This is a genomic window from Streptomyces sp. NPDC001135 (genome assembly GCF_053598395.1).
The window spans coordinates 1-44,850 of the sequence record NZ_JBSFKD010000054.1; the positions used below are offsets into that span (position 1 = coordinate 1).

The following is a 44,850-nucleotide window of genomic DNA, read 5'->3' on the forward strand; positions in this document are numbered from 1 at the left end:
CGAGCAGGACGGCCAGGACGAGCGCCAGCAGGCCCGCGAGCGCACCGGCCAGTGTCGGGGGGCGTTCGGCCTCCCCCTCCCCCTCCTGCTCCCGCTCCCGCTCCCGCTCCCGGGACACCATCCCCCCGCACCCGCGGCACCGTACTCCCCGGCTCCACCGGCACCGTGCCCCATCCCGCGTCGCCCCGCCCCGCGTCCGGGACGACGGCACCGTCCTCTCGGGGTCCCGGTACCCCGCCCTCCCGCGCGCGGAGCGCCCCGCCCCCTCGCGCGCCCCGGGCCCCGCACCCCGCCGCGGTTCCCCGCTGCCCCGCCCCGCCGACACCGTTCTCCCGCGCCCCCGGGGCCGATGTCTTCGACGCACTGCGGGAGGCCCCGGCCGTCGTCGACTTCACCCCCGGGCGGCCGGACCTCGCCACCTTCCCGCGTACCGCCTGGCTGCGGGCCGAGCGCGCCGTCCTGGCGGACCTGTCCGCCGGGCACCTCGGCTACGGCGACCCCCGGGGCGCCCCCGCGCTGCGGCGGTCCGTCGCCGACTGGCTCGCGAGGATGCGGGGCGTGCGGGTGGAGCCGGACGAGGTGCTGATCGTCGCGGGCACCGCCCAGGCGCTCACGCTGTTGCACCAGGTGCTGCGGGCGGACGGCATCGACACCGTCGCCGTCGAGGACCCCGGCTCGCTCGGGGCCCGTCAGCATCTGCGCAACGGGGGCCTCGGCACCCCGCCGGTGCCGGTGGACGAGAACGGGGTCCGGGTGGACGCGTTGCGCGCGAGCGGCGCCCCGGCGGTGCTGCTCACGCCGGCCCACCAGTTCCCGACGGGGGTGGTGACCAGCGGCGAGCGCCGGCGTGAGCTGCTGGGCTGGGCACGGGACGGCGGGCTGATCCTGGAGGACGACTACGACGCGGAGCACCGCTACGACCGCCCGCCGGTCCCCGCACTGCGGGCGCTGCTGGCCGACCGGGTGTGCTACATGGGCAGCGTGTCCAAGCTGCTCGCCCCGGCGCTGCGCATCGGCTGGCTGGTGGCCCCGCCCCGCCATCGCGCCGGCCTGGTCGAGGCCAAGCGGTTCAACGACCTGGGCAACCCGGTGCTGCCGCAACTGGTGCTGGCCCGGCTGATGGACTCCGGTGAACTGGAGCGGCGGCTACGGCTGGCGCGGCGCCGGCACCGCGAGCGCCGCGACGCGATGATCACCGCCCTCGCCGAGCATCTGCCCGGCGGGACCGTGCACGGCGCCGCGGCCGGCCTGCACCTGACGGTCACGTACCCGGCGGACGTTCCCGACACCGAGGTGGCCGCAGCCGCGCTGGCCCGGGGCGTGAAGTGCCAGCCGCTGTCCTGGCACCGGCAGTCGCCCGGTCCGCCCGGACTCGTCCTCGGCTACGCGGCCACCGTGCCGGGAGCCATCGCCGACGGCGTGGCCCTGCTCGGCACGGTCCTGCGCGAGCTGTCCTGACACCGAGCGCGGCGACGCGAAAGAGGCGGGGGTCGTCCGCACAGCCGAGCGGCGAGCCCCTGGGAGGCGCCGGGGCGAGGGGGATCAAAGCGGTCGGCCTCCGCCTTCACCTCGCGCGCGTAGTGGCCGTACGCCTCGTCGCGGACGTGGTGTGGAGGGGACCGTCGAGGGCCTGGCCGGTCATCGGCGCGGCGAGGAGGGGGAGGGCCTCCTGCCCGTCCCCGGCCGCTGACGACGTACCGCGCCGGCACGCGTCCCGGGCTCGCGGCGAGGCGCGGCGTGTCATGGGCGACGAGAGGGGCCGTGCGGTCCGCCGGGGCGATGCCCCCGTCAGCGAACCCGCGCGGCGAACGCCTCGTACGCCCGGTCGTCGAAGAGGACGAACCGGGCCTCCTCGACCGCGGTGTCCGCGGCCCGCACCGTCTCCACGGCGATCCGTGCCGCGTCCTCCATCGGCCACCGGTACACGCCGGTGGAGACGGCCGGGAACGCGACCGTACGGGCACCGAGTTCGTCGGCGACCTTCAGGGACTCGCGGTAGCAGGAGGCCAGCAGCTCCGAGCGGTCCTCGCTCCGGCTGTACACCGGGCCCACCGTGTGGATGACCCAGCGGGCGTCCAGTGCGCCCGCGGTCGTGGCGACGGCCTGGCCGGTGGGCAGGCCCCTGCCGTACCGGGAGGCGCGCAGGGCGCGGCACTCCTCCAGGATGGCGGGGCCGCCGCGCCGGTGGATCGCGCCGTCGACCCCTCCGCCGCCGAGGAGGGAGGAGTTGGCCGCGTTGACGATCGCGTCGGCGCTCTGGCGGGTGATGTCTCCCTGGACGAGGGTGATGGTGGTCATGTCTGCCTCAGCCTTCGCCAGACGGCCTTGGCCGCGTTGTGCCCCGACATGCCGTGCACGCCCGGTCCCGGCGGGGTGGCCGCGGAGCAGATGAAGACGGCCGGATGCGGCGTGTGGTACGGGAACAGGGACGGTCTCGGGCGCAGCAGCAGCTGGAGTCCGGACGCCGCGCCGCAGGCGATGTCGCCGCCGACGTAGTTGGCGTTGTGGGCGGCCAGCTCGGCGGGGCCGGAGACGGCGCGGGCGAGCACGCGGTCGCGGAAACCGGGGGCGAAGCGCTCCAGTTGGCGTTCCATGGCGTCGGTGAGGTCGCCGGACCAGCCGTTCGGGACGTGGCCGTACGCCCAGAAGACCTGCTTGCCCTCGGGGGCGCGGGTCGGGTCGACGACACTGGGCTGCACGGTGATCATGAACGGCCGGTCGGGGGCGCGGCCCTCGCGGGAGGCGGCGCGCAGGGCGGTGGAGATCTCGGCCTGGTCCGCGCCGATCTGGACGGTCGTGGCGGCGCGGGCCTCGGGCGCGGTCCAGGGCACGGGGCCGTCCAGCGCGTAGTCGATCTTGAAGACGCTCGGGCCGTAGCGGTAGGTGCGGTAGTGGTCGCCGAAACCGGCGATGCGGGCGAGTGCGGTGGGTGAGGTGTCGAAGACGTACGCCCGCGCGGGCGGCAGGTCGTCCAGCCGCTTGACCTCGTAGTCGGTGTGGACGGCACCGCCCAGGTCCTTCAGGTACCCGGCGAGGGCGTCGGAGATCGCCTGGGAGCCGCCGCGGGGCACCGGCCAGCCACGGGCGTGCGCGGACAGCGCGAAGACCAGTCCGATGGCGCCGGTGGCCAGGCCGTCCAGCGGTGCGATCACATGCGCGACCAGACCGGCGAACAGGGCCTTGGCCCGCTCGTCCTTGAAGCGGCGCAGCAGCCAGGTGGCCGGCGGCAGCCCGGCCAGACCGAAGCGGGCCAGGGTGACGGGGTCGCGCGGGAGCGCGCTGAGCGGCAGGGACATGAAGTCCCGTACGAGCGTGTCCCAGTGGCGCAGGAACGGCTCGACCAGTCTGCGGTACGCGCCCGCGTCGCGCGGGCCGAAGGAGGCGGCCGTCTCGGCGACCGAGCGGGAGAGCACGGCCGCGGTGCCGTCGAGGAAGGGGTGCGCCATCGGCAGCTCGGAGTGAAGCCACTGAAGGCCGTAGCGGTCCAGGGGCAGGGCGCGGAACGCCGGGGAGTTGATGCCGAGGGGGTGGGCGGCCGAGCACGGGTCGTGCCGGAAGCCGGGCAGCGTCAGTTCCTCGGTGCGGGCGCCGCCGCCCACGGTGGAATTCGCCTCGAACAGCGCGACGGAGAAGCCGCGGCGGGCCAGCTCCACGGCAGCGGTCAGTCCGTTCGGTCCCGCACCCACCACGACCGCATCGAGCATCGACGGCACCTTCGGACCCCTTCGTCAGCCGATGGCCACTCGGGGCCAGGATATGCCGGAGAACTGACACTCCCCCGGCCGGGTCGACCCGCACGACCGGTTCCGGCCCACGGGCGGGGGCGGAAACGACCGTGACGGCCGGGGTCAAAGGGTCCCGTGGCGGGCCGGGGGGCGGAAGGGACCGCGGCGGGTGGGAGGCCAATGGGACCGTGTCGGACGGGGACCGGCGACCCGGCAAGCACCGCCCGGGCCACCAGGCGGGGTGCGGAAGCGACCGTGGCAGGCCGGGGGCCAAAGCGACCGTGACGGCGGGGACCGGCGACCCGGCAAGCACCGCCCCGCCACCGGGCGGGGGCGGGGGCGGAAGGGGCCGTTGGCGGGCGGGGCCGGGGGTACGGCGAGCGCCGCGGTCGGCCAGTGGTGACGGGGACGGAGTGGCTGGCACGGCCCCACCGTCCGCCGGGGACGGCGCACCGCGACCAGCGGGGCGGCCGGCACGCCACGGCCTCGCCGTCCACCGCGTACCGCACACCGTGAGGACCTCCCGGCCTCCGGTGACCGGGGCGGGCGGGCGTGGGCCCGGCCGACCCGGCAAGCACCGCCCGGCCACCGGGCGGGGGCGAGGGGCGGAAGGGGCCGTTGGCGGGGCTCAGGCGGGTGTGCGCAGCAGGCCGGTCAGCCGGCGGGCGGTCGCGGTGTCCCGGGCCGCCGTGAACGGCAGTGTGTTGCCGCCGGTCACACGGAACGGCTCGCCTGCGCGGGTGAGGTGCGTGCCGCCCGCCTCCTCGACGAGGAGCAGGCCGGCCGCGTGGTCCCAGGCCGCCTCCCAGGAGAACGCGACGGCGTCCAACTCGCCCCGGGCGACGGCGAGGTACTCCAGGCCTGCCGAGCCGCAGGGGCGGGGGGCGAGGCCGTCGGTCCACAGGGCGCGCAGGGCGCGCTTCTGCTCGTCGGTGGTGTAGTCCGGGTGGGACGTGGCGACGACGAGGTCGCGGCCCGGCTCGGGCGGGCCCGCGACCAGCCGCTCGCCGTCGAGGAAGGCACCCCGGCCGCGGACCGCGGTGGCGAGCTGGTCGCGCGCCGCGGCGTAGGTCCAGGAGGCGCGCACGACACCCCGGTGGGCGAGCGCGACCAGGGTGCAGAACCCGTCGTCGCCGTGCACGAACTGGCGGGTGCCGTCGACCGGGTCGACGATCCACACCGGTGCGTCGCCCTGCAGCGCGGCGTACGTCGCCGGGTCGGCGTGCACCGCCTCCTCGCCGACCACGACCGACCCGGGCAACAGGGCCCCGAGGTCCTCGGTGAGCCGCTGCTCGGCGAGCCGGTCGGCGTCCGTCACCAGGTCGTGGGGGCCGCTCTTCTGGTCCACCTCGTGCTCGGCGAGGCGGCGGAAGCGGGGCAGGATCTCGGCTGCGGCCGCCTTGCGGAGGGCCTCTTCCACGTCGGCCGAGCACCGGTCGAGAAACTCGTCGATGGTTTCCGTCTCTTCGATCATGCCTCCATGAGAGCACGCCCCACTGACAATCCCCGCCCGCCCGGTGCACACCCGGTGGAATCGGGATGAAGAAGGGGTGCCGGTCGGCCGGTCAGCGGCCGACGGCGTACCCCTGCATCCCGCGCGGGTTCGCCGCCGCCGACAGCACACCGGTCCGCGGGTCCCGGGCCACCGCGCACAGGCGTCCCTCGGACCAGGCGGGGCCGACGGTGACGTCGTGGCCGCGCCGCCGCAGTTCCTCGACGACGTCCGCGTCCATGCGGGACTCCACGGTGACGCTGCCGGGGCGGCGGCCGCGCGGGTGGAAGGAGCTGGGGAAGCTGTCGTTGTGCCAGTTCGGGGCGTCGATGGCGCCCTGCAGGTCGAGGGTGCCGCGGACCGGGGCGCGCAGGGCGGCGGCGAGGAAGAAGTGCAGCTGCCACTGGTCCTGCTGGTCGCCGCCGGGCGTGCCGAACGCCAGGACCGGCACCCCGTCGCGCAGCGCGAGGGACGGCGTGAGGGTGGTGCGCGGGCGGCGGCCCGGGGTGAGGGAGTTCGGCAGTCCCTCCTCCAGCCAGGTCATCTGCAGCCGGGTGCCGAGCGGGAAGCCCAGCTCGGGCACGACCGGGTTGGACTGCAGCCAGCCGCCGCTGGGCGTGGCCGCGATCATGTTGCCCCAGCGGTCGACGACGTCCAGGTGGCAGGTGTCGCCGCGGGTCGTGCCGTCGACGGCCACGTGCGGTTCGCCGGGGATCTCCGCGACCGTCGGCTCGCCCGCGCCCATCGGGTCGAAGCCGAGGTCGCCGCCGTCCACGCGCGCGTACGCCTGCGCCGGCAGCCGCGGGGCACGTCCGCCGGGGCTGCCCGGCCGCAGCTCCCAGGAGGCCCTGGCGCCGACCAGGGCCCGCCGGCCGGCGTTGTAGTCGTCCGAGAGCAGCTCGGCGAGCGGCACCTCGGCGGCGTCCCCGTACCAGGCCTCCCGGTCGGCCATGGCGAGCTTGCAGCCCTCGATCAGCAGGTGGACGTACTCGGCGCGGCCGTGGGCGGGCAGCTCCGGCGGGAGCAGGGCGAGCTGCTGCAGGAGCGCGGGGCCCTGGCTCCAGGGGCCCGCCTTGCACACGGTCCAGCCGTCCCGGTCGTACGTCACCGGGGTCTCGTAGGCCGCCGACCAGCCGGCGAGGTCGGCCTCGGTGAGCGTGCCGGTGTGCCGCGTCCCGCTGGTGTCCAGCGTGGCCCGCCGGGACTGCCGTACCAGGGCCTCCCCGATGAATCCGCGGCGCCACACCTCGCGTGCGGCGTCGATCCGGGCCTCCCGGTCGCCGCTGCCCGCGGTCTCGGCCAGCAGCCGCTTCCAGGTGCCGGCGAGGGCGGGGTTGCTGAAGAGCGCACCGGGCCGGGGCGCCCGGCCGCCGGGCAGGTACACCTCCGCCGACGAGGTCCACTCCGTCTCGAACAGCTCCCGTACGCTCTCCACGGTCGCGCCGACCTTCTCCACGGGCGCGTGCCCGTGCTCGGCGTATCCGATGGCGTATGTGAGGACGTCGTCCAGGGACTTCGTGCCGTGGTCGCGCAGGAGCAGCAGCCAGGCGTCGAAGGCGCCGGGCACGGCTGCCGCGAGCGGACCGGTGCCGGGTACGAGGTCCAGCCCGAGCCCCCGGTAGTGGGCGGCGGTGGCACCGGCCGGGGCGACACCCTGCCCGCACAGCACCCTCACCGCACCGCCCGCCGGGGCGAGCAGAATCGGTACCTCGCCGGCGGGCCCGTTCAGGTGCGGCTCCACCACGTGCAGCACGAACGCCCCGGCCACGGCGGCGTCGAAGGCGTTCCCGCCGCTCTCCAGGACGGCCATCGCCGACTGGGAGGCCAGCCAGTGGGTGGAGGACACCATGCCGAAGGTGCCCTGCAGGGTGGGCCGGGTGGTGAACTGCATCTCTCACCTCGCTGTCGACGGGCCCCGCCCTCGGCGCGTGGTCCGCATCCGCTCCGCCCACTGGATGCCCGCCGCCCCGGCGGGGCCGTTCGGTTCGTCCGGTCGGCGAGCAGGCTATCGAGCACCTGCGGAGGTGATCGGGCTCGTACGGTCGCGCACCGCCGCCGAGAGCTGTTGTTCGAGCGCAAGCGGGCCTCATCCGGCAGGAGAGGAAAAGCCGGGAATCAGAAATGATCATTTGACCCCGAGGGGTCCATCCGTCCTCTACTTTTCATCGCATGAGCGAACAGAGCCCTCTCTTGCCGCCCACGACCCTGCGTGATCTGGCCCCCGTCGAGGCATGGCGGACACTGACGGACTTCCCCGGCCGCACGCATGCGGCCGGGCAGACCCTGCTCCGTCAGGGAGAAGCCGGAACGCACGTACTGGCGCTGACTCAGGGCATGGTGAAGGTGGTCCGCAGGAGCATGGACGGCCGGGACAGGCTGTTGTCCTTCCGTGGACCGGGAGAGGTACTGGGCGAGATGGCCGTACAGGACGGCGACACCCGGCTCGCCGACGTCCAGACCATTACAGAATGCAAAGTCACTTGCGTGCCGGCGGCTGCGTTCCGGGCCCTCGTGAAGGACCACGACCTCACGGAGAAGCTGAACCGGATCGCACTGAGCCGCCTGCGGGAGCAGACCCAGGCGAGCGAGGGAGACCTCGACCAGCGGCTCACGGCGACGCTGCTGCGGCTCATGACCCTCTCCGGCGCACGCTCCTTCCGCCTCACCCGGCTGGAACTCGCCCAGCACCTCGACGTGGGGCGCGGATCGGTCAGCGAGGCGTTGCGGCGTCTCGGCCCGGGCTGCGTGCGGGTCGGCAGGACCTCCCTCACGATCGTCGACGAGGGGGGACTGCACCGTGCGCTGCGACAGCGGACCGCCGCGTGAACCGAGGCCCCCGGAACCGGCGCCGCAGCCGGGGGTGACGCCCGTCACGCTCCATCGGTTCTGAGGGAGCGGAACCCTCCCCGTTCCTCCGCGAGGCTCGTGGGGCCGGCCACCGGCACCCCATCGTCCGCCGCGAGCACGTCCGCCTCCTGTGCCCGCGGCGGGCCTTCGCGGAGGAGACACCATGCACGACAACGGCTCCCGACTGCCCCCGACCACCGCGGTCCCCTACTCCCGCAGCCGTCCGCTCCCCCCTTACCGCGGCATCCTGGCCGTGGACATGAAGGGCTTCACCGAACGCCCGGCCATCGAGCACGAGGTGATCGGCCGGGCGGTGCCCGAACTGATCCGGACCTCACTGGAGCGTGCCGGGCTGGCGGACGTGTGGAACGGCCGGCTGTTCCCCGCCACCACCGGTGACGGCTACGTCCTGGGCTTCGACCCCGCGCTGATGCCCCTGGTGATCCACCCCTGGCTCGACACGCTCCAGGACGTCGTCGCGGAACTGAACGTCCACGCCCTCGGCACGGCCCGGATCAGGCTGCGGGTCAGCCTGCACATCGGTCCGCTGCCCGACACCGAAGACGCGTTCGGCGGCAACGGAACGGCACGCACCGACACCCACCGCCTCCTCGACTCCCGCCCCGTCAGAGCCGCACTCGCGCAGTCCAGCGAGAACGTCACCCATGTGGCGGCCATCCTGTCGGACCGCTGCTACCAGGACGCGGTCATGAGCGGCTACACCGGGCGGCACCCCGACCACTTCACCGAGGTCCCGGCGACCGTCGACGGCAAGGTGTTCACCCAACGGGCCTGGCTCTACGGGCCGTTGCCCGCCGCCCCGCGGCCGGACCCGGGTGCCCCGGCGGCGCCGGAGGAGGGCCCCGGCCGCACGGCCGGCCGCTACGGGGCGGCCCGGATCCGGATCGTCGCGTCCGCCCCGCACGGAAACGTCAACACCGGCACGGCGCTCGGCGGCCAGAGCGTCAGCAACCACCACCACTGAGTCCCACCCTCCTCTCAGCAAAGGACACAGCCATGCGCGACCACGCACACGCGGCCGAGCCGGAGGGGGGCGTCCGCCATGGGACGCCCCCCTCCCCCACACCGCAACGGCGGCTGCCGCACCCCTGGCCGAACCCGGCCGACGGACACCGGCACGACGAGGGCGGCGGCGAGACCCCGGCCCCGGAACAGCGCACGGAACCGGAGGCCGGCACCACCGCCGGGCCGGCAGCCACGGCGGCACACGTCACCGTGCTCACGGCCGAGCGCGGCATCATCAACACCGGTACCGTGCACGGCGGGCAGTACCTCACCAACGTCGACGTGTCCGGCCGTCCGGTCCGGGAGGCCGACCGTGGGGCCTGAGACGGGTACGGACGACAGCCTCGGCGGCCTGCTGCCGGAACTCGCCCGCGGCAGGGGGACGCTGATCGTCGCCACGCACGGAACCGTCAACACCGGTGTGGTGCAGGGCGATCAGCGGCATGTGCTGACCGGGGCGGCCGCGGAGGACGGCCGGGACGTGGCACTGGTACGCCAGGGGCCGGTGCGGGCGAAGGACCTCCAGGCGGCCCGGCAGCGCTTCGCGCGGCCCGCCGGCTACACCTCGGGCCTCGACGCGCTCGACTCCGGCGTCCTGTTCGTCGTCGGGGCGCCCGGCACCGGCCGGCAGACACTCGCGCTCAATCTCCTGGCGCACGGCTGCGCCGACCCGGCACTGGTCCAGGTCGACGGTGCCGTGGACCTGGCCCGCTGGCGGCCTCGTACGCGCGGTGTGGACGGCTATCTGGTCATGGACCTGAGCGACCCGCTCTCCCTGCGGCCGTGGGACGTGTCGGACCTCGAGGCGCACCTGGCGAAGGCCGGCGCACGGCTGGTCGTGGTCCTCGAGGAGGCGCCGGGCCTGGCACGCGCCCTGGAGGACCGCGTCGACGTGCGGGTGCTGCACCACCGGCCGCCGGATCCGCAGGAGGTCTTCTCGGTGCACTTCGCGGGCCTGTGCCCGGACTCCCGGGACCGGGCCCGCCGACGGAGGCTGCTCGGGCCGGACGCCCTCGCCGCTCTCCTGCCGCCCGGCCTCCCGCCGGGCCGGGCGGTCCGCGTGGCCGACGCCCTGGCCCGCCCCGGCCCCGACGGCCGGGTGCGCCCCGCGGAGCTGACGGCCCGGCTCGCCAGGGCCGAGGCCACACGGCTGCTGGCCCGCGCCGAGGGGAATCCCGCCCTCGCGGCCCATCTGTTCGCGCTCTGCGTCCACGAGGGCCTGGACCGGGACACGGTCCTCGCCCGGGCGGCCGAACTGCTCGGTATGATCCGCGCCCACCACGGCCCCGGGTCCCCGGCGCCGCCGTCGCCGCACGAGGGCGCCGCGAGCCGGCCGGGGCTCGCCCCGCCACGGTCCGCCGGCGCCTGGGCACCGGACGGCGGACCGGCTCTGCGCACGGCCGCCGCACCGGATCTCCTGACGGACATCGGGGGGCGGTGCGCCGTCCCCGAGGACGGCGACGGGAACGGGACCGTCACCTTCCTGTGGCCCGTGGTGAGCGAAGCCGTCTGGGACGAGGTGTGCCAGGAGCGGGCCGAGTGGCTGCCCCTGCTGCACACCTGGCTCGCGACGGCCGGGGACGAGGAGCAGGCGGAGCGCGGCGGGCGTGCGATGGCCGCTCTGGCCGTCCGCACGGGCGGGCGCAGTCTCGAACTCCTCGGGGCCCTGGTCCGCACCGGGCCGCAGACGGCCGTCGAGGTGGCGGGCCGCGCCCTCGCCGCGGCCGCGGGCCTCGCCCCGGCCGCCGCCAAGGCGCAGGCGCTGCTGGACGAGTGGAGCGGCGCGCCCGAACCCGCGGTGCGCTCCGTGGTCGTGGCCGCGTCCCGGCCGGCTGCGGGCGGGCTGCCGGCCGAGGCCGCCCTGCGGCTGCTGCGCCGGGTGGTGGACGCCCTCGGCGACGACGAGGACGCCGCGGCGACGGCCCTTCGCGTGTCGGGGACGCTGGTGCTGCGGTTCGCCGGGGCGCGGGGGGCGAGGGAGGCGATCGTGCGGGAGCTGGCCGCCTGGGCGCACACCGAGGACCTGGCCGGGCTGCTGGCCACCCTCGTGTTTCCCGCCCTCGTCGCCGAGGACTGGGGCTGGTTCGGTGACCGGCTCCTGGCCGGCCGGGACGCCGCGGACCCCGTCGGCGCCCTTGTCTGCGCCGCCCTGGACGAGGCCGCGGCCTATCCGGCCATGCGGGACGCGCTGCTGATGTGGTGCGCCGGAGCGGCCGGCACCCCGCAACGCGAGCGACAGCTGGACGCGTTGTTCGCACGGCTCGTCGCCGGCCGCCGGCCCGGCTGTCTGCGGCTGCTGATGTCGATCGAGCGGGCCGCAGGGGCCACTCCCGGCAAGGCGATCGCCGAGCGGTCCCTCGCCGAGTGGCGCGGCGGAACCGGTCCGGCCACGGCCGGCCGGCCCGCGTGAGCCGCCCCCGCGGCACAGGACACCCACGCCCCACGACAAGGAGACCGACGATGACATCGTCCCCGTACTCCACTCTCTTCGCCCGCGTGGAGCGGGACTTGGGCGGCCGGGAGCCGCTGACCGGGCTCCGGCTGGACGACGGATCCGGTGCCCCGGGCACGGCCCTGACCCCCGCCGAGGCACGCGTGTGGCTCTACGACCGCTCGGCGCCGGCCGCCGTACGGACCGCGCTGTGGCATCAGATCGCCGCGCTGTCCCACCAGGACACGGGCGGGAACGGCTGGCGACTGGGCGCGGTGTGGCTCGCGCTGCCCGGTCTGCGCCGCCACGCCTCCACCATCGTCCACCGCTTCGGCACCGACCGGGACGACGTCGAGGCGGAGATGCTCACCGCCTGTCTCGAAACCCTGCGGACGATCGGGCCGCACACCCCCGACCCCGGATCCGTGCTGCTGCGCGCCGCTTGCACCCGCGCCTGGAACGCCGCCCGGGCGGCCCGGCCCGAGCGGCCGGTGGAGGACATCCAGTGCACGGCGGATTCCCTTCCCGGCCGGGGAGCCCTGTGGCAGGCGGAGTTCGACGGCCGCGACCGGCCGGACGGACTCGCCGCGACCCTGCGGTTCACCGTTCCGGCCGACCGGGCGGAGGGCGTGCGCATCGGCGCCCTGGCCGGGGAATGGGGCCTGACCGAACGGGTCGCCACGGCCCGCCGGTTCCAGCGGGGCCGCCGGGTCGGCACGCTGTCCCTGCGCCCCGGGAGCCGCGGATGACCGAACACGTCCAGACCCCCCTGACCTTCCGGGAGGTCCTCGACCTGCCGGTCAGCGTCGACCTGAGGACGGCGGCCAGAGCGTACGGCATGTGCATGGCCACGGCCTACCGGCTGATCGCCCTCGGCACCTTCCCCTGCGAGACGGTCCGCGTCGGCCGCCGTCATCGCGTCCTCACCGCCCACCTGCTGTCCGCACTGGGCATCGAGGAGCGGCCCGTCTACGCCGACGACCTCGGCGACGGCGTGGCGCTGACCCTCTTCGACTGAGCGGCCCGGGCGGGCTCCGCCCGGACCGCACACCCACCCCTTCTTCCTCTTCTTCCTCGACCGTTCCGTCCACGGAGGTACTTCGTCATGCCCACATGTCTCGCCCTCGGTCCCGCGGCGCTCTTCCACGAGGAGGTCGTCCGGCCCGTGTGCGAAGAACTGGAGCTGTCCCTGATCCGGGCCGACCAGCTCGCCGACCCCAGCCCGCTCGGCGAACGTCTCGTCCGGCACCTCGTCGAGGAGGACGTGGTCGTCGCCGATCTCAGCGGCGGCCACCCCTCGGTGGTCCTCGGGCTCGGTGTCCGGCATGCCGCCGGCCGGCGCACGGTGCGTCTGGGGCAGGCCGGGACAGTACCGGCGGGCCTCGGCGCGCTCCCGGCCATCGAGTTCCCGCCCCTGCCCCTCGGCCGGGCCGAGGCGCGCGCACTGCTGCGGGCCGCCCTCGCCGAGGAACTGGACCTGCCCGCCGCGCCGGCGGACGGCGGCGCGGCCGCGCCCGACGCGGACGGGGCTCCGGCAGTGCCGGAGGAGAGCGGTCCCGGAGTGCTGGAGCTGGCGGTCGCGGCCGAGACCGAGATGGAGGCCATGGCGGAGGACATGGCGATGGTGGAGGCGGCCTTCCAGGACCTCGCCGCGATGGGGGAGCTGTCCGCCGAGGACATGATGCGGGCCACGATGCCGGGAGCCCCGATGAGCGCCCAGCTGGCGGCCGTCAACCGGTTCGCCAAGTCCATCGAGGGCCCCTCCGACGAACTGGAGGCGGCGGCCTGGCGGCTCGCCGCGCGGATGGAGCTGGCGCTCGGCGCGCTGCGCGCGTTCCTGGAATGGGCCCGGGACACCCCGCGCGCCGAGTGGCCGGACACCGTCGACCCCCTGCTCGACCAGGTGATCGAGCAGACGCGGGAGATGCGCGAGGCGGCAACCGCCGTGGAGGAGTTCGGGCCCATGATCCTGTGGATCGGCAGGACCAGCAGCCGGCTGCGCAGGCCGAGCCGGAAGATCGCCGCCTCCCTGCGGACACTCCTCGGGATCCTGTCGCCGTTCGAGGAGTGCGAGCGCATGGCATACACACTCAAGGAGTCCTGACCCCGGTACCCCCGGCCGGCCCGGCCACTCCCGGGCCGGCCGGGCGACACCGCTACGTGCCCGCACCCTGGACGGAAGACACGGCGCGGCATTCGCCCGGGTCAGGGTTCCCCAGTCACCGCCGTCCAGCGCGCCCGTCTCGAGCGCGCCGCGGCCGGGACCCGCGCCCGCAGGCCCGGGAAACCGCCCAGCAGGCCCAACCGGCCCCTCTCGCAGCCCGGCAGGCCGGCCGGGAAACGTACCTCGGCCCACCGGGGCGGTCTGCGCCCGGCCGCACCGCTGGTGTCTCGGTGACCTTCGGTGTCCTCTCTCGGTGCCCGGCGGCGGCGTCTCACGGTCGGTGCCGTGATGCTCCAGAACCACGCCGTCCACACCATATGAGGCGGGAGGTACGACATGACATTTCGCATCAGCAAGCAATTCCGCTTCTCGGCCAGCCACCGGCTGGAGGGGCTTCCCGCGGAGCACCCGTGCGGGCGGTTGCACGGCCACAACTACGTGGTGGAGCTGGAGTTGTCCGCCGCCGGTGACGCCTTGGACCCGACCGGATTCGTCAGGGACTACGGGGACCTCGCCGAGTTCAGCAAGTGGCTGGACAAGGCCTTCGACCACCGGCACCTCAACGACGTGCTGGAGGGCGCCAACCCGACCGCGGAGCACCTTTCGCGGTGGCTGTACGAACGGTGGGTGCCCCGGTACCCCGAGCTGAGCTGCGTGCGGATCAGTGAGACGGACAAGACGTGGGCGGAGTACCGGCCGTGACCGGCCCGCGCGGGGCCGCGGACCGCCGGACGGAGGGAGGTGGTGCCGAGGCGGAGCCGAAGCTCGTGGTCAACGAGATCTTCGGCCCCACCTGAGACCGTGCAGGGAGAGGGTCCTTCCGCTGGTCAGCGCTGCGCATTCGTACGGCTGGGGGGCTGCAACCTGGCATGCCGCTGGTGCGACACCCCCTACACCTGGGACTGGACCGGAAGCAGCGACGCCGGGCGGGCGTACAAGCCCAGCGAGGAACTGCATCCCATGCCCTGGCAGGAGGTGTTCGACCGGCTGAGCGCCTACCGGGTGCCGCTGATCGTCGTCTCCGGCGGGGAGCCGCTGAGCCAGCAGACGAGGCTGCTGCCGCTGCTGCGCGCGCTGACCGACAGCGGCCACCGTATCGAGATCGAGAGCAACGGAACGGTGGTGCCCCGGCCCGAACTGATCGCCACCGGTGTGCGGTTCAACATCTCGCCCAAGCTGGCCCATTCCGGCGATCCGGAGGAACGCCGGCTCGTGCCCGAGGCGCTGGCAGCGCTGGCGGCGGTGCCCGGTACCGCTTTCAAGTTCGTGTGCCGGACCACCCAGGACCTCGACGAGGTGGCCGACGTCGTGGCGCGCCACGGCACCACTCCGGTCTGGATCATGCCCGAGGGACAGCGACCCGACGACCTGAACCGCCACCTGGCGGCGCTCACCGACGAGGTCATGGCCCGTGGCTGGAACTTGACGACCCGAATGCATGTCGCGCTGTGGGGCGACAGGAGAGGCGTGTGACGTGAAGCAGATTGCCGACGGAGACATCGAGGAAGCCGAAGGACTCGAGGACAAGGCCGGGCAGGGCACCGATCCGTTGGAGGAGGTGGCCCGTCGGCTGCTGGTCGAGATCGGCGAGGATCCCGACCGGGACGGCCTGAAGGACACCCCGGCCCGTTTCGCCCGCTGGTGGCGTGAGTTCACGCGCTACGACCCGGGGAAGATCGGCTCGCTGTTCCCGCTGGAGTGCGCCGGAGAGGCCGTGGTGGTCTCCGGCATCCAGGTGTGGTCGCTGTGCGAACACCACCTCCTGCCGTTCTCCTGCACGGTCACCATCGCCTACCTGCCGCAGAGCAAGATCCTGGGCCTGTCGAAGTTCGCCCGGATCGCGCACCGGCACGCCCACCGGCTCCAGGTGCAGGAGCGTCTCGTGCGCGAGATAGCCGATGAGATCACCGAGGTGACCGGGTCGGACGACGTGGCCGTGCTGGCTCGGGGCGAGCACCTGTGCATGAGCATGCGGGGGATCCGCACACCGGCGCTCATGACGTCCACGGCCTTCCACGGCATCTTCAAGGAGTACGGCCCCGCCCGCAGCGAAGTGATGGCCGCTGCCTTCCCCAGCGGCCGGTGAGCCGGCGCGTGCCGTCCACCGCCACCCGGCCGCATCCCACCCCACCCCCTTCCCGCGACACAGGAGTACTTCCGTATGCCCAAACGTGAGATCCGCACAGGGCTCAGCCTGGACGACGTCCTACTGGTGCCGCAGCGCACCTCGGTGGCCAGCCGCTCGATGACCCGGCTGGACACCAAGCTGTGCGAGGGCATCGAGCTGGGCATACCGGTGCTGTCCGCCAACACCCCGTGGTGCACGGGTGCGCGGATGGCCGAGGCGATGGCCCGCCAGGGCGGTCTCGGGATCGTGCACCGCATGCAGACGGCCGAGGACCAGGCCGCCGAGGTCGCCGCGGTGAAGGCCGCGCCGGTGAGCCGGGCCGGCGAGGCACCCGCGGACACAGGCCCGCGACCGGCCCTCGACGCGCAGGGACGGCTCCTGGCGGGCGCCGCGGTCGGCGTGATCGACGACTACCTCGAGCGCGCCGAACGGCTCGTCGCGGCCGGTGCCGATGTCCTGGTCACCGACGTGGCACACGGCCACGCCGACTACGTGATCAAGGCCGTGGCGGAACTGCGCGCCCGTTTCCCCCGTACGTCCCTGATCGCGGGCAACGTGGCGACCGCCGCCGCCACCCGGGACCTGATCGACGCCGGCGCGAACGCGGTGAAGGTCGGCATAGGCCCCGGTGGCATCTGTACCACACGCCTGGTCGCGGGCAGCGGGGTGCCGCAGCTCAGCGCGGTCCTCGACTGCGCCGAGGAGGCCGCCCGCAGCGGAGTCCCGGTGATCGCCGACGGTGGCATCAAGACGCCCGGCGACCTGGTCAAGGCGCTCGCCGCCGGCGCCCACACGGCGATGCTGGGCAGTGCCCTGGCCGGTGCCGACGAGAGCGCGGCCCGCCTGGTCGAGCACGACGGGCGCAAGAGCAAGGTCAGCACGGGCTTCGTCACCTTCGGGATGCGCCTGACGCTCAAGCGGGCCCGCGGCGGGCAGGTCAGCCGCGAGGAACTCGAGGCGTACACCCCCGAGGGCGTCGAGGCGACCTTCGCCTGGAGCGGAAGCCTCGCGGCCACCCTGCGACCCTTCCTCGGGGGGCTGCGCTCGGGCATGAGCTACAGCGGCGCGCACGACCTGGCCACACTGCACGAGCGGGCCGAGTTCGTCCGGATCACCCCGGCGGGGCTCGCCGAGAGCCGGCCCCACGCCCTGCAGCGTGCCGAACAGCTGCCGCTGGACTACTCGGCGGAGGCCGCCGGATGACCTCTGTGCTGGATACCGGCCGCTACGGCAGCGCGCAGATGCGCGCGTTGTTCACCGACCCCGCCCGGTACCTGCTCTTCGTACGGGTCTGGGGCGCCCTCGCGGAGGTCCAGGGCAGGCACGGGCTCATTCCCCGGGAAGCCGCGCAGCACATCGCGCAGCGGGCCCGGGAGCACGTGCCCGACCCGGCCGCCGTCGCACGGATCGAGCAGACCAGCAACCACGAACTCTTCGCGGTGATGCAGGCGTTCGCGCAGACCTGCGGCCCGCACGGCAGATACGTGCACTACGGCGTCACCAGCAGCGACATCCTCGACACCGCGCTGGCCCTGCAGACGGACCGCACGATCGTCCTGCAGCGCACCCGGCTGACCGGGCTGATGACGGCCCTGCGGGAGCGGATGGACGCCGACGGCGACCAGGTGATGATCGGCCGCACCCACGGGCAGCACGCCCAGCCGGTGACCTTCGGCGGCAAACTGGCCGTCTACCTCGACCAGTTGACGCGCTGCCTGATCCGGCTCGACGAGCTGCGTGAGCGTGCCGTGATGGGCAAGGTGTCCGGCGCGGTGGGCACGCATGCCGGGTTCGGCCCGCTCGGCCCGCAGGTGGAGCGTGATGTGCTGCGTCAACTGTCGCTTCCGGAACCGCAGATCTGCGGCCAGGCGGTGGCCAGGGACCGGATCGCGGAGTTCGTCTGCTGGGCCGCGCTCACTGCGGCCTGCCTGGAGAACCTGGCCACCGAGATCCGCAACCTCCAACGGACCGAGATCGGCGAGGTCGCCGAATCCTTCGCCGAGGGCGACCAGATCGGCAGCTCGGCCATGCCCCACAAACGCAATCCGGTCCGCTGCGAACGCGTCTGCAGCCTGGCCCGGCTCCTGCGCTCCCTGGTGGGGCCGGCTCTGGAGAACGTGACGACCTGGCACGAGCGGGACCTCGCCAACTCGGCCAACGAGCGCTTCACGCTGCCCCTGACGGGCGTGCTACTGGACGAGATGCTCACCGTCATGACCGCGGTCGTCGGCGATCTGCGGGTCAGACCCGAGCGGATGGCGGCCAACCTGGCCCTGTCCCGCAACGCCCACGTCAGCGAGGCCGTGCTGCTCACCCTGGTCGAGCGCGGCCAGGACCGGCTGACCGGCTACCGGGCACTGCAGCGGGCCAGCGCCGTCGCCGCCGGCGACGGACGCGACCTGCTGGAGGTCCTGGCGGACGACCCCGCCGTCACCGCCCGGATACCGGCCGCCGAACTGGCGGCGCTGGCCACGGCGCCACCGGGCGTGGGAACCAGCGCGGCCCTGGCCCAGGACGCGGTGCGACGGGCGGAGCGGGCCCTGGCCGCCTCCCCCTCGGCGGAAGGACGGGCGGCATGACCCGTACGACACGACAGACCGGCACGACACGCCCACGCTGCACGATCGTGGTCGGCGGCCAGTGGGGCGACGAGGCCAAGGGAAAGATCTCCAGCTACCTGGCCCTGCGGGACGATCCCGCCGTCGCGGTCCGCGCCGGCCTCGGCCCGGGCGCCGGGCACACCGTGGTCCACGAGGGGCGCACCCTGCGGCTGAGGCAGGTGCCGAGCGCCGTGGTCAACCCGCGCACCCGGCTGCTGCTCGGCGCCGGCGTGCTGATCCGCCCGGAGGTGCTGCTGCGCGAGATCGAGGAAACCGGCGTGACGGACCGGATCGGCGTCGACTACCGCGCCACCGTGATCGAACCCGGACACATAGCCGCCGAACAGGCCGACACCGGGCTGCGGGAGACCGTACGCAGCACCGGCAGCGGTCACGGCCCCGCGCTCGCCGGACGGGCCATGCGCGCCGCACGCCGCGCGCAGGACGTACCCGAGCTCGGCCCCTACCTCGTCGACACCGCGGCCGAGGCCAACCGGGCCGTCGACACCGGCGAGGGGGTCCTGGTGGAAGGAACGAACGGCTTCGGCCTGTCGGTCCTGTACGGCACCTATCCCTACACCGTCGGCAAGGACTCGACGGCGAGCACGGCCGCCGCCGACGCAGGGCTCGGCCCGCTCGCCGTCGACGACGTCGTCCTCGTCCTGCGGGCCCACCCCACCCGGGTGGGGGCCGGGCCCTTCCCCACCGAGATCGACCCCTGCGAGGCGGAACGGATGGGGATCGTGGAGTACGGCACGGTGACCGGGCGACGGCGCCGCGTCGGCGGCTTCGACATGGACCAGGCCAGGGAGGCCGTCCGCGTCAACCGGCCGTCCAGGATCGCCCTGACCTTCCTCGACCATGTGGCGCCGAACGTCCTCGGCCAGAACAGCGGCGAACTGCCGCAGGCGGCGGCCGCGTTCGTCAAACAGGTGGAGGAGGGACTGGAACGCCCGGTGGACCTGATCGGCACCGGGCCGGGCAGCGACCACCTCATCGACCGCTGGAACCCGACCGGAGGCGCACAGTGAACGCCGTTCCCACATGGCGACGCCAGAAGCTGCTCACCATCGGGTGGGCCGAGGCGGGCCGGATGATCGACGCCCTGGCCCGGGACGTCCGCGCCGACGGCTTCGCGCCCACCGTCCTCGCGGGCATCGCCCGCGGCGGGCTGCCGGCCGCCGTCGCGCTGTCCAACCTGCTGGACGTCACCGACTTCCGTATCCTCGGCATTCCCCGCAACACCACCAACAGCCGCTACAGCGAGCGCGGCGACGCCGTCCTCGACTACGTCGTACCGCGACGGCCCCTGACCGGCGAGCGGGTGCTGATCGTGGACGACATCATGGGTGACGGCGGCACCATGGCCCTCGCCCGGCAGACCGTCCTCGACCAGGGCGCGGCCGAGGTCCGCTCCTGCGTCCTGGTCCGCAACGTCGGCTCCCGGGGCCGGCCGGACTTCCACGCCGCCGAGGTCGACGACTGGACGGTCTTCCCCTGGGAACTCCCGCCCGCCGAGGGAGAGAAGACCGGCACGCTGGAAGGCCCGCGGTGACCGCCACCACCGTCGTCCTCGACCGCGACGGCACACTGCTGGACTTCTACGAGATGTTCCACCGCTTCATCCTCGACCTGCACCGTGAGCAGGGAGCACCGCCGCCGGGCCGGGAGGAGATCCTGAGCCATTCCTACTGGACCGCGATCACCAGCGGCCGGCTGCACATCGGACGCGTCCGCGTGCGGGACAGGGTGGACGACGTGATACGCCGGTACATGCCGCACGGCACCCTGTACGAGGGTGCCGTGCCCGCCCTGGGCGCGCTGAAGGCGGCCCGGGTGCGTCTGGCGCTGGTGAGTTCGTGGATCGGCACGCCTCAGACGCGGGCGCTGCTGCGCGCCCACGGGGTGGCCGACTGCTTCGGGCCCGTCCTGACCCGCGACGACCTGCCCGTGTCGCCCTCCCCGGTGTCCGACACCCAGGCCAAGCTGACGCTGGCGCGCCGTGCCCTGGACCGTCTCGGACACCGGACCGGCGACCGGCTCTTCGTGGTCGGCGACACTCCGGACGACGTGGCACTCGGCCGGCGGCTGGGCGCCGTCGTGGTCGGGGTGCGCACCGGCAACGGCCGCATGCTGCCGGACACCCCGGAGGAAGGCCCCGACATTCTGCTGCCCTCCGTCGCCGGACTCGCCGAACTGGTCCTCGCCACACCGCGGGAGGCCTCATGAGCCGCCCCAACGACGTCGGCGGCGCCGAGGGGTTCGGCGCGCTCACCGACGCTCACCCCCTGGACCGGCCGATCCTGGAGGCGTACGGCCCCGACGGCCGCACCGCGTGGGGTGCCGACTGGCAGGCCCGGGTGTGGGCCCTGGTCATCGCCCTCGGCATGAACGGCGTCTGCTCGGCCAGCGAACTGCGCGACGCCGAGGAACGGGCTGATCCGGCCGAGTTCCTGGCGTCCTCCTACTACGAGCGGGTGGTCGCCGGGATCGAACGGCTGCTGCGCGAGCGCGGACTCCTGGAGGACGGATGACAGCAGGAGGTGTTCCCGGCGAGCCCCCGGCCTTCCGCGTCGGCCAGCACGTCCGGGTACGCAGCGCGGACCCCGCCCACCACACCCGAGCACCCCGCTACGTCCGCGGTCACGTCGGCCTGGTGCGCGTCGTGCAGGACGCCTGCGAACTGCCCGACGACATCGCCCGAGGCCGCACCCCCGCGGCCCGGCTGCCCGTGTACACGGTCGCCTTCCCCGCCCACGGCCTGTGGTGCGTCCCCCCGGCCGGGGCCGGCGACGAGGTGCTGTGCGATCTGTGGGAGTGCTATCTGGACATGGCGGTCCCAGGAGACGGAACCGATCAGGAGGAGACCCGGTGAGCGCATCCCACACCGACCTGCCCATCGCCGCCCGGGTCCGGCGGCTGGAGGCCCGGCTCGTCGCCCGCGGGTTGGTGACGGACGAGCAACTGGACGCCATTCTGGAACAGCACCTGTACCGGGCCACTCCGTTCAACGGGGCCAGGCTGGTGGCCCGGGCCTGGACGGACCCGGACTTCCGCGCCCTGTTGCTCGACGACGCGGAAGAGGCACTGCGGCAGGACGGTCTGGGTGGCCTGCTGGCGCCCGACGAGCACCTGCGGGTGGTGGAGAACACGGCCGAGGTCCACAACGTCGTGGTGTGCACGCTGTGTTCGTGCTATCCGCTGCTCCTTCTGGGCCCCTCGCCGAGCTGGTACCGCAGCGATGCCTACCGCTCCCGCGTCGTGCGCGATCCGCGCGGCGTACTGGCCGAGTTCGGCTTCCGTCCGTCGGACGAGGTGACCATCCGGGTGTGGGACGCCACTGCGGAGGCCCGGTACATGGTGCTGCCACGTCGCCCGGCCGGCACCCGGCACCTGGACGAGGAGGCGCTGCGTGCCCTCGTCACCCGCTCCGGCCTCATCGGTACCGCGCCCGTGTAGCCGTGCGGCGCACGGAGCGACGAAGTGCGGTGGCCTCGAGGACCCGGTTGCGGTCCTCGGGGCCACCGTCGTGTCACGGGGCGGCGAACTGCGTCACGGCGTCGACGTAGTCGGTCGGGTCCGGCAGCCCGGCCTTCTGGAACGCCTCACGGCGCTCGTAGCACGTGCCGCACGTCCCACAGTGCCTCTCGCTCCCCTTGTAGCAGGACCAGCTCAGCTCCAGCGGGGCACCCAACCGCGTCCCGTGCGCCGCGATGTCGGCCTTGGACCAGGTGATGAACGGCGCCTCCACGGCGGGTGTGCAGAAGCCCTCGTTGGCCACCTTCACCAGCGCGTTGAGCGCCTGCAGGAACGCCGGACGGCAGTCGGGGTAGATGAAGTGGTCGCCCGCGTGCATGCCCAGGGCCACCGTCGCGGCCCGGTGGGCGACGGCCACCGACACCGCCACGTTGGCCAGGACGGCGTTCCGGTTGGGCACCACGGTCGCCCGCATCGTCTGCTCGGCGTAGTGGCCGTCGGGGACGCTGACACTGTCGTCCGTCAGGGCCGACCCGCCGAGCACGGAGCCGAAGCCGCTGAGATCGACGATGTGGTGCCGCGCTCCGTAGTGCGCGGCGACCGCGCGCGCGGAGTCGATCTCCTTGCGGTGCCGCTGCCCGTAGTCGACCGTGACGGCGATGAGGCTGTAGCCGAGCGCGGCGTAGTGAGCCATGAGGGTGGTGGAGTCCAGGCCTCCCGACAGAACCACCACCGCGGTGAACGGATCGGCGCTGCTGTTTTCGTCGTGCTCCATCAGAAACCTCCGGTCGTGGGCTTGAACGCCGAGAAGAGCGCCGCCTCGGCTGCGGAGTTCCCACCATGGCGCAGGGGGTGATCCGCGCACATCTCGGTGGGGAGCCGAAGGAAGGCGGGCGACCGGCCGAAAGCCGGGTCAGACGGTGCCGAGACGCGCACGGCCGGTGGAACCCAGCAGCACCAGGGCACCCGGGGTGCGGAAGATCTCCTGGAAGTCGCGGCGGCCGGTGATGCCGAGCTTCCGGTAGGCGCTCGACAGGTGCAACTCGACCGTACGGCGGGTGATGCCGTGGACGGAGGCGATCTGCCGGTTGGTCGAACCCTGTGCCGCCTCCAGGAGGATCTGCCGTTCCCTGGCGGTCAGGTCGAACATCCCGCGCAGCGAGGAACGCTCGCGATCGCCCTCGTAGCCCGCCGCGAGCAGCATCTTGGCGTGCTCGGCCATCGGCTGCGCACCGCACCGGGAGGCCAGCCCCACTGCCTGTGTCAGTTCGGCTGCCGCTTCGGACTGCCGGCCCAGCCGGGTCAGCAGCGCCCCCAAGTCGGCCTTGACGCAGGCCAGGTCCAGTTCGTTGCCGTCCCTCTCCAGCAGGCCCACCGCCTCGCGCAGCAGGCCCTCACGGCGTGCCTCGTCCGATACGGCGGCAAGGGCGCGCAGTGCCCGTGCCAGATCGAGGGATGTCTCGACGGCCAGTATCTGAAGGTCGGCTGCCTGGCGGGCCTGCTCCAGCAGACCGGTCCTTTGCATCAGGACGACCGCGTTTCGCCGCCAGGAGACGGTGGCCGTGGGGCGTATGCCGAGGCTCTCGCAGTGCCGGACCAGTTCGGTGAGGTCCCGTGCGGCTGCGGGCAGGTCACCGGAGGCGGCTTGAAGCCTGGCCCGGGCCAGGAGGACGGGGCCGTGCCAGCCGTGGGCTCCTTTCCGGGTCGAGTGGTGCCGGCGCAGCAGCGCCCAGGCCTGGTCGTAGTCGCCCAGGCTGACCAGTACGTCGGCGAGGAGTCCGACGACCGGGGCCAGGAACGGTACGCGGGGGGAGGAGTCCCCGCAGTACGCGGACAGGCCGTGCAGACAGGCTCCCAGTTCTTCCCGAGCCGTGGTCAGCCGGCCGCGTTCCAGCGCGATGTGGACGGCCGCCAGCTGCAGCAGCGGATCCCTGGGCGGAAAGGAGCCGTCCCCCGGCGGGGAGTGTCGGTGCAGGTGTTCGGCGGCTGCTTCGATGTGTCCGTTGTGCAGCAGGACGGCGAGAGCCGCCGGTACGGCCAGCGGGTGCACCGGCCGGTTCCCGGCATGCTGGTCGAGGGCCTGATACGCCTCTTTCAGCGCGGATCGGGGGGCGGTGGTGTCGAGGTCCTGGCAGAGGGCTCGCAGGGCGTTGACGGCTGTGTGCAGGGCGGGCGAGGACATGGCGGGCGGAAGGCCCGGTGCGGGCGGGGCCGGCAGGACCTGGGCGAGGCGTTGTGCGGTGACGGCCGGGGGTTCGTCGAAGAGGGTGGTGGTGGCCCGGTGGAGTTCGTGCCAGCGTGCCAGTCCGGTGCCGGCGACGGCGTCGGCCGTCGCCGACAGTACCCGTTCGGTTTCCTCCGGGTCGGGGACGGCGTACAGAGCCCATCCCAGCCGGTGCAGCAGTTGTGCGCGGGCGCTGTCGTCGTCGGCCAGGGCCAGCATCTCCACGATCGCCTGGATGCCGTCGGCCCAGTCGGTACGCAGCCGCACTTCTGCGAGGAGCAGGAGCGCCTCCCGATGGTCCGGGCCGGTGGCCACGCGCAGCGCCTGGGTGAGGAAGCGCTGCGCGGCCTCGTGGTCGTGGGCGGCCGCGCACGCATGGCCGGCCCGCAGGAGCACTCCGGCCGACCAGGAACTGTCCAGCGGGGCGCCGGAGGCGATGAGGTGGTCAGCGGTGAGGGCGGGCGGAGCGCCGATCCGGTGGAGGTATCCAGCGGCTTTGAGGTGTGTCGCGCTGCGCGCCATGCCTGTCATTCGGTCGGCGAGTGCGGTGCGCAGGAGTGGATGCCGCAGGCGGAGCGTGGCGTCGTCGGCGATCAGTCCTCTGCCGACGAGGAGACCGGCAGCGAGCAGGGTCTGTTCCAGCGGCATCCCGCTGAGGTGGGCGACGAGCCGGATGGCGTCCTGGCCGTTCTGCCCCACGACGGCGATCAGGGCGGCGAGCGGTCCGAGAGCGGGATCGGTCATGTTCAGCCGCCCGGTCACGGCCTCGGCGACCGGCGCCAGCACCGCCGCCTCGAGTGCCGTCAGGTCCGTGGAGCAGCCCTGTCGCTCCCGCTGCCGGACCCAGTCCAGCAGTTCCCGGAGCATGAACGGGTTCCCGGCGCTGAGCCGGTGGAGGGCAGCGGCGAGTTCGGGCCGGACGCTGCGCCGGAGCTGGGAGCGTGCCAGGCCCGCGGTCTCCTGTGTGGACAGTCCTTCCAGTACCAGCTGGTGAGCGCCGTGGGTCAGCTGCGCCAACTCCCGCGGTGCTCTGGGTTCTTCGCCCTGCCGGGTGGAGAGGGCCACGACGACCGGCAGGTGAGAACACTCGTCCAGCGTGCGGCGCAGCCGGCTCAGTGCGGCAGCCGGCGCCCGGCAGGCGTCGTCGACGGTGACCACCACCGGCGCGCGCCCGCCGGCCGCATGGAGCGCGACCTCGGCCGCGGTGCACAGCCGCCTGTCCGCCGGGGCCGGTAACGCTTCGGTACTGGTTGCGGGATGCGTCGCGAGGTCTTCGTCCCCGTCCTCGCGACGGTCCGGTTGATGTGCGTGGTCCATGCGGATGACGAGAGCCCCTCGCCCGCGCGCAAGCGTCCGGAACTCTCGTAGTAAGGCGCTGCGCCCGATGCCGAGCTCACCGGTGATCGTGTACACGGTCGCCCCGTTGGCCATGCTGTGGTCGAGGGCTTCACGGAGCAGGCGCAGTTCTTTGCCCCGGCCGGTGAAGGAAAGCGAGGAACGCTTCGGTGTGAACATGACTAACTTCCGTTCGTTGCTGTGACCACAGAGATAGCCACCGGACAGGCCCGGTTCCCACCGACCTGGGGGCATGGCGAGCCGGAACCAGGTGTGCCCGGTCCGGCCGGGCCGACGCCGGCCGGACGAGTGCGGCGAGTTCGCGAGCGAGGCCGACCTGCGGCGACTCCTTTCCGCGGCCTCGGCAACAGCGCCCCTTCGCCACCGGGACGCCTGGAAGTAGAACCCGGAGCAGACTAAGCAAACACTTAGCCTTTCAATCTTCGGGCGCCGTGTCGCTCCCGCCTCGACCGAGAGGGAGGACGCACCCCCGCCGCACTCATCCTGTTCGGCAGAGCCCAGGACGGAGGGAGTCGGCCGGCCCGGCCGGTGACACGGGGCGGCCGCACGACGGACCCAGCCCTCTTCCACCGCCCCGAGGCCAGGCAGCGGGCACGTTCGACGGCGGGCGGTCGATGGGCGTCGCCGGCGACCCGCGCACCGAGGGGGCGGTGCGCGAGCCGTTGCCCGTCTGTCGTCGCCCGCACGCGTGTCGCCGCCGGCCCGGGCCGGCGCTGTGGTCGCCGGGGCCTTGAGGGCCGGAACCCCTCTGCCCCCACCGCGCGATGCCGGCGTCCGCGGCGCCGGGTCGTCAGGCGACGAAGGCAGCGAGGAGTTTGTCGGCCAGACGGTCGAGGTGGTCCGGAGCGGTCGGGGTGCGGACGACGGCCAGACGCCAGTAGAGCGGACCTGCGAGAAGGTCGAGCGCGAGTTCACGGTCCACGTCCGCGGGGAGTTCGCCGCGCTCGATCGCCCGTTCCAGCACACGCGTGGCCTTGCCGCGCCGGGGGTCGCGGACGGCGGTGAAAAGCGCCTGCCCCAGCTCGGGGTTGCGGCTGCCCTCCGCGAGCAGGTCCGGGATGATCTTCGAGGGGAGCCGGTGGCGCAGCGCGCTGTCGATCTCGGTGAGGAGAGCGAGCACGTCGCCGCGCAGGGTGCCGGTGTCGACGACCTCGGACGCGTCCACCGCGACAGCGGAGACCAGGGCCACGGTCATCTCCAGTTTGGACGGCCAGCGGCGGTAGATGGCGGCCTTGCCCGCTCCCGCCCGCTTGGCGACCGCTTCCAGGGAGAGCCGGGCGTAGCCGACCGACGCCAGTTCCTCGAAGAAGGCGGCCGAGATCGCCTCGGTCACCGAGTCCTGGAGCACGGGTCCTCCGGGCGGGCGGCGCTGGGGGGCGGGGGCGGGGGCCTGGGACGCACGGGAGCGGGACATACCCCGAACCTACCACCAGACGGAACGCTTGCGTCTCGACTAAGTGGGGGCTAGGGTCCCTCACAGACGAGACGGAACCGATCCGTCTCGACAAGGGGTTTGGGGAGTGAGTGCCATGCGATTCCTCTTCGAGGACCAGTCGTTCTCCTTCGAGGCGCTGCGCGCGGCCGGGTTCGCCAACTACGGCGGCGCCGACCTGGGCGAGGTCCTGTCCACCGTCCGCACCATCGGCGAGGGCGACGAAGAGGCCTGGCTGCGCGAGTGGAAGAGCACCGCGCAGCGCGTCCACGCCATCGGCACCCGCGCCCAGGCGGGCGGTCACCGGGTCAGCGCCCGCGAGGCCCTGCTGCGCGCCTCGAACTACTACCGCACCGCCGAGTTCTACCGGCGCGACGCCCCCGCCGACGACCCCGAGGTCAAGCTTCTCTCCGCGCTCTCCCGCGAGACCTTCGCGGCCGCCGCGGCTCTGATGGACACCCCCGTCGAGGCCGTGCGCATCCCCTACGAGGACACCGACCTGCCCGGCTACCTCTTCCTCGTCGACGACTCGGGCGCCCCACGGCCCACGATCATCTTCACCAGCGGCTTCGACTCCACCGTGGAGGAGGCCTACTTCGCCGTCGCCGCGGCCGCGCTGCGCCGCGGCTACCACGTGCTGGCCTACGACGGGCCCGGCCAGGGGGCGGCGCTGCGCGAGCAGGGACTGGTCTTCCGCCCGGACTGGGAAGCCGTGGTCACCCCCGTGGTCGACTACGCGCTGGCCCGTGCCGAGATCGCTCCCGACCAGCTCGTCCTGCTGGGCTACAGCCTCGGTGGCTACCTCACCGCCCGAGCCGCCGCCCACGAACACCGCCTGGCCGCCCTGGTCCTGGACGACGGCCTCTACGACTACTACGACGCGCACACCCAGTCCATGCCGCCGTTCCTGCAGGAGTGGGTCGAGACCGGACGGGACGACCTCGCCAACCCCGTCGCGGGTCTGCTCATGAAGGGCAACACCCAGCTCCACTGGGCCCTGCGCAACGGCGTGTGGACGTTCGGTGCCGCCTCGGTCGCGGACTACATCCGCCGGACCGCCGACTACACCCTCGACGGTGTCGCCCAGCTCATCGACTGCCCCACCCTCATCCTGGACGCCGAAAGCGACCAGTTCTTCCGCGGCCAGCCCCAGCGCGTCCAGGCCGCCCTGACCTGCCCGCACACCCTGATCACCCTCCGCGAGGCCGAAGGCGCCGGCGAGCACTGCCACATGGGCGCCATGTCCCGCTTCCACCAGGTCACCTTCGACTGGCTCGACAACACCCTGGCGCCGGCGTCTCAGCTCAGCAGTTGAGCGCCAAGGAGAAGATGTCCGACCAGAAGAGCCGGCGCGCGCAGGAGGTGACGGCGGTGCCCGGAGCAGGGACCGGACCCGGTGTTCCCGCAGCAGGGGGGCCGCCGCAGGAAGCTTCTCGACCCGCCCGCCCCGAACGAGTTCCGCGCCACCGGGGCGAGGTCCCTCGCTCCACCGGTCCGGCCGTCGCCGGCCGCGTCCTCCGGCCGACCGCCGCACCCGCCCTGCCCGCTTCGGTCGCTCGGTCGCGGCCTTCACGGTCCGCGTCTGCCCCGGCGAACTCGGCGCCCGACGCCGGCCGGAGGCACATAACGGGCAGAGCGGGGCGTCGTGAACGTGCTGGCGTGATCGGGCGGGCACGCTGTGAGTTTTCGCTTCCGCCCCACAGGGAGTCGTGTGACACTGGCGTCCCCGTCCACCCTGCGGACCCCTTCCGTACCCCCTCCCCCACGAGAAGTGCGCCGTGCGTTCCCTTCCTCTGCCGCTCGCCCTCACCGCGCGGATCTCGCCGGTCGCCGTCCTCGCCTGTGCCGGCTGGGTGCTGACGTCCGGACCGGCCGCGCCGGCGACCGCCGGGCACCAGGCGGCCCAGAAGACGTCCACCCAGTCCGCCTCCGACTCCTCGGGCTCCCCCGGCTCCCCCGGTTCCTCCGACCCGTCGGCCGGCGCGGGTGCGAAGGCGTACTCGACCGCGCCCTCCCCCTGCACCAGCATCCCCGTGGCGACCGTCAAGGCCCTGGTGCCCGGGGCGAAGACGGCCGGCAAGGAGATCCCGTCCACGGACGCCAAGCTGCGCCGTACCTGCTCCTGGAACGCGCTGCAGGGCTACAGCTACCGCTGGCTCGACGTGTCGTTCGAGATCAGCGAGTCGGAGCGGGATGCGCAGCAGGAGTACCAGCAGCGGATGGGCGAGAAGGGCGGCGGCGGGGCCGTACCGGGGCTCGGGGACAGCGCCTACTCCGTGGTGAACCTGACCACCGAGGACAAGCAGCAGACCCGGGAGGGCGTGGTGATGGTCCGGGTGTCCAACGCCCTGGTGGTCGTCACCTACAACGGCAGCGACTTCGAGACGAAGAAGGCGCCCGGGACGGACGAGATCAACAAGGGGGCCATCCAGGCGGCGCGGGCCGCGGTCGGCGCGCTCGGGGGCGGGCAGTCGCAGTCCGGCTGACCGCCCCCGCACCCTTACGCGGTCGCCTCCCCGCGGCCGGTCAGCAGGGTGAGGACCAGGTACAGCACCAGCGACGTGCCGAGGCCCACCGCCCAGCCGTAGTCGGCCAGCGGGGACAGGGCCGGGATGGGGCGGCCGTCGATCAGGGGCTTGAAGCTGGCGCCGCCGACGGCGAGGACGCCGCCCGCCAGGAAGGCGACGACCGCGCGCCAGTTCCAGCCGCCCGTGTACCAGTAGCGGCCGCCCGTGCGGTAGAGGTCGGCGAGGTCCAGGCGGGTGCGGCGCAGGAACCAGTAGTCGGCGACGAGGATGCCCGCGACCGTGCCGAGCAGGCCGCCGACCAGGCCGAGCCAGGTGAAGATGTAGCCCTGCGGGTCGGAGTACAGCTTCCAGGGGAGGATGACGACCGCCAGGACGGATGTGATGAGCGCTCCGGTGCGGAAACTCACCTTTCTCGGCGCCACGTTGGAGAAGTCGAACGCCGGCGAGACCAGGTTGGCCGCGATGTTCACCGAGAGGGTGGCCACCAGCACCGTGACCAGGGCGTAGAGCAGACCGACGACGTTGTCCGTCTTCGCCGCCAGCTGTACCGGGTCCCAGACCGGCTTGCCGTACACCGCCTGCGAGCCGGAGGTCACCAGGACGGACAGGAACGCGAACAGGGTCATCGTGGTCGGCAGACCGAGTGCCTGGCCCCAGGTCTGGGCCTTCTGGCTCCTGCCGTAGCGGGTGAAGTCCGGGATGTTCAGCGACAGGGTGGACCAGAAGCCGATCATGCCCATCAGGGACGGCCAGAACAGCTTCCAGAAGTCCTTGCCCCAGCCCAGCCTGGAGGGCTGGCCGAACAGCGGGCCGACACCGCCGGCCTTGCTGCTCATCCACCCCAGCATCACGAACGCGCCGACGAGCACGAAGGGCGCTGCCCAGTTCTCGAAGCGGCGGATGGTCTCCATGCCCCGGTGGATGATCGCGACCTGGATCGCCCAGAACAGCGCGAACGACAGCCACATGGTCCAGGCGTAGCCGCCGGTGTGCGCCGCGTTCGACCAGCGGTCGCCGATCAGTTTCCCGGCGAGGAAGTAGATGGCCTCGCCGCCGATCCAGGTCTGGATGCCGAACCAGCCGCACGCCACCAACGCCCGTACGACGGCGGGGAGATTGGCGCCGCGCACGCCGAAGGAGGCGCGGGCGAAGACCGGGAAGGGGATGCCGTACTTGGGGCCGGCGTGTCCGGTCAGCAGCATCGGCACCAGCACGATCAGGTTGGCGAGGGCGATGGTGAACACCGCCTGCTTCCAGTCCATGCCGACGGCGATCAGTCCGGAGGCCAGCGTCCAGGAGGCCGTGTTGTGGGCCATGCCGACCCAGAGCGCGGAGAAGTTGTACGTGGTCCAGGTGCGTTTCTCGACCGGGACCGGCAGCAGATCCGCGTTGGCGTAGGGGCCGCTGGGCTGCGGCGCACCGGGGGCGAGCGTGACGCGGCCGTCGGGGAGGGTGACTTGGGCGGTGGGCGGTATGGCCGTGGGAGCGGTGTCGGTCATGGGGCAGGCCAATCAGACGAGGTGGGACGGGAGAGGCCGTGCGGGCACCAGCCCCTCCCCGGGGCGGCGGGGAGGCCGGGGCGGCGGGGAGGGGTGACCAGGAGGTGGGGGACTCGAACGCGTGGTGGTGGGTCAGGAGTTGACGGCCGGGATCACCTTCGTGCCGTAGGCGTCGATGGTGGCCTCCTGCGCGTCGTGCATGTCGTACACCGCGAACTGGTCGACGCCCAGCGCGCGGAGCGCGGTCAGTTTCTCGATGTGCCTCTCGGGCGGCCCGATGACGCAGAACCGGTCGACGATCTCGTCCGGCACGAACCGGGTGTCCGGGTTGCCGCTGCGCCCGTGGTGGGCGTAGTCGTAGCCCTGCCGTGCCTTGATGTAGTCGGTGAGCTCCTCGGGGACCTGGGAGGAGTGCTCGCCGTACTTGGCGACCAGGTCGGCGACGTGGTTGCCGACCATGCCGCCGAACCAGCGGCACTGGTCGCGGGCGTGGGCGAGGGCCTCGGGCGAGTCGTCCTCGGTGACGTACGCGGGGGCCGCCACGCAGATGGTGACCTCGGACGGGTCGCGGCCGGCCGCGACGGCCGCGTCCTTGACCGCCTTCACCATGTACTCGGTCAGGTAGAGGTCGGACAGCTGGAGGATGAGTCCGTCGGCCTCCTCACCGGTCATCTTCAGCGCCTTCGGGCCGTACGCGGCCATCCAGACGGGGAGTTCGGCGCCCGGCTTGATCCACGGGAACCTGATCACCGTGCCGCCGAGGTCGGCCTCCTCGCCCCGGCCGAGGGCGCGGATGACCTTCATGGCCTCGCTGATGCGGGCCAGCGTGTTGGGTTTGCGGCCCGCGACGCGCATCGCGGAGTCGCCCCGGCCGATGCCGCACACGGTGCGGTTGCCGAACATGTCGTTGAGGGTGGCGAAGGTGGAGGCGGTGACCTCCCAGGTGCGGGTGCCCGGGTTGGTGACCATCGGGCCGACCTTCAGCTTCGTGGTGTTCGCGAGGATCTGGCTGTAGATCACGAACGGCTCCTGCCAGAGCACGGCGGAGTCGAACGTCCAGCCGTACGTGAACCCGTTGCGCTCGGCCCGTTTCATCAGGCTGACGACACGGGAGGCCGGCGGGTCGGTCTGCAGGACGAGTCCGAAGTCCATGAGCGCCACTCCTAGGTGAGGTACTGACAGGTGGAGCGCGGGGTGAAGACGCCGTGGCCGGCGTGCCCGGTGTACTCCCGCTCGGTGATGACCCTCTCGCCGCGCGAGAGCACGGTCTCGACCCGGCCGGTGACGCGCCTGCCCTCGTAGGCCGAGTAGTCGACGTTCATGTGGTGCGTCTTCGCCGACATGACCTGCTCGGCGTGCGGGTCGTAGATGACGACGTCGGCGTCGGCGCCCGGGGCGACGGTGCCCTTCTTCGGGTACAGGCCGAACATGCGGGCCGGGGTGGCGCAGGCGATCTCGATCCACCGGCGGCGGGAGATGTGCCCGTCGACGACGGCCTGGTGGAGGAGGTCCATGCGGTTCTCCACGCCGGGCAGGCCGTTGGGGATCTTGGAGAAGTCGCCGCGGCCCAGGTCCTTCTGGCCGGTGAAGCAGAAGGGGCAGTGGTCGGTGGAGACCACCTGCAGGTCGTTCGTCCTCAGGCCCTGCCACAGCTTGGCCTGGTGTTCGCGCGGCCTCAGGGGCGTCGAGCACACGTACTTCGCACCCTCGAAGTCCGGCTCGGCGAGGTTGTCGGTGGACAGGAACAGGTACTGCGGGCAGGTCTCGCCGAAGACGTTCAGCCCCTCGTCGCGGGCCCGCGCCAGCTCGGCCACCGCCTCCATGGCCGAGACGTGTACGACGTACAGCGGGGCGCCCGCGACCTGCGCGAGCCGGATGGCGCGGTGGGTGGCCTCGGCCTCCAGCAGGGCCTTGCGGACCTCGCCGTGGTAGCGCGGGTCGGTCTCGCCCCGGGCGAGGGCCTGCTCGACCAGGACGTCGATGGCGATGCCGTTCTCGGCGTGCATCATGATCAGCCCGCCGTTCTCGGCGGAGCGCTGCATGGCGCGCAGGATCTGGCCGTCGTCGGAGTAGAACACCCCGGGGTAGGCCATGAACTGCTTGAAGCTGGTCACCCCCTCCTCGATCAGCAGGTCCATCTCCTTGAGCGTCTCCTGGTTCACATCGGAGACGATCATGTGGAAGGCGTAGTCGATCGCGCAGTTGCCCTCGGCCTTGGCGTGCCAGGTGTCCAGGCCCTCGCGCAGGGTGTGGCCGACGCTCTGCACCGCGAAGTCGACGATCGTCGTCGTACCGCCCCAGGCGGCGGCCCGGGTCCCGGTCTCGAAGGTGTCGGAGGCGAAGGTGCCGCCGAACGGGAGCTCCATGTGGGTGTGGGCGTCGACGCCGCCCGGGATCACGTACTTCCCGGTGGCGTCGATGACCTTCTCGCCGGTGAACGCCCCGGCGGCGGGGGTGCCCGACGCCGCGAGGGCGGCGATGCGGCCGTCCTCGATCAGGACGTCGGCGTGGATCTCGTCGGACGCGGTGATGACTAGACCGCCGCGGATGACGGTACGTCCGGTCATGGGGCCCACTCCTTCGTTGGTCGCGTGCGGTTGTCTGTGGCTGAGCGCGCCCGCGCGGCGGCAGCCGCATGCCGGGCGCGGTCCCGCGCCCCTTACGGGGCGCCGGTCACGGCGCCGTCAGCGGCTCGTACGCCCCCGGCGCCCGGTCCCGGTAGAACTGCCAGCGGTCGCGGACCTCGCGGAGCTTGGCCAGGTCCAGGTCGCGGACGACGAGTTCGGTCTCCTTGTCGCTCGCCACCTCGCCGACGAACCGGGCCTCGGGGTCCACGAAGTAGGTCGTGCCGTAGAAGTCGTTGTCGCCCAGGTCCTCCACGCCGACCCGGTTGATCGCGCCGACGAAGTACTCGTTGGCCACGGCCGCCGCCGGCTGCTCCAGCTGCCAGAGGTAACGGGACAGGCCGCGTGAGGTGGCCGAGGGATTGAAGACGATCTCCGCGCCGGCGAGGCCCAGCGCCCGCCAGCCCTCCGGGAAGTGGCGGTCGTAGCAGATGTACACGCCGATCCTCCCGACGGCCGTGTCGAAGACGGGCCAGCCGCTGTTGCCGGGACGGAAGTAGAACTTCTCCCAGAAACCCTGCACTTGGGGGATGTGGGTCTTGCGGTACTTGCCGAGGTAGGAGCCGTCCGCGTCGATCACGGCGGCGGTGTTGTACAGCACGCCCGGCTGCTCCTCCTCGTACATCGGCAGTACGAGGACGATGCCCAGCTCCCGGGCGAGGGCCTGGAAGCGCCGGACGGTCGGGCCGTCCGGGATCCGTTCGGCGTACTCGTAGTAGGCCTTGTCCTGGACCTGGCAGAAATAGGGGCCGTAGAACAGCTCCTGGAAGCAGAGGACTTGGGCGCCCTGCGCGGCCGCGTCGCGGGCCGCCTGCTCGTGGACCTGGATCATGGATTCCTTGTCGCCGGTCCACGCGGTCTGGAACAGGGCGGCACGGATCACTCGGCTCATCGGGACCTCCGGTAGCTCGGTGTGCCGTGAGCGTAGAAAGCCCGCGAGGCCCGTTCGACGGGCAGCGTGTCACGTCTGCGGGCGTGCGGCGTGCCACCGTGTCACGTGTGCGCCATCCCATGTTTCACCGCCGTTTTCGCAGGTCGTCGCATGTTTCACCCCTGTTGCGCGTCATGCGCGAGGAGCGCGATGTGGACGGAGGCCGCCTGTTCGAAGTCGTCCAGGTCGACACCGAGGCGGCCCTGTATCGCCTCCAGGCGGCGGTAGAGGGCGGGCCGGGAGACATGGTGGAGCTGGGCGGTGCGGGACTTGTTGCGGCCGGTGGCGAGATAGGTCCGCAGGACGTTCAGCAACTCGGGCTCGGACTCGCCCAGCAGCCCGTCCAGTTCCCGCTCGGCGAAGGACTGCACCTGCGGGTCGTCGCGCAGCAGCCGGATCAGTCCGCGCAGATGGACGTCCTTGAGACGGACGACGGGCGGGAGGTCGAGGGCGGCGCGGGAGTCGGCGACGGCGTCGGCGACATGCCGGGCCTCGCGCAGTCCGGCGGGCACCTCGTCCCAGGCGGTACGGGGGCCGGCGGCGGCGACCACGGCGGGCGCCCGCGCACGCAGCCGGGCCGCGAAGTGGGCGGTGAGGACCCCGGCGTCCTGGTCGCGGGCGAGGCTGAGCAGCACCGCGGCCACACCGTCGGTGAGTTCGGCGACCAGCCCGGACAGGCCCAACAGGCGCAGCACGCGGTCCAGTTCGGGGGCCGTACGGTCCAGGACGACGAGCGGGACGAACGTGCGCCGGTTGACCGGCAGCCCGGCCGCGCGGGCCCGGGGCAGCAGCCGGCTGGCGGGTACGGCACCGGAGACCAGGTCGGTCAGCAGGCTCTGGGCGGACTCCTCCTCCCAGGAGTGCGCGGAGCCGCCGCCGAGCATGCGGTGCAGGACCAGCGCCTCGGCGGCCCGGTCGGCGAGCAGCCGCCCGGTGGCCGCATCGCCCCGGTACCCGCACAGCAGCAACCGCCCCCAGCGCTCCCCGCGCCCGCCGAGTTCGGCGCTGATCCAGCCGCCGCCCGCGCCGTTGCCGGCCTGCCGGGCGATGCGCTCCCAGTCGCGCAGCACGTCGTCCACCGCGGACCGCTCCCCCGCCGTGGCCAGGACGCGGTGGGCGAGGTTGGTGACCACGACCGGGCAGCCGCCGTGCCGGGCGATCCCGTCCAGCAGGCGCTGCAGCGGGGCACCGGCCGTGATCAGGGCGGTGAGTTCGGTCCGTACGGTCTCCGAGAGGCTGACGGCGGCGAACTTGCGCCGCACCAGCCGGGACTGGACCTCCTCGGTCAGCTCGGCGAAGGGGAAGGGCCGGTGCAGGACGACCATCGGCAGTCCGCACCGCTCGGCGGCCCGGCGCATCACCTCGGGCGGCGCCGGGAAGGCCCGCCCGAGGCCGAGCACGACGGCGGCGGCCTCCGCCCGGTGCAGCGACCGGATGTACTCGGCCTGCCCGGCCTCGTCGCCGGCCAGGAGCACGCCGGTGGTGAGCACCATCTCGCCGCCGCTGAGCATCACGCCGACGTCGGCGGCCTCGGCCACATGCACCCAGCGCACCGGCCGGTCCAGCTGTCCGGCCCCGGCCACCACCTCGGGCTCCCCGGCGAGCACCCGCTCCAGGGTGAGCACCTGGCGGACGGAGAGGGCGGGTTCCCAGGCGTACGGGGTCTGCGAGGTGGTGGTCATGACCGTACCGCCGTTCTCTAGTACGTACTCCTGAGCGCCCGTTCCAGGATCGCCGCGCCCTCCTCGGCCTCCGCGACGGTGAGGGACAGCGGTGGCGCGATGCGCAGGGCGCTGGTGTTGTGGCCGCCGCCCTTGCCGATGAGCAGCCCGCCCTCGCGCGCCGCCTCCAGTACGGCGGCGGCGGCCCGCGGGTCGGCCTCGTCGGTGCCGGGCCTGACCAGCTCGATGCCGATCATCAGGCCGCGCCCGCGCACCTCGCGCACGCCGGGCAGCTGGGCGGCGACGGCGCGCAGCCGCTCGATGAGCAGGCCGCCGACGCGACGGGCGTTGCCCTGCAGGTCGTGCTCCAGCAGATACGTGAGGTTCGCCAGTCCGGCGGCCATGGTGAGCTGGGTGCCGCCGAAGGTGGAGATGCTGTTGGCGTCCAGGCAGTTCATGATCTCGGCGCGGGCGATCACCCCGCCGATGGACATGCCGTTGCCGATGCCCTTGGCGAAGGTGACGAGGTCCGGCGGGCCGCTGCGGGCGTGCGCCTGCCAGCCCCAGAAGTGCTCGCCGGTGCGGCCCCAGCCGGTCTGCACCTCGTCGGCGATCCACAGGATGCCCTGCTCCTTCAGGACCTCGCGGAACGCGGCGTAGAGCCCGTCGGGCGGGGAGGTGAAGCCGCCGACACCCTGGATCGGTTCGGCGATCAGCGCGGCGGGCGGCCGGGTGTGCCCGAGGATGTCCTTCAGGTCGGCGACACACGCGTCGATGAACGCCCGGTCGTCCAGCCCGGCGAACGGGCCCCGGGTGCGCACACCGCCGTGCACGTACAGGGTCTGCAGCGGGGACAGCGAGGTCGGGGACCAGCCGCGGTTGCCGGTGATGCCGACCGTGCTGAAGGAGCGGCCGTGGTAGCTGTTGCGCATCGCCAGGACGGTGTTGCTGCGCCGGTGGGTGGTGGCGAGCAGCAGCGCGGTGTCGTTGGCCTCGGTGCCGGAGGTGGTGAAGAAGACCCGTGCGTCGGGGATGCCGCTGAGCTGGGCGATGCGCTCGGCCAGGTCGACCATCGGCCGGTTCAGGTACAGCGTCGAGGAGTGGACGATCCGCCCGGCCTGCTCGCCGACCGCCTTGGTCACCTCGGGCAGCGCGTGGGCGGTCATCGTCGTCAGGATGCCGCCGAAGAAGTCCAGGTACTTGTTGCCGGCGGAGTCCCACACGTGGCGGCCCTCGCCGTGGGTGATCTCGAGCGGCTCGTCGTAGTAGAGGGCGAGCCAGTCGGGGAGGACCTGGCGGTGGCGGGAATAGAGGTCGTTCACGGCTGCACCAGTCCTTCGTAGGCGTCGGGGCGGCGGTCGCGGTAGAAGGCCCACTGCTGCCGCACTTCGTCGATGAGGTCGAAATCGAGGTCGCGGACGAGGAGTTCCTCGGACTTGTCGCTCGCGGCCTCGCCGACGAACTGCCCGCGCGGATCGACGAAGTAACTGGTCCCGTAGAAGTCGTTGTCGCCGTACTCCTCCCGCCCGACCCGGTTGATGGCGGCGACGAAGTACTCGTTGGCGACGGCCGCCGCCGGCTGCTCCAGCTGCCACAGGTAGGCGGACAGGCCGCGGTGGGTGGCGGAGGGGTTGTAGACCAACTGGGCTCCGTTGAGGCCGAGTTGCCGCCAGCCCTCCGGGAAGTGCCGGTCGTAGCAGATGTAGACGCCGACCTTGCCGACGGCGGTGTCGAAGACGGGCCAGCCGAGGTTGCCGGGCTTGAAGTAGTACTTCTCCCAGAAGCCCTTGACCTGCGGGATGTGGTGCTTGCGGTACTTGCCGAGGTAGGTCCCGTCGGCGTCGATCACGGCGGCGGTGTTGTAGTAGAAGCCGGACTGCTCGACCTCGAAGACGGGCACGACGACGACCATGCCGGTCTCCCGGGCGAGGTCCTGCATCCGGCGCACCGTCGGCCCGTCGGGCACCGGCTCGGCCCAGCGGTAGTGCTCCGGCTCCTGGACCTGGCAGAAGTAGGGCGCGTTGAAGACTTCCTGGAACCCGATGACCCTGGCACCCCGACGGGCCGCCTCGCGGGCGTACTCCTCGTGTTTCGCCACCATGGACTCGGTGTCGCCGGTCCAGGTGGCCTGGACCAGTGCGGCTCGTACGACGTTGGCCATGAGCTGCTCCTTCGACGGGACCGTCAAAGTCTCTACGCCCGTAGAGCAGGCGGTAGAGGGACGAAAGTAAGCCTGCCCGGAGGCCCTTGCCAAGACCATCGTCGTCAACCCGCGGAGTCGATCATGTTTCACACCCCTGTGGGTGAGCGCAGCGGCCGGTCGACGGGTGAAGCGGGGCAGACCGGGACGATATCGCCGGACTCCGGTCACGTGGTGTGGCCGGCCACCCGCAACGCGTGCACGAGGTCCCAGTGCCGCTCCTCGGAGACGGCCCGCGCGGCGCGGAGCAGCAGCGGCACGAGCCGGCGGGGATCGGGGGCGGCGCTGCGGGCGGCTTCCTCGGCGGTACGGACCCGCACGCACGCGTCCAGTAAGGCCTCCGCCTCCGGCCGGTGCCCCTCCTCGGCCAGCCGCAGTACGGCCGCGCCGATCTGCTCCGGCGGGCGGGCGACGCCCTGCCGCAGCAGTTGCCGCCCGTCGGCGTCCCGTCCGGCGGCCCTCAGCGCGCCGGCGGCGGCGACCAGCCGCTCCGCGGGCAGCGAGGCGGCTTCCCACAGCAGCGTCGCCCAGTCGGCGCCGAGTCCGGCACGGGCCAGCGCGTCCGCGAGCGCCGGGAACCGGCCGGCGGGCCACTGCGCGACCTCGACCAGCAGCACATGCGCCTCCCCGCTGTGCCCCTCGGCCCGCAACCGCGCCAGCCGCTCCACGACCCCGGCGACGGCCGCCTGTGCCTCGGCGTCCACCACCTCCCCGCCGACGCTCTCGGCCTCGGCGCCCACCGCACCCCCGGCGAACCGGGCCCCTCGCGGCACCCGGCGCACGGACGCCGCCGGCATGACGGGCGGCGGCACCTGTGGCACGGCGCCAGGAGCGTCCTCGTCCTCCACCATCCCTGCGAACCGCGCACTGCCGCGTCGGCGCTTGCGGGGCTTCGCGGAAGGGGACGAAGGCGCCACCTCCGGACCGGACACTCCGGGGACCGCCGGGGGCGGCACGGGCACGTGCGGGGCCGGAACGGCCACTTCGGCGGACGGGGAGGGCCGGGCCGGGGCGGAAGGGTTCCCGGTGAAGCCGGCCAGGCCGGAGTCCTCGCCGGTGGCGGACCCGGCCGCATACGAGATCCGAGCCGAGGCAGGGCCCGCGGCATCGGCGGACGGGGAGGGCCGGGCGGGGCCGGGAGGGTTCGCGGCGGGGCCGGCCAGGTGGACGTGCTCGTCGGCGGCGGAAGCTGCGGCGTACGGGGCCCGGACCGAGCCGTCGACACGCGGGGCCGAGGCTGCCGCATCACCGGATCGGGAGGGCCGGGCCGGGGCGGAAGGGTTCCCGGTGAAGCCGGCCAGGCCGGAGTCCTCGCCGGTGGCGGACCCGGCCGCATACGAGATCCGAGCCGAGGCAGGACCCGCGGCATCGGCGGACGGGGAGGGCCGGGCGGGGGCGGAAGGAGTCATGGCGAAGCCGGGGGTGGAGGCAGCCGCACGGGAGGCAGCAGCCGAGCCGCCGGGCCGCGGCGCCGAGGCGGCGGCATCCGCGAGCGGCGATGGCTGGGCCGAGGCGGAAGGGCCCGTGACAGAGCCGGTGCGGAGGGGGGCTTCACCGAACGCGGACGCGGCGACGCGCCCGGCGGGGTCGGAGACGGGGCCGGCGGGCCTGGGCTCCGAGCCGGCCGTGGAACGGGCCGGGGGCTCGGCGTGCGCGACGGCGCGAGCCGAAGCGGACTCGGGCGGACGCCAGGCGGCATCGCGATCAGCCTCCCGGGGGCGCCAGGCAGCCTCACTTTCGCCCTCCCGAAGAGGCCGGGTGGCATCGCCGTCCGCCTCCCCAAGAGGCCAGGCGGTATCGACGTCGCCCTCCCCAAGGCGCCACGCCGCAGCATCGCCGCCCGCCTCCTGGAAGTGTGGGGGTGTCTCGGCGGTCGGCCCCTCCCGGCGCGGGGGCTCGGTCCATGGCGGTGCGGCGTCGGCCGCGTGCCGCACCCGGGGTGCGTTCCCCGCTGCCCGTCGGTCCAACTCCGCCAAGCGGCCCCGGAGTTCCTCGCATCTCGCGGTGGCGCGGGCGTGGTCGTCCTGGGCCCAGGCGAGGTCGAGGCGGAGGGAGTCGGCCTCGCCGGCTGATGCCGGGGCGGACAGCAGGCGGGACAGTTCGGTCCGGCGCTCGGCGGCGTAGCGCTGTTCGCGGAGCATGACGTCGAGCCGGTCGAGCAGGGTGTCGCGGGCGCCCGGGTGGGCGTCGTACACCGTCAGGGCGGCCCGGTGCAGGGCGCGGGCACGCTCCCGCTCGGCCGCCGCGGCGGCGGGGCCGTACGCCGCGGCGAGATCCTCCAGCAGCGCCTCCACCACGTCCCAGGGCGGCACCTCACTGCCCTCCAGACAGGCCCGCATGCCGTCGGGGTCGCGCTGCCAGAAGACCCCGCTCCAGCCCCCGCCCTGGTCCAGGCGCGCCAGCAGGCCGTCCAAGTAGCTCGCGAACTCCCGCACTCCACCGGGGAGTCGATCCACTGCCATCGCTCAGCTCCCGCCCGACCGCCGGCACGTCCATCGGGCAGGCAACACCAGTCGTGTTACGGCGCTGCTACGCAGAGTTTTCCGGCAGGGCGCGGACGCCTCAACACCGGCCCGGGGCCGTTGCGCGGACCCGGTGTCTCACGCGGTCACGAGCGCGCACCGCGTCATCAGCTCGTCCATCGACAACCCGAGGACCCGGGCGAGCGCGGCCACGGTGAAGAACGCGGGGGTCGGCGCCCGGCCCGTCTCGATCTTGCGGAGCGTCTCGGCGGACACGCCCGCCTGCGCGGCGACCTCGGTCATGCTCCGGCCGCCGCGCGCCTCGCGCAGCAACTGCCCGAGCCGCTCGCCGCGTTCACGCTCTTCGGGGGTGAGAGGGGTGCGCACCATGCGCCCATTCTAATACCGGCCCGACACCACCGCCCCCATTAAAATACCGGTATAGTAATTGGCATGGTGGAACTCAAGACGGATACATCGATCGACGCCATGCACGCGGCCGGCCAGGTCGTCGGACGGGCCCTGACGGCCGTACGGCAGGCCGCGGCCGTCGGCGTCTCCCTGCTCGAGCTGGACGAGGTGGCGCGGGAGGTGCTGCGCGAGGCCGGTGCGTCCTCCCCGTTCCTCGGCTACCGCCCCTCCTTCGCCGCGACCCCCTTCCCGGCCGTGATCTGCGCCTCCGTGAACGACGCGATCGTGCACGGCGTCCCCACCCGGTACCGGCTCCGCGACGGCGACCTGCTCTCCGTGGACTGCGGCGCGGAGCTGGACGGCTGGGTCGGCGACTCCGCGCTCAGCCTCACGGTGGGCCGCCCGCGCCCGGCGGACCTCCGCCTGATCGAGACGGCCGAGCGCGCCCTGGCGGCGGGCATCGAGGCGGCCGTCGTCGGCAACCGCGTCGGCGACATCGCCCACGCCGTCGGCCGGGTCTGCCGTACCGCCGGCTACGGCATCCCGCAGGGCTTCGGCGGCCACGGCGTGGGCCGCCGTATGCACGAGGAACCCGACGTCCCCAACGAGGGCCGCCCCGGCCGCGGTCTCCCGCTCCGCCCCGGCATGGTCCTCGCCATCGAGCCCATGCTCATCGCGAGCGGCAGGGACACCTACTACGAGGCGGCCGACGGCTGGACCCTGTGCACGACCGACGGCTCCCGAGCAGCCCACGTGGAGCACACGGTGGCGATCACCGGGAGCGGCCCGAGGATTCTCACCGAGCGGCTCCAGGGGGAGCCGGCCCGGGGGCGCGCGGCCGTATCGGCATGAGGCTCCGCCGCGGGGTGCGGCACGTCACGACGAGACCCGCGCCCGCCGCGGCACGCAAGCCCCCTGGCCGGTGGGCGAACATGCCCACCCCCACGGATCGTGTCATCGTGGGCATGAACAGCCTCCACCCGGTTACCCGGCGCAGCCAGTCGTCAGCGAAGGAAGCGCACGCCATGACCAACGGCTACCCTCCTGACCCCTTCGGCGAATTCCTGGCCCGCTTCTTCGGCGGAACCCCCAGCGGAGCCAAACGCCACATCGACATCGGCCGCCTGCTCAGCCAGCCGGCCCGTGAGCTGGTCAGAGGGGCCGCCCTGTACGCCGCCGAGCACGGCAGCCGGGATCTGGACACCCAGCACCTGCTGCGCGCGGCGGTGGCGGCCGAGCCCACCCGGAGTCTGCTGAGCCGGGCGGGCGCCGACCCGGACTCGCTCGCCACGGAGATCGACGACCGGGCCGGCCCGGTGCAGCACCCGCCCGGCGAGGTGCCGCCGCCGACGTCGTTGTCGCTCACCCCCGCCGTCAAGCGCGCCCTGCTGGACGCGCACGACATGGCACGGGCGAGCGGCGCCGGGTACATCGGCCCGGAGCACGTGCTGAGCGCGCTGGCCGCCAACCCGGACTCGGCGGCCGGCCACATCCTGCACGCGGCACGGTTCTCGGCCGGTTCCCTGCCGGCCGAGGCCCCGGAGAGCACCCCGACCCGCCCGGAGCGCCCGCGCGCCACCGGCACGCCGACGCTGGACAAGTACGGGCGTGACCTGACCGACCTGGCCCGGCAGGGCCGGGTCGACCCGGTCATCGGCCGGGACACCGAGATCGAGCAGACGATCGAGGTGCTGTCGCGGCGCGGCAAGAACAACCCCGTCCTCATCGGGGACGCGGGGGTCGGCAAGACGGCCATCGTGGAGGGGCTCGCCCAGCGCATCGTCGACGGGGACGTGCCGGACATCCTGGCGGGCCGCCGGGTCGTCGCGCTGGACCTCACCGGGGTCGTGGCCGGCACCCGCTACCGGGGTGACTTCGAGGAGCGCCTGAACACCATCGTGGAGGAGATCCGCGCCCACTCCGACCGGCTGATCGTGTTCATCGACGAACTGCACACCGTCGTCGGCGCGGGCTCCGGCGGCGAGGGCGGCGCGATGGACGCCGGGAACATCCTCAAGCCCGCCCTCGCCCGCGGCGAGCTGCACATCGTGGGCGCGACGACGCTGGAGGAGTTCCGCCGCATCGAGAAGGACGCGGCGCTGGCCCGCCGGTTCCAGCCGATCCTGGTGCCCGAGCCGACGGTCGAGGACACCGTCGAGATCCTGCGCGGGCTGCGCGACCGGTACGAGGCCCACCACCAGGTCCGCTACAGCGACGAGGCGCTGGTCGCCGCCGTGGAGCTGTCCGACCGGTATCTCACCGAACGGCGGCTGCCGGACAAGGCCATCGACCTGATCGACCAGGCGGGCGCCCGGGTACGGCTCGGCGCGCGGACCAAGGGCACGGACGTGCGGACGATGGAGCGCGAGGTCGAGCAGCTGGTCCGGGACAAGGACCAGGCGGTGGCCGACGAGGACTACGACAAGGCCAAGGAGCTGCGTGACCGGATCGGCGAAATGAAGCAGCGGATCGTGGAGGCCAGCGGCGACGAGAGGGTCGACGAGGGGCTGGATCTGGAGGTGACGGCGGAGGCCATCGCCGAGGTGGTGTCCCGGCAGACCGGCATCCCGGTCAGCCGGCTCACCCAGGAGGAGAAGGAGCGGCTGCTCGGCCTGGAGGAGCATCTGCACCAGCGGGTCGTCGGCCAGGAGGAGGCCGTCCGCGTGGTCGCGGAGGCCGTGCTGCGCTCCCGCGCGGGGCTCGCGAGCCCCCACCGGCCGATCGGCAGCTTCCTCTTCCTCGGCCCTACCGGTGTCGGCAAGACGGAGCTGGCCCGGGCGCTCGCCGAGGCGCTGTTCGGCAGCGAGGACCGCATGGTCCGCCTCGACATGAGCGAGTACCAGGAGCGGCACACCGTCTCCCGGCTGGTCGGCGCCCCGCCCGGATACGTCGGGCACGAGGAGGCCGGACAGCTCACCGAGGTGGTGCGCCGGCACCCGTACTCGCTGCTCCTGCTGGACGAGGTGGAGAAGGCGCACCCGGACGTCTTCAACATCCTGCTGCAGGTCCTGGACGACGGCCGGCTGACCGACTCGCAGGGCCGCACGGTGGACTTCACCCACACGGTCATCGTGATGACCAGCAATCTCGGCTCCGAGGCGATCACCCGGCGCGGTGCCGGGATCGGGTTCGGGCCGGGCGGTGCGCAGGCCGACGAGGAGGCGCGGCGCGAGCAGATCCTGCGCCCGCTGCGCGAGCACTTCCGGCCGGAGTTCCTCAACCGCATCGACGAGATCGTGATCTTCCGGCAGCTGACCGGCGAGCAACTGCGGCAGATCACGGACCTGTTGCTGGAGGGGACCCGGCGGCTGCTGGACGGGCAGGGCATCGGGGTCGAGTTCACGCCCGCGGCCGTCGACTGGCTCGTCGAGCGCGGGTACCAGCCGGAGTACGGCGCCCGCCCACTGCGCCGCACCATCCAGCGGGAGGTGGACAACCAGCTGTCCCGGCTGCTGCTGAACGGCACGATCTCCGAGGGCAGCCGGGTGACGGTGGACGCGAGGGACGGCCGGCTGGACTTCCGTGCCGAGCAGGCGCGGCCGCCCGCGGCCGAGTTGTGAGGCCGGCCGTCCGCATTGGACTTGTGAGGACTCACGTGAGCTCGAAACCCGTCGTACTCATCGCTGAAGAGC

The 44,850-nt window shown here is 73.2% G+C and carries 39 protein-coding genes; 23 read left to right on the plus strand and 16 right to left on the minus strand.

What is annotated here, in order from left to right; all coding sequences use genetic code 11:
- The first annotated feature begins 51 nt into the window (after positions 1-51).
- A complete protein-coding gene (locus ACWC94_RS39835) occupies positions 52-1,458 on the plus strand; it encodes an aminotransferase-like domain-containing protein (RefSeq protein WP_450802365.1) in 1,407 nt (468 codons plus the stop codon).
- A 330-nt stretch (positions 1,459-1,788) separates the two neighbouring features.
- Here ACWC94_RS39835 and ACWC94_RS39840 read toward each other — a convergent pair whose 3' ends face one another.
- The 4 genes from ACWC94_RS39840 to ACWC94_RS39855 form a co-directional block, all read right to left on the minus strand.
- Positions 1,789-2,298 carry an O-acetyl-ADP-ribose deacetylase gene (locus tag ACWC94_RS39840; protein WP_450802367.1) on the minus strand — a complete coding sequence of 170 codons (510 nt, stop codon included), beginning with the start codon at positions 2,296-2,298 and terminating at the stop codon, positions 1,789-1,791.
- A complete protein-coding gene (locus ACWC94_RS39845; RefSeq protein WP_450802369.1) occupies positions 2,295-3,713 on the minus strand; it encodes a phytoene desaturase family protein in 1,419 nt (472 codons plus the stop codon). The genes ACWC94_RS39840 and ACWC94_RS39845 overlap by 4 nt, the downstream gene beginning before the upstream one ends.
- Positions 3,714-4,353: 640 nt before the next feature.
- Positions 4,354-5,199 carry an inositol monophosphatase family protein gene (locus ACWC94_RS39850; RefSeq protein WP_450802371.1) on the minus strand — a complete coding sequence of 282 codons (846 nt, stop codon included), beginning with the start codon at positions 5,197-5,199 and terminating at the stop codon, positions 4,354-4,356.
- A 91-nt stretch (positions 5,200-5,290) separates the two neighbouring features.
- Positions 5,291-7,108 carry a gamma-glutamyltransferase family protein gene (locus ACWC94_RS39855; RefSeq protein WP_450802373.1) on the minus strand — a complete coding sequence of 606 codons (1,818 nt, stop codon included), beginning with the start codon at positions 7,106-7,108 and terminating at the stop codon, positions 5,291-5,293.
- Positions 7,109-7,386: 278 nt separating this feature from the next.
- Here ACWC94_RS39855 and ACWC94_RS39860 point away from each other — a divergent pair, with 278 nt between their 5' ends.
- The 18 genes from ACWC94_RS39860 (at position 7,387) to ACWC94_RS39945 (ending at position 21,872) form a co-directional block, all read left to right on the plus strand.
- Entirely contained in the window at positions 7,387-8,043 is a 657-nt protein-coding gene (locus ACWC94_RS39860; protein WP_450802375.1) for a Crp/Fnr family transcriptional regulator, read from the plus strand.
- Positions 8,044-8,227: 184 nt separating this feature from the next.
- Complete coding sequence (locus ACWC94_RS39865; RefSeq protein ID WP_450802377.1) at positions 8,228-9,049, plus strand: hypothetical protein; 822 nt, start codon at positions 8,228-8,230, stop codon at positions 9,047-9,049.
- Between the two features lie 32 nt (positions 9,050-9,081).
- Positions 9,082-9,414: a hypothetical protein gene (locus ACWC94_RS39870; RefSeq protein WP_450802379.1), complete on the plus strand. Its 333-nt coding sequence runs from the start codon at positions 9,082-9,084 to the stop codon at positions 9,412-9,414.
- Positions 9,404-11,500: a hypothetical protein gene (locus ACWC94_RS39875; protein ID WP_450802381.1), complete on the plus strand. Its 2,097-nt coding sequence runs from the start codon at positions 9,404-9,406 to the stop codon at positions 11,498-11,500. The genes ACWC94_RS39870 and ACWC94_RS39875 overlap by 11 nt, the downstream gene beginning before the upstream one ends.
- A gap of 50 nt (positions 11,501-11,550) precedes the next feature.
- Positions 11,551-12,270: a hypothetical protein gene (locus ACWC94_RS39880; protein ID WP_450802383.1), complete on the plus strand. Its 720-nt coding sequence runs from the start codon at positions 11,551-11,553 to the stop codon at positions 12,268-12,270.
- The gene (locus tag ACWC94_RS39885) at positions 12,267-12,539 is read left to right on the plus strand and encodes a DNA-binding protein (protein ID WP_450802385.1); all 273 of its coding nucleotides are present in this window, start codon (positions 12,267-12,269) and stop codon (positions 12,537-12,539) included. Before ACWC94_RS39880 ends, ACWC94_RS39885 begins: the two co-directional genes overlap by 4 nt.
- An 87-nt stretch (positions 12,540-12,626) precedes the next feature.
- Complete coding sequence (locus ACWC94_RS39890) at positions 12,627-13,625, plus strand: hypothetical protein (RefSeq protein ID WP_450802387.1); 999 nt, start codon at positions 12,627-12,629, stop codon at positions 13,623-13,625.
- A 396-nt stretch (positions 13,626-14,021) separates the two neighbouring features.
- Positions 14,022-14,387: a 6-pyruvoyl trahydropterin synthase family protein gene (locus ACWC94_RS39895; protein WP_450802389.1), complete on the plus strand. Its 366-nt coding sequence runs from the start codon at positions 14,022-14,024 to the stop codon at positions 14,385-14,387.
- 99 nt (positions 14,388-14,486) lie between these two features.
- Positions 14,487-15,158 (plus strand): 7-carboxy-7-deazaguanine synthase QueE, encoded by a 672-nt coding sequence (locus ACWC94_RS39900; RefSeq protein ID WP_450802391.1) that lies wholly within the window; start codon positions 14,487-14,489, stop codon positions 15,156-15,158.
- A 1-nt stretch (position 15,159) separates the two neighbouring features.
- Positions 15,160-15,771 carry a GTP cyclohydrolase I gene (folE, locus tag ACWC94_RS39905; RefSeq protein WP_450802393.1) on the plus strand — a complete coding sequence of 204 codons (612 nt, stop codon included), beginning with the start codon at positions 15,160-15,162 and terminating at the stop codon, positions 15,769-15,771.
- Positions 15,772-15,846: 75 nt separating this feature from the next.
- Positions 15,847-17,016 carry an IMP dehydrogenase gene (gene guaB / locus ACWC94_RS39910; RefSeq protein ID WP_450802395.1) on the plus strand — a complete coding sequence of 390 codons (1,170 nt, stop codon included), beginning with the start codon at positions 15,847-15,849 and terminating at the stop codon, positions 17,014-17,016.
- On the plus strand, positions 17,013-18,392 hold the full coding sequence (purB, locus tag ACWC94_RS39915) for an adenylosuccinate lyase (protein ID WP_450802396.1): 1,380 nt from the start codon (positions 17,013-17,015) through the stop codon (positions 18,390-18,392). The genes guaB and purB overlap by 4 nt, the downstream gene beginning before the upstream one ends.
- A complete protein-coding gene (locus tag ACWC94_RS39920) occupies positions 18,389-19,444 on the plus strand; it encodes an adenylosuccinate synthetase (protein ID WP_450802398.1) in 1,056 nt (351 codons plus the stop codon). Before purB ends, ACWC94_RS39920 begins: the two co-directional genes overlap by 4 nt.
- Positions 19,441-19,968: a phosphoribosyltransferase gene (locus ACWC94_RS39925; RefSeq protein ID WP_450802400.1), complete on the plus strand. Its 528-nt coding sequence runs from the start codon at positions 19,441-19,443 to the stop codon at positions 19,966-19,968. The genes ACWC94_RS39920 and ACWC94_RS39925 overlap by 4 nt, the downstream gene beginning before the upstream one ends.
- The gene (locus ACWC94_RS39930; protein ID WP_450802402.1) at positions 19,965-20,642 is read left to right on the plus strand and encodes an HAD family hydrolase; all 678 of its coding nucleotides are present in this window, start codon (positions 19,965-19,967) and stop codon (positions 20,640-20,642) included. The genes ACWC94_RS39925 and ACWC94_RS39930 overlap by 4 nt, the downstream gene beginning before the upstream one ends.
- On the plus strand, positions 20,639-20,947 hold the full coding sequence (locus ACWC94_RS39935; protein WP_450802404.1) for a hypothetical protein: 309 nt from the start codon (positions 20,639-20,641) through the stop codon (positions 20,945-20,947). The genes ACWC94_RS39930 and ACWC94_RS39935 overlap by 4 nt, the downstream gene beginning before the upstream one ends.
- On the plus strand, positions 20,944-21,288 hold the full coding sequence (locus ACWC94_RS39940; protein ID WP_450802406.1) for an SH3-like domain-containing protein: 345 nt from the start codon (positions 20,944-20,946) through the stop codon (positions 21,286-21,288). The genes ACWC94_RS39935 and ACWC94_RS39940 overlap by 4 nt, the downstream gene beginning before the upstream one ends.
- Positions 21,285-21,872 (plus strand): nitrile hydratase subunit alpha, encoded by a 588-nt coding sequence (locus tag ACWC94_RS39945; protein WP_450802408.1) that lies wholly within the window; start codon positions 21,285-21,287, stop codon positions 21,870-21,872. Before ACWC94_RS39940 ends, ACWC94_RS39945 begins: the two co-directional genes overlap by 4 nt.
- Before the next feature lie 73 nt (positions 21,873-21,945).
- Here ACWC94_RS39945 and queC read toward each other — a convergent pair whose 3' ends face one another.
- The 3 genes from queC to ACWC94_RS39960 form a co-directional block, all read right to left on the minus strand.
- The gene (gene queC / locus ACWC94_RS39950) at positions 21,946-22,665 is read right to left on the minus strand and encodes a 7-cyano-7-deazaguanine synthase QueC (protein WP_450802410.1); all 720 of its coding nucleotides are present in this window, start codon (positions 22,663-22,665) and stop codon (positions 21,946-21,948) included.
- Positions 22,666-22,803: 138 nt separating this feature from the next.
- Positions 22,804-25,629, minus strand: coding sequence for a LuxR C-terminal-related transcriptional regulator (locus ACWC94_RS39955; RefSeq protein WP_450802412.1), 2,826 nt, complete (start codon positions 25,627-25,629; stop codon positions 22,804-22,806).
- A 631-nt stretch (positions 25,630-26,260) separates the two neighbouring features.
- Positions 26,261-26,884, minus strand: a complete 624-nt coding sequence (locus ACWC94_RS39960) for a TetR-like C-terminal domain-containing protein (protein ID WP_450802414.1) — start codon at positions 26,882-26,884, stop codon at positions 26,261-26,263.
- A gap of 115 nt (positions 26,885-26,999) precedes the next feature.
- Here ACWC94_RS39960 and ACWC94_RS39965 point away from each other — a divergent pair, with 115 nt between their 5' ends.
- The gene (locus ACWC94_RS39965; protein WP_450802416.1) at positions 27,000-28,217 is read left to right on the plus strand and encodes an alpha/beta hydrolase family protein; all 1,218 of its coding nucleotides are present in this window, start codon (positions 27,000-27,002) and stop codon (positions 28,215-28,217) included.
- A gap of 463 nt (positions 28,218-28,680) precedes the next feature.
- Complete coding sequence (locus ACWC94_RS39970) at positions 28,681-29,388, plus strand: hypothetical protein (RefSeq protein WP_450802418.1); 708 nt, start codon at positions 28,681-28,683, stop codon at positions 29,386-29,388.
- 14 nt (positions 29,389-29,402) lie between these two features.
- Here ACWC94_RS39970 and ACWC94_RS39975 read toward each other — a convergent pair whose 3' ends face one another.
- The 9 genes from ACWC94_RS39975 to ACWC94_RS40015 form a co-directional block, all read right to left on the minus strand.
- A complete protein-coding gene (locus ACWC94_RS39975) occupies positions 29,403-30,929 on the minus strand; it encodes an NCS1 family nucleobase:cation symporter-1 (protein WP_450802420.1) in 1,527 nt (508 codons plus the stop codon).
- A gap of 132 nt (positions 30,930-31,061) precedes the next feature.
- Positions 31,062-32,081: a TIGR03842 family LLM class F420-dependent oxidoreductase gene (locus ACWC94_RS39980; protein WP_450802422.1), complete on the minus strand. Its 1,020-nt coding sequence runs from the start codon at positions 32,079-32,081 to the stop codon at positions 31,062-31,064.
- Between the two features lie 11 nt (positions 32,082-32,092).
- Positions 32,093-33,496 (minus strand): dihydropyrimidinase, encoded by a 1,404-nt coding sequence (gene hydA, locus ACWC94_RS39985; protein WP_450802424.1) that lies wholly within the window; start codon positions 33,494-33,496, stop codon positions 32,093-32,095.
- A gap of 106 nt (positions 33,497-33,602) precedes the next feature.
- Positions 33,603-34,445 (minus strand): nitrilase-related carbon-nitrogen hydrolase, encoded by an 843-nt coding sequence (locus tag ACWC94_RS39990; RefSeq protein ID WP_450802426.1) that lies wholly within the window; start codon positions 34,443-34,445, stop codon positions 33,603-33,605.
- 155 nt (positions 34,446-34,600) lie between these two features.
- Positions 34,601-36,166 carry a PucR family transcriptional regulator gene (locus ACWC94_RS39995; protein ID WP_450802428.1) on the minus strand — a complete coding sequence of 522 codons (1,566 nt, stop codon included), beginning with the start codon at positions 36,164-36,166 and terminating at the stop codon, positions 34,601-34,603.
- A 17-nt stretch (positions 36,167-36,183) separates the two neighbouring features.
- Positions 36,184-37,467: an aspartate aminotransferase family protein gene (locus tag ACWC94_RS40000; RefSeq protein WP_450802430.1), complete on the minus strand. Its 1,284-nt coding sequence runs from the start codon at positions 37,465-37,467 to the stop codon at positions 36,184-36,186.
- Complete coding sequence (locus ACWC94_RS40005) at positions 37,464-38,306, minus strand: nitrilase-related carbon-nitrogen hydrolase (protein ID WP_450802432.1); 843 nt, start codon at positions 38,304-38,306, stop codon at positions 37,464-37,466. Before ACWC94_RS40005 ends, ACWC94_RS40000 begins: the two co-directional genes overlap by 4 nt.
- A gap of 206 nt (positions 38,307-38,512) precedes the next feature.
- Entirely contained in the window at positions 38,513-40,807 is a 2,295-nt protein-coding gene (locus ACWC94_RS40010; protein WP_450802434.1) for a hypothetical protein, read from the minus strand.
- A 138-nt stretch (positions 40,808-40,945) separates the two neighbouring features.
- Positions 40,946-41,197 carry a helix-turn-helix domain-containing protein gene (locus ACWC94_RS40015; RefSeq protein WP_450802435.1) on the minus strand — a complete coding sequence of 84 codons (252 nt, stop codon included), beginning with the start codon at positions 41,195-41,197 and terminating at the stop codon, positions 40,946-40,948.
- 63 nt (positions 41,198-41,260) lie between these two features.
- Here ACWC94_RS40015 and map point away from each other — a divergent pair, with 63 nt between their 5' ends.
- Together map and ACWC94_RS40025 are read left to right on the plus strand one after the other, a co-directional pair.
- Entirely contained in the window at positions 41,261-42,070 is an 810-nt protein-coding gene (map, locus tag ACWC94_RS40020) for a type I methionyl aminopeptidase (protein WP_450802436.1), read from the plus strand.
- 173 nt (positions 42,071-42,243) lie between these two features.
- Positions 42,244-44,778 (plus strand): ATP-dependent Clp protease ATP-binding subunit, encoded by a 2,535-nt coding sequence (locus ACWC94_RS40025; protein WP_450802438.1) that lies wholly within the window; start codon positions 42,244-42,246, stop codon positions 44,776-44,778.
- The last annotated feature ends 72 nt before the right edge of the window (positions 44,779-44,850 follow it).

Excerpts from the sequence above, each read along its gene's own strand:
- ACWC94_RS39955 (WP_450802412.1), bottom strand. The coding sequence starts at position 25,629 with ATGTTCACACCGAAGCGTTCCTCGCTTTCCTTCACCGGCCGGGGCAAA.
- guaB (WP_450802395.1), top strand. The coding sequence starts at position 15,847 with ATGCCCAAACGTGAGATCCGCACAGGGCTCAGCCTGGACGACGTCCTA.
- ACWC94_RS39865 (WP_450802377.1), top strand. The coding sequence starts at position 8,228 with ATGCACGACAACGGCTCCCGACTGCCCCCGACCACCGCGGTCCCCTAC.
- ACWC94_RS39870 (WP_450802379.1), top strand. The coding sequence starts at position 9,082 with ATGCGCGACCACGCACACGCGGCCGAGCCGGAGGGGGGCGTCCGCCAT.
- ACWC94_RS39860 (WP_450802375.1), top strand. The coding sequence starts at position 7,387 with ATGAGCGAACAGAGCCCTCTCTTGCCGCCCACGACCCTGCGTGATCTG.
- ACWC94_RS39890 (WP_450802387.1), top strand. The coding sequence starts at position 12,627 with ATGCCCACATGTCTCGCCCTCGGTCCCGCGGCGCTCTTCCACGAGGAG.
- ACWC94_RS39885 (WP_450802385.1), top strand. The coding sequence starts at position 12,267 with ATGACCGAACACGTCCAGACCCCCCTGACCTTCCGGGAGGTCCTCGAC.
- ACWC94_RS40015 (WP_450802435.1), bottom strand. The coding sequence starts at position 41,197 with ATGGTGCGCACCCCTCTCACCCCCGAAGAGCGTGAACGCGGCGAGCGG.
- ACWC94_RS39855 (WP_450802373.1), bottom strand. The coding sequence starts at position 7,108 with ATGCAGTTCACCACCCGGCCCACCCTGCAGGGCACCTTCGGCATGGTG.
- ACWC94_RS39960 (WP_450802414.1), bottom strand. The coding sequence starts at position 26,884 with ATGTCCCGCTCCCGTGCGTCCCAGGCCCCCGCCCCCGCCCCCCAGCGC.
- ACWC94_RS40005 (WP_450802432.1), bottom strand. The coding sequence starts at position 38,306 with ATGGCCAACGTCGTACGAGCCGCACTGGTCCAGGCCACCTGGACCGGC.
- ACWC94_RS39935 (WP_450802404.1), top strand. The coding sequence starts at position 20,639 with ATGAGCCGCCCCAACGACGTCGGCGGCGCCGAGGGGTTCGGCGCGCTC.
- ACWC94_RS39995 (WP_450802428.1), bottom strand. The coding sequence starts at position 36,166 with ATGACCACCACCTCGCAGACCCCGTACGCCTGGGAACCCGCCCTCTCC.
- ACWC94_RS39940 (WP_450802406.1), top strand. The coding sequence starts at position 20,944 with ATGACAGCAGGAGGTGTTCCCGGCGAGCCCCCGGCCTTCCGCGTCGGC.
- hydA (WP_450802424.1), bottom strand. The coding sequence starts at position 33,496 with ATGACCGGACGTACCGTCATCCGCGGCGGTCTAGTCATCACCGCGTCC.
- ACWC94_RS40010 (WP_450802434.1), bottom strand. The coding sequence starts at position 40,807 with ATGGCAGTGGATCGACTCCCCGGTGGAGTGCGGGAGTTCGCGAGCTAC.
- ACWC94_RS39975 (WP_450802420.1), bottom strand. The coding sequence starts at position 30,929 with ATGACCGACACCGCTCCCACGGCCATACCGCCCACCGCCCAAGTCACC.
- map (WP_450802436.1), top strand. The coding sequence starts at position 41,261 with ATGGTGGAACTCAAGACGGATACATCGATCGACGCCATGCACGCGGCC.
- ACWC94_RS40025 (WP_450802438.1), top strand. The coding sequence starts at position 42,244 with ATGACCAACGGCTACCCTCCTGACCCCTTCGGCGAATTCCTGGCCCGC.
- ACWC94_RS39990 (WP_450802426.1), bottom strand. The coding sequence starts at position 34,445 with ATGAGCCGAGTGATCCGTGCCGCCCTGTTCCAGACCGCGTGGACCGGC.
- queC (WP_450802410.1), bottom strand. The coding sequence starts at position 22,665 with ATGGAGCACGACGAAAACAGCAGCGCCGATCCGTTCACCGCGGTGGTG.
- ACWC94_RS39850 (WP_450802371.1), bottom strand. The coding sequence starts at position 5,199 with ATGATCGAAGAGACGGAAACCATCGACGAGTTTCTCGACCGGTGCTCG.
- ACWC94_RS39895 (WP_450802389.1), top strand. The coding sequence starts at position 14,022 with ATGACATTTCGCATCAGCAAGCAATTCCGCTTCTCGGCCAGCCACCGG.
- ACWC94_RS39840 (WP_450802367.1), bottom strand. The coding sequence starts at position 2,298 with ATGACCACCATCACCCTCGTCCAGGGAGACATCACCCGCCAGAGCGCC.
- purB (WP_450802396.1), top strand. The coding sequence starts at position 17,013 with ATGACCTCTGTGCTGGATACCGGCCGCTACGGCAGCGCGCAGATGCGC.
- ACWC94_RS39880 (WP_450802383.1), top strand. The coding sequence starts at position 11,551 with ATGACATCGTCCCCGTACTCCACTCTCTTCGCCCGCGTGGAGCGGGAC.
- ACWC94_RS39920 (WP_450802398.1), top strand. The coding sequence starts at position 18,389 with ATGACCCGTACGACACGACAGACCGGCACGACACGCCCACGCTGCACG.
- ACWC94_RS39980 (WP_450802422.1), bottom strand. The coding sequence starts at position 32,081 with ATGGACTTCGGACTCGTCCTGCAGACCGACCCGCCGGCCTCCCGTGTC.
- ACWC94_RS39965 (WP_450802416.1), top strand. The coding sequence starts at position 27,000 with ATGCGATTCCTCTTCGAGGACCAGTCGTTCTCCTTCGAGGCGCTGCGC.